The organism is Psychrobacter sp. SHUES1, assembly GCF_001652315.1.
GTDB lineage: Bacteria > Pseudomonadota > Gammaproteobacteria > Pseudomonadales > Moraxellaceae > Psychrobacter > Psychrobacter faecalis.
The window spans coordinates 1-57,671 of sequence record NZ_LXWA01000075.1 but is presented as its reverse complement, the minus strand read 5'-3'; the positions used below and the strand labels follow the sequence as shown (position 1 = coordinate 57,671).

Below are 57,671 nucleotides of genomic sequence, written 5' to 3'. Positions count from 1 at the left end.
TGGAATCAATAATAAGCTGTCTAAATTAAATAAAATAATGCCAGAAGTAATAAAATAAACGGCGACGTACATAAACATGTCTGTGACCGTCATCACGGTATCGCGTACGGCCAATGCCGTTTGCATTACCTTAGCAGAAACGCGACCAGAGAACTCGTCTTGATAAAACTGCATCGATTGCCCAAGCATACGCTGATGAAAACGCCAGCGCATCTGCATCGGGAAGACGCCTTGCAAGGTTTGAAAATGGATAAATGACGATAGGGCAATCCAAAGCGGACTTAAAATCATCACGGCCAGTATCAAAAGCAGCATATCGCCTTTTTCTGCCCACAGATTTTGCGGCGTATAAACGCCAAGCCAATCGACGATATTGCCAATCCACGCAAATAGCATCGCTTCGTAGATACCGATACCAGCAGACAAAATCATAAATAGCAATAACCACCCGCGTAGCCCTTTGGTACATGCCCACATAAATTTGAGCATACCATCGCGCGGCGAGGGCAGCGGCATAGGCGTCTCAGGAAAGGCGGGCAGACGAGTTTCAAAAAAGCGAAATAAAGCGTTCATAGGCAGTCAAAGAGCATTCATAGCAGTACGCCAAGATAAACGCCGTCAAGCGCTATCGTGAATCGTTACTTTTGTTATTAGGATTGCTGGTTATTTTAACAAAATTCGTCCTCATGCCTGCATGCTAATTGTAAGCTGACAGGTAGAGCACACAATAATTAGATTGCTGTGGATGAAATATTTTGTTACATTCCATCATTTCTTCTAGTTTGTTGCTTCCTTTTATTTATACGTTTTAATAATCGAAAAATCGGCTAATGAATGAGTATTCTTTTACTCCTACGAATAATAAACGCGCAAAGTTGCGACTTAACAAGGATAAAGTTGATGATGTATTTAACGATAGCGGTGCTCTGTAGCGTCGCTGTTTCCGTACTTTTAAAAATATTACGCCAAAAAAATATCGATATTCGCCAAACCATCGTGGCGGGATATCCCGTGGCATTTTTATTAACTTGGCTGTTATTAAAACCAGATGTTAGTAGTATCGGCGCACTTGGAAATGCTTGGGGTATCATTATTGCGCTTGGTATCTTGTTGCCAGCAGTGTTTGTTATTCTTGGGCGGGCGATTGAATCGGTCGGGGTGGTAGCAACCGATGCCGCCCAGCGTTTATCACTGATCATTCCTATCGTTGCTGCTTTTTTATTATTTGGTGAAGTATTAACGGGTACGCGCATATTTGGTCTGTTGTTAGGATTTTTAGCACTCGCTGCTTTGGTTTATCGTCCGCAGCACGGGCTTATAAATAGCCAAGCAAAGCAGACGCCACTTTGGTTATTTGGCGTTTGGCTCGGTTACGGCGTGATTGATATTTTGTTCAAACAAGTTGCCAAGCAAGGCGCGGCGTTTCCTTTAACTTTATTTGTGACCTTTGGGCTGGCAGGTTTGCTGCTACTCGTTTACCTGCTTAGCACGCGCGTGCGTTGGCAGGGCAATGCCCTTAGCGCAGGATTATTACTTGGCGCGCTCAATATGGGCAATATCTATGCTTATGTACGCGCCCATCAAGTATTGTCTGAGTCGCCAAGTATCGTCTTTACAGGCATGAACGTCGGCGTGATTGCGGTGGCAACCTTGATAGGGGTTGGGGTATTTAAAGAGCGCCTCAATCGTATCAATATCGTCGGTTTATTACTGGCGATTGGGTGTGTGTCAGTATTGTTTTTGCTTTAATCTCGCCACTGTGAAATGGGCAAAATTTTAACTTATCAACAATAGGCAGGTGGCATGTCCTATGATAAGGTAACTGACAGTCAGGCTCATACTATTGAGGGCTGATTGACTTATTATAATAACGTTTGACCCTTATTAATTAGGATAGGATACCCATTCAATGGAATACGAAAAACAACTACAGCATATAAAAAATGGCTCAGGATTTATCGCCGCGCTTGATCAAAGTGGTGGCAGCACGCCAAAAGCATTAGAGAACTATGGCGTCAGCGGCGATGCTTATGACAATGATGAAGCGATGTTTGATTTGGTGCATGAAATGCGCACCCGTATCATGACTTGTGATGCCTTTGATAATGGGCGTGTACTCGGGGCGATTTTATTTGAAGATACCATGGAGCGCGAGGTTAATGGCAAACCGACCGCCAATTACCTGTGGGAAGATAAAAATATCGTACCTTTTTTAAAGGTAGATAAAGGTTTGGCTGAACACATGAACGGCGTACAGGTGATGCGTCCGATGCCAAATCTAGACTTGTTGTTGGATAAGGCAAAAAATTATCCGGTATTTGGCACCAAGATGCGCTCAGTCATTTATGAGCCAAGTGTCGATGGTATCGAGCTTGTCGTCCAGCAGCAGTTTGATGTCGCAAAACAAATTCTTTCTAAAGGTTTTATGCCGATCGTTGAGCCAGAAGTGGATATCAACAGTAGCAAAAAGCATGACTGCGAAATCATCCTTAAAACCAGTATTTTGCACAATCTTGAGTTTTTAGACGATGATCATCAAGTGATGCTAAAACTGACTTTGCCTGAAGAAGACGGATTTTATCAAGAGCTGATTGATCATCCAAAAGTGCTAAAAGTCGTTGCGCTATCAGGCGGTTACAGTCGTCATGACGCCTGTGAAAAATTGAAGAAAAATCCCGGTATGATTGCGAGCTTCTCGCGTGCTTTTACCGAAGGCTTAAATAAGCAACAAAGCGACGCAGAGTTTGCGGATACGATTAATACTTCTATTAAAGAGATTTACGAAGCATCAAAGATTTAATCTACTATAAAGATAAAACTGTTTGCAATAAAAAGCGCTACTTATGAGTAGCGCTTTTTTGTGAATTAAGGATTAACGTTAATCGCTTAAACCTCTTTATACAACTGGCGACCCTCGGTATGATATTTTTGCGTCATCTCGTCCATGCCTTTTTCAATATCAGCGCGGCTCATCGCACTAGTAGCCTGAACGCCGTTTTCTTTTGCATCTAAACCTTTAGCATACTCGCGCACGTTTTGAGTGATTTTCATCGAGCAAAACTTCGGTCCGCACATCGAGCAAAAGTGCGCCGACTTGTGGGCGTCTTTTGGCAAGGTTTCGTCATGATATTCACGCGCCGTATCAGGATCGAGCGCCAGATTAAACTGATCATCCCAGCGGAACTCAAAACGCGCTTTGGACAAGGCATTATCACGTGCTTGTGCGCCCGGATGGCCTTTAGCAAGGTCGGCAGCATGAGCGGCGATTTTATAAGTGATGATACCGTCCTTGACGTCTTTTTTATTGGGCAAACCGAGATGCTCCTTTGGCGTCACATAACAGAGCATCGCTGTGCCAAACCAGCCAATCATTGCCGCGCCAATGGCACTGGTGATATGGTCATAACCAGGCGCAATATCAGTGGTTAATGGCCCTAAAGTATAAAAAGGCGCGTCGCTACATAGCTCAAGCTGCAAGTCCATATTTTCTTTAATACGGTTCATCGCAACATGCCCGGGGCCTTCAATCATCACCTGAATATCATGCTTCCATGCGATTTGCGTCAGCTCGCCAAGGGTTCGCAGCTCACCAAATTGCGCTTCATCATTGGCATCTTGCAAACACCCCGGACGTAAGCCATCGCCTAAGCTAAATGCCACATCATACTGCTTCATAATCTCGCAGATGTCTTCAAAATGGGTATATAAAAAGCTCTCTTTATGATGGGCAAGGCACCATTGCGCCATGATAGAGCCGCCACGCGAGACGATGCCCGTCAAGCGATTGGCGGTTAGCGGTACATAACGTAATAGTACGCCGGCGTGAATGGTAAAGTAATCAACGCCTTGTTCGGCTTGCTCAATGAGCGTATCGCGGAATATCTCCCACGTTAAATCTTCGGCAACGCCATCGACTTTCTCTAACGCTTGATAAATCGGTACGGTACCAATAGGCACTGGCGAGTTACGAATCAACCATTCACGGGTTTCATGGATATGATTGCCCGTCGATAAATCCATAATAGTATCGGCGCCCCAGCGCGTTGCCCAGGTCATTTTTGATACTTCTTCGTCGATAGATGAGCCGAGCGCTGAATTGCCGATATTGGCATTAATTTTCACCAAGAAGTTACGGCCGATAATCATCGGCTCAGATTCAGGGTGATTGATGTTGTTGGGGATAATGGCGCGACCAGCGGCAACTTCATCACGGACAAATTCAGGGGTGATGATTTTTGGCGTGTTGGCACCAAAGCTTTCGCCGTCATGTTGGCGCATATCGGTCGATTCGTGCTGCTTTTGCGTTTCACGAATGGCGATATATTCCATTTCAGGCGTGATAATACCGCGACGCGCGTAATGCATTTGCGTGACGTTCTTTCCTGCTAAGGCGCGACGTGGTTTATCGATATGCGCAAATCTTAAATTAGCGGTACTGATATCGCGGGCGCGCGCTTGTCCGTATGAGCTAGATAAACCGCTTAATTGCTCAGTATCACCGCGCTCAGCTATCCAGCCTTCACGCAATTTGGGCAAACCACGGGTCAAATCGATCTCGACATTGGGATCGGTATAAACGCCTGAGGTATCATAGACGTAAAACGGTGGATTTTGTTCCCATTCGGACTCGCTTGCCCCTTGTATGGGGGTAGGGTCAAGGGTGATCTCGCGCATCGGTACTTGAATGTCAGGACGTGAGCCCCCGATATAGACTTTTTTAGAAGCGGGTAAGATGCGGTGTAAGTCGCGGGCGTCTTCTTCAAAACGTGCATCATTTGCGGTACGGTGAGCAGGCGTTTTGAGGGCGTCGGCTTTTTTTTCGACAGTTTTAGTAACAGGGGTCGAAGGGGTTTGGGCTGTTTGTAAATCTGAAGTAGTCATATGCTGTCCTAGCGTGTTGGTTTTTGAATAAAAGCAACACCGCCAGTAGCTGCGGGACAAGACGATGCAAGATAGACAAATTCAATCATCAAACACGTGCACTATTATTAAATTCAACTTTCATTGAAAATTAATCTAATGCCATGTTAAATGATTGGTAGGCGCCGCTTTTTATTGTTTGCCTCATGGCCGCGTAAAAACGCTAGCATATAAAGTATGAGCAATAATAAAAAGGCATTTCTGCGCGCCCTTTGTATATAAAACATAGTCTTAAGACTTCCCTGCGTCGGTACTAACCGCATCAGGTTCGGCGGGTGATCTCTCAGCGAATGTATGAAATAGCTTAAACTAAGCTTGTCATACACCGCACCCCGAGTCTGTCAGTGTTGTAAATCAGTCTCATACTAACAAACTATAGGGATGATGCCTAGTCATTTGCCGTTTGTTAGTAGAGAGGCAATCTTGCTGTTATTAATGTAATCACTGTCTTTTAATCAATGACAGCTTTTCAATTAATGACATTCTTTTTAATTAATAAAATCACCGTGCGTATTATTTTTCTGGTGTCCAACCTTGCGCGCGCTCGTAGTCTTCATTGTCCAAAAACTTCTCGCGTTGCTCAGTTAAGAACTTTTTGGCTTCAGGGTCCATCATGCTGAGATGGTTTTCGTTAATCAGCATGGTTTGCTGCTCAAGCCATTCTTTCCAAGCTTTGTCAGAAACGGTTTCTTGTAGCTCTTGACCTTTTTTATTAGGAAATGGCGGATGCGGCATTTTTGGCAATTCCTGCTTATATTTGCGGCAAAATACGGTATTGGCTTGTGGATTAAAAGTCTCAGTCATCAGGCAATCCTCATTAATTAGGGGTATTAAATTATCGTGTCGAATATTGGTAATCTATCATAACGCGCTTGCACGATTTAGCAAAGCGTATCAGGTGTAGAGAAGGTAACATCAAATCTATAGTCGGCGTACTTTTAAACCGCTACGGTGTTGCTCGCCCTAGATGTACTCAGTGTACTATCTGCGGTAGATCGCCTTGTAGCGATTTTAAAATTCCTTGACTATATCCAGTGCTGGCAAAATCAGGCATGACAAAAAAACACCCGCACAATGGCGGGTGTTAGAGAAAAGCGCTGGTTTTAAAGCACAGTTTTATTGCTAGCTTCAGCTTTAAAAAAGGCTTTCAAGCAAACGATTTTAGGCGCGCACGTCCATTAACCACCGCCTGTTTGACTTGATTTGGCGCGGTGCCACCTAAGTGGTCACGAGCGGCCAATGAGCCTTCTAGCGTTAGATAGTCGAAAACATCATCGCCAATCGCGTCGCTAAACTGCTGTAACTGCGCCAATGACAAATCGCTCAAATCAACGCCCTCGCGAATACCTAAAGCGACGGCATGACCGACCACTTCATGGGCATCACGGAAAGCAACGCCGCGGCGAACCAAATAATCTGCCAAATCGGTCGCAGTTGCATAGCCTTTCATGGTGGCAGCGCGCATGTTTTCCTTATTCGGAGTAATATTCGGTAGCATATCGGCAAAGGCGAGTAGCGAACCCGTCAAAGTATCGACGCAATCAAATAGCGGCTCTTTGTCTTCTTGGTTGTCTTTATTATAGGCAAGTGGCTGGCTTTTCATCAGGCTTAATAATGTCATCAATTGACCAAAAACCCGTGCTGCTTTACCGCGAACCAACTCTGGCACGTCAGGATTTTTCTTTTGCGGCATGATAGATGAGCCAGTACAAAAGCGATCAGGGATTTGCACAAAGTTAAATTGCGCTGACATCCATAGGATAATCTCTTCGCTCATACGCGACATATGCATCATCAAAATAGAAGCTGCCGAGGTAAACTCAATGGCAAAATCACGGTCTGAAACCGCGTCTAAAGAGTTTTGGCAAATACCGTCAAAACCTAGCAATTTAGCAGTGATGGTACGATCGATTGGAAAGGTCGTGCCAGCAAGGGCAGCGCTACCAAGCGGCATCTGATTGATACGGCGACGGGCATCGACCAGACGCTCGGTATCGCGGTAGAGCATCTCAAACCATGCCATTACATGATGACCAAAGCTGACTGGCTGCGCGGTTTGCAGATGGGTAAAGCCCGGCATGATGGTATCGGTATGCTGCTCAGCTAAATCTAGTAAACCGCTTTGCAAACGTACCAGTAGCGCGATGATATTGTCGGTTTCTTCACGCAACCATAGACGAATATCGGTCGCAACCTGATCGTTACGGCTACGGCCAGTATGCAGTTTTTTGCCAACCGCACCGACGATATCCGTCAAGCGCGATTCGACGTTCATGTGCACGTCTTCAAGCGCAATCGACCAGTTAAACTCGCCGGCTTCAATCTCGCGCAGCACTTGCTGTAAACCATCGATAATAGTTGCAACCTCATCAGCACTTAAAATGCCGCATTCTTTCAGCATGGTTGCATGGGCAATTGAGCCGTGGATATCGTGACGAGCAAAGCGTTGGTCAAAGCCGACAGAAGCGGTAAAGGCGGCAACGAAGCTATCAGTCGCTTCACTAAAGCGCCCGCCCCACATCTGCTGACCTTGACCACCTGTAGCGCTTTGCGGCGCAGGAGTGTTGGTTATAGAGGCATCTATGCTAGAATCAGGAGTAGATGAATTTTTATTTGAATTAGGATTAATACTATTTGAAGAGTTGGCGTTCATATCAGTTCAAGACAAGTCAAGAGAATAAGAACTCAAGTATAGCAAATGATGAGGTTGCCTTACTAGCGGAGCGCTTAGAGTTTTTTATGCCCAAGCTCATGGAGATGATGAAGCCTTGGCAATGGCTGCTGGCAATCTTTTTTTGGTCGCTATTTGTGGCAATCGTCGACCGTCATAGCGTGGTCAATGAAACGCAGTTTATCATCAAGTTTATGGCAAGATTTATCCAAACCAGCTTGGCCTTGATACCATCTTTTTATCTCATCGATTATTTACGTCCAGTTTTTAAAGGCTTACGCGTAACAACCGTCAGTATGTATGTTTTACTCATTTTGACCACTGCCACGGCGGTGACCGTCGCGTTGGCCTTGCTAATTATGATAAACGCTGGCTGGTTTAACTATAACTTGGCGGACTTTATCTCAATCATTGTATTTAATACGGTGATAGCCGCCGGATTTACCATTGCCGCCTTGCTGTTTTTTTTACGGCGTTATCGTGAGCTAAATGCACTAAAGCACTCATTTGAGCAAAAATTGAGCGCCCAAAATGATGTGTTAAAAGCTCGCCTAGCGCCGCATTTCTTTTTTAATACCATCAATACTTTGATGTCGCTGATTGAGTCTGACCCGCAGCGCGCCGCTGTTTTATTGCAGCACGTCTCAGCGCTCTTTCGTGCCAGTTTTAATGGCGCGCGTGAGATCAGCTTTGAAGAAGAGATTGCCCTGTGTGAGCATTACTTGGCCATTGAATCCATTCGCTTGGCAGATAAATTGGTAGTAAACTGGCAATTGCCAAAAGAAGACGTCATGTATGACATGGTGATTACCGCGTTAACCTTACAAAGCGTGATTGAAAAAATGCTGGTGAACGTCATTAGGATGACCACCGAGACCATTTATATTGATATAAAAGTCACTTGGTTGCAGCATCGGGTCGACATTACCATTAGCGTGCAGCTGCCGAAAAAAACCTTGTTGATTAACCATGACTTACGCCAACAAATGGATTTTATGATTCAGGCGCAACGTCTGCGCGCCTATTTTGGTCAAAGTGCCGACATTCAAAGCAGTATAACGAATAAACAAATTCTTACTAATATTAGCTATCCGTTGCAAGATGTCAGTTTATAATCCTTTCTTTCTTCCTTTTTAAAACGTTTTCCCTAAAGATCTATTCTCTAAATTGTAAGCGTCAGTCATTTATTACAAAGCATTTATCGTGGCATATTTATTGCACCGTCAAGCTGTTATGTACCGCTAAAGCATTTAAACGGCAAAGTTAGATTCGTGGCTTGCACAAGTGCGGCAGTTGGTTTATAACTTAAGTAGGGAGTTGCATTCTTACTAAGGGATGAGTGTTAAAGATTGATAGATTATTAATACTTTAAAAGATTTATAAGTAGGCACTTATAAAGGAGTTTGGATGCGGATTGTTGTTTGTGATGATGAGCCCTTAGCTCGCGAGCGTTTGGTTAGAATAGTTAAAGAGTCAGGTCATGAGGTGGTTGCCCAAGCTAAAACCGGCATTGAGGCAATTATCGCCGTAAAATCTGAGCAACCAGACATTATATTGCTCGACATTCGCATGCCAGAGATGGATGGCGTCGAGTGCGCGCAAGAGCTTGCAACGTTAAACCATCCACCCGCCATTATCTTTGTCACGGCGTATGACCATTATGCCATCGCGGCGCTCAAAGCCAATGCCATCGGTTATCTGTTAAAACCTGCCAATAAAGATGAATTATTAGAAGCGCTAAAAAAAGCCACTAACTTAAATGCCGCGCAATTAAACGAGATTCGCAAACTTGAGAATCCAACCGCGCGCCCAGTGCGCGAACATATCGTCGCGCGTACCCATCGCGGTGTAGAGCTGATTGAACTCAAAGACATCTATTATTTTACCGCCGATCAAAAGTACGTCAAAGTACGCCACAAAGACGGCATTGTACTCATTGATGATACGTTAAAAGAGCTTGAGCAAGAATTTGAAGGCAAATTGTTTCGCGTCCATCGCAACGCCATTATCAATATTAAATATCTAGATTTTTTAGAAACACTCGATGCCGGACAATTTCAGCTGCACTTTAAAGGTATTGATGAAACTTTAGCAGTCAGTCGCCGCCACCTACCAGCATTACGTGAAAAAATTCAGAATATGTAGCGGCAAACTGTCTACAGGTAAACCATCCTAGAAAGCACTAAGCAGCAAGCGCAGTAATCTGTTGAAATAATCCTGCCATATCATCAAACCCTTATTTATGCTTAAATAGGGGTATTTTTTTGTAGCATTCAGTTTAAAGACATTTAACGTTTATATTGAATGCTACATTCGCATTATTGTAAAGATACTGAATCCTTCGTTGTTGAGCGACCGTTGTTGAGCAATTGTCGTTAAGTAACTGTTATTCAGCAACGCGATTTTATATCGAATCTATTGAGGCCTTTTATGAGCACCATGCAGCAACCTGCTTTGACTACCTTAAATATTGCCACCCGCCAAAGTCCATTGGCATTATGGCAAGCGGAGCATATTCGTGACCGCTTACTGGCGCTGTATCCTGAGCTAACCATTAACCTGCTAAAAATTGTCACCAAAGGCGATAAGATTTTGGATACGCCGCTGGCTAAAATTGGTGGTAAGGGTTTGTTCGTTAAAGAGCTCGAGCAGGCGTTATATGATAAACAGGCAGATATCGCGGTACATTCTTTAAAAGACGTGCCGATGGAATTACCAGAAGGCTTGACGCTTGGTGTTTATTGTAAACGCGCTTCGCCAACCGATGCCTTTGTATCGAACACTTATCATAATATCGATGAGTTGCCGCAAGGCGCAGTGGTTGGCACCGCAAGTTTGCGTCGTCAATGTCAAATCAAAGCCTATCGTCCCGATTTACAAATCAAAACCCTGCGCGGCAACGTTGGTACGCGCTTAGGTAAGCTTGATGCCGGCGAGTATGATGCTATTATCTTAGCAACCAGTGGTTTACAGCGTATCGAGCATGACGAGCGTATTCGTAGTGAGTTGGATATTGATATTTGCTTACCAGCCGTTGGGCAAGGGGCACTTGCGATTGAATGCCGCGAAGGTGATGACGAAGTGTTAAAACTGCTGGCACCGTTAAATGATGACAAAGCTCGTATCCGTCTTATCGCTGAGCGTGCGTTAAACCGTCATTTACAGGGCGGCTGCCAAGTACCGATTGCCGCTTATGCTGTGTTACAAATGGCTGATAGCGCCGACGATAGCAGTAGCAAAAACAATGGCCAAAACGGTAATAACGACAATGGTAATGTATTATGGCTACGCGGCCGCGTCGGTCAAGAAGACGGTAGCGAGCTACTCAAAGCTGATAAACGTTTGACCTTAACTGGTAGCCAAGTTGAACAAGAAGCGCAAGCCAATCAGTTAGGTATTGATGTGGCTGAGATGCTATTAGCCATTGGTGCGGGTGATATTTTATCAGCGATTTATCAATCTAAATAAAGCTTAAAATAAATCACCTTTAAGTGGCATAACAATAAAATGTCGCTAGCCAGTTACGCATAAAGTCGCTGCAATGACTGTATGCGTAAGCTCACTTTCCAAAACTTCTGTCACGGTATGTTTATGTCTTGGTCATCCTCTGAGTCTACTGCTTCAAACCAAACCATTAATAAGCCAGCATCGCTGCCGCCAGTGGTCATCAATACGCGTCCAGTGGAGCGTGCGGCGCCGCTGACCAATCATTTGCAAGCGGCAGGATTTTCAGTAGTTGATATACCGATGTTGGCCTTAGAGGCGCGTCCAACGACCGAGCAAGACATGGTTTTGATGCGCCAATGGTTTGCCGGTGACTATCAAGTGCTCGTTATTGTAAGTCCAACAGCGGCAGCTTCTGGCTTAGCTGTTTGGCAGGCGCTTGAGCATGAGCGCCAAGCTCCATTGGCCGAGGTAAATAATAGCGCGCAAAAAGACGTTAGTTTTAAAGGTTTAACAGCGCCAAGCCATCTAATAGCGGTAGGAGAGGCGACTGCAGCAGTATTAAATGACGCCAAACTCGATGCGGCGAATTATCAAGTATTGCAACCTCTGATTGCTAATAATGAAGGTATGTTAGCGATGCCAGAAATTGACAGCTTGCAGGCTGGTGATAAGCTGTTGGTATGGCGCGGGCTTGGCGGGCGGCGTTTATTGGTCAATACTTTACAGGCGCGCGGCGTCCATATCGATAGCATCGCTTGGTATGAGCGCAAAATGCCCAATGATGCTATGGCGCAGTATAAAGAATGGTACGCCCAGTATCTTAGCCAAAAGTCTGAGCAGCCCAGACCCATCGTGATTGTCAGTAGTGGCACAGCGTTTGAGCATTGGCAAGCGATTGTTACAGAAGTGGCAGCGCAAAAAGCCAATGCAGAAAAATCAAACCGTGCGCCGCTGCTGGTCAATGATTTTTCTTATGTCGTACTAGGCGAGCGCTTAGCCAATATGGTTGCTGGTCAGGATTTAAGTTATTGGCGCGTGGAAGATTTGGCGCCCGAAACCATTGTTGCGGCAATCCATACACCGCTAGTCGATTGCAGTTAAAAAACACTTCCTTTTCTCAAGCCTTTTATTTTATATTTGCTGAAAGAATTACTCACCAACGGTGCTGCCTTATGTCCATGAATTCTGAATCGTTAGCTAAGGAGCCTTCTGCTATTCAGCAGCGCCGGCAAGCAAATATGTTTTTGGTACGTTTGCAATGGCTGGTCATATTATTGCTTATTGCTGCTCTGCTGTGGTTGTTTATTAGTCAGCAGCGCTTTGAGCGCAGTATAAATGAGCGCTTGCAAAGTAATGAGCAAGTCGTCAGCCGCCTAAATGAGATGGACGATCGCATCTTTGCGATGAGTCAGCAGACGCTGCCAGAGCCGCGCGTCGCCGCTAGTAGCCAAGCGCAAAACCAGCTCGATTTATTGCGCATTCAGATACAGGCGGCTGATAGATTGTTGGCGGATAATAATGAGAGTGCGGCGATTGACTTGTTGCGCGGTCTGCATTGGCAACTGTCTCAAAGTAGTAATGAGATTGCGCCTGCGCTTACCGTGGTGATCAAGCAAAGTTTGATGAAAGACATTGAACGCTTGCAAGCAAGAAGCTCGCAGCCGAGTCCTTGGCAGTTACAAAACTTAGCCATTCAAAATATCCAAGCGTTTTTACACAGTTATCAGCGTCCTGCTCTTACAACTAACGCGTCTTATACTAGCGCTAACGATGTCGGCATAACCCGTAAAGAGCTTATCATTCATGAAGTGATTATGACTTTAAACCTTGCCAGTCAAGCAAGCAATATGCGTGAAAAAGATCAGCTGATTGGCTATCTGCGGCAAGCACGTAAACAGCTACAAACCTTAGTAGATACGTCTGCGTCAAAATCCGCTACCAATAATAAAAACGCTCAAACAACGAGCAACGCAACTTCTAAAGATAAAGGTCAAACCAAATCTGCCCCTCATAATATCGCAGAAGTTGTCGACTGGTTAGATCGACTGATTGCCACGGCGCCGCAGCCAACGCCATTATTGACCACGCAAATTTTAGATAAGCCTAAGCGTTAATGGTCGTTTTTGAAATTCTATAAAAAAATAAGAGAAATGCAGTGATGAGTGATTTTGAACAACACCCAAACGTAAATAATAATGGCGTAGATGACAACCGTCCTAGCGAGCTAGCGCATTATCCAATCATTCATCAGCAGCCGATCCATTGGGGCGAGATGGATGCCTTTAATCATCTAAATAACGTGGTCTATTATCGTTATGCGGAGTCAGCACGGATTGGTTACCTGCAAGCGCTCGGTATGTTTGATGGCAGTATGGTGACGGTATTGGCGCAATCGAGCTGTCAGTATTTACGCCCGGTGACCTATCCCGATACGTTATTATTAGGCGTGCGTTGCCAGCGTTTGGGTAATACCAGTATTGTCATGGAATATAGCTATTATAGCTGCGCTCAAGAAGCGATTGTCGCGACCGCTGATGCCGTTATCGTCCGTTTAGACAGTGATGGTAAAGATAAATTGCCGTGGAGCAATGAGGAGCGTGAGCGTTTATTGGCACTAGAGGCAAAATTTAATCATACGCCCGAATTTTAAAAAATCGGCTAATTTACTAAGTCTTTAATAACAATAAAATGGTGCTGTTAAAAGAGCATCTATTAATAAATGATCAAAATAAAAAAAGGCACGCTAAATACTATTAGCGTGCCTTTGTTATGTTGTTGTGCTTTTTAATTTCTAGGCTTTATTTTTGCTTAGGCGCATGAATAAAGTCAACTACATTTAAATCAAAACCTGACAGCGCATAAAACTTCATCGGTGAAGACAGTAAGCGCATATCACGCACGCCTAAATGACGTAAAATCTGTGCGCCAACCCCGATACTGCGATAAGGCTGCTGAGCGATGGTAGACATGGACTGATTTTCAGCCGCTTTATCCAGCGCCTCTCCCAAGTCAATCGGCTGATGATTGCCGATCCAAACCAACACGCCGCGCTCTGAATTGTTTATTTCTTCTAGTGCTGAGCGTACGCTCCAGCCGCTACGACCAGTGGTGTCATTTTTCGCCGCAAACAAGTCACGTAAAGGATGGAAGCCATGTACACGAACGGTACTGACGCCTTCGCTGACATCACCTTTTACCAAAGCTAAATGAGTTTCGTCTGCACCAAACTCGCGGAAGCGATGCAAGGTAAAGGTACCGTATTCGGTCTCAAACGGATGGGATTCAACTTCTTCGACCGTTTGCTCATTGGCAATGCGGTAGTTAATCAAATCGGCAATCGTGCCGATTTTAAGACCATGCTCTTTGGCAAATATCTCAAGGTCATCACGGCGCGCCATCGTGCCATCGTCTTTAATGATCTCAACGATAACGGCTGCTGGCTCCAACCCTGCTAGGCGGGCCAAATCACAACCTGCTTCGGTATGACCGGCACGGTGCAGGACGCCGCCATTTTGTGCCATGATTGGGAAAATATGCCCAGGCTGGACGATATCTTCTGGTTTTGCTGAAGAAGACACTGCTGCTTGAATGGTACGCGCACGGTCGGCAGCAGAAATACCGGTTGTGACGCCTTCAGCCGCTTCAATAGAAACGGTAAAGTTGGTGCTAAACTTTGCCTCGTTGCGGTCTGACATCAGTGGCAATGCCAGCTGTTGGCAGCGCGCTTCTGATAAGGTTAAGCAAACCAAACCACGAGCGTGGGTAATCATAAAGTTGATATCATCAGGGCGCACGTGGGTCGCGGCCATAATGATATCGCCTTCGTTTTCGCGATCTTCGTCATCCATTAAGATGACCATTTTACCAGCACGAATGTCTTCGATAATCTCAGGAATCGTATTTAAACTCATAGGAAGTCTCAATATTTTATTATGTATAGATGGGTTTAATAAGAAGGTTAAATTATTATTTGTCTATTGTAGCAGCAGAGGGCGTCAAGCGCTGAGATAAAGCATGGCGTGGCTTAATAATAGAATAGCCCTCTAAATAACAGCAATATAATGCTGTGCTCAATCGACTTGTATATATCATTATGAGGCCATTTTAACGCTTTTCACCCTACCGTGCTGCGTCATCTTGCCAATATGTCCATTAATAGCCTAAAAATAGCGATAAGTATTATCAATGATGCATGCAAATATGCTGTTATTCATTACTAGCCGCTTGACCCTTTAGCCAGTCCATAAAATTCCTGCTGTGCTGCTCGCGCTGATTGTCAGCAAATTCATAAAAACTTGTCCCGATTAAATTGTCCGGCAGATAGCTTTGCGGATAATAATGATTGGGATAATTGTGCGGATATACATAACCTTCACCATAGCCCTGATTGCGCATCAATTTGGTCACGCCATTACGCAAATGCAGCGGCACAGGCGAGGCGTCTTTTTCTGCCAAGGCCATTGCCGCATTGATGGCTTTATAAGTGCTGTTACTTTTGGCGCTGGTCGCCAGATAAACCACCACTTGCCCTAAGATAATGCGCGCTTCTGGCATGCCGATAGACTGTACGCTACGCAGTGCAGCATCGGCAAGGAGTAGGGCGTTTGGGTTGGCATTACCAATATCTTCGCTGGCTAAAATCACCAAGCGCCGTGCGATAAAATCAGCAGGCTCACCGCCAACCAGCATTCGCGCCATCCAATATAGCGCCGCATCTGGGTCGGAGCCGCGTACAGATTTTATCATGGCCGAGATAATATCGTAATGCTGCTCGCCATCTTTATCGTAGCGTACCAGTGCCGTCTGAGCGACCCGAGCGACCAATTCATCATTGATAATTAATGGCGATTCTTTAGCGTCCGCCGTTTGAATGGCAAGCTCTAATAGATTGAGCGCTTTTCTGGCATCACCGTGTGCCAACTGGCTAATCGTCTGTTGCGCCTGCAAATCAACTTTTAGATTTTTAAGAATATTGTCTTCTAATAGCGCGCGCTGCAATACGGCGCTGATTTGCTCAGGTGTCAGCGGCTCTAGACGATAAACTTGGCAGCGCGATAGCAGGGCGTTATTCACACTAAACGACGGGTTTTCAGTCGTCGCCCCAATTAACGTAATATCACCTGACTCTACCGCGCCAAGTAACGCATCTTGCTGCGCTTTATTAAAACGGTGAATCTCGTCGATAAATACCACCGGCGATTCAAAGCTTAGTGAATCCTTGGTATCTAAAACCTCACGTAATTGCTTTACGCCCGTATTTAACGCCGATAACGCATGAAAAGGTCGGCCAACCGCATCAGCCAATAGCATCGCGATGGTGGTCTTCCCAATGCCTGCTTCGCCATGCAAAATAATCGACGGCAGGTGCCCTTGCTCAACCAAGCGCCGTAACGGTGCGCCTGCTGCTAACAGGTGCTCTTGTCCAATAATAGCGTCGAGCGTCTTTGGGCGCATGCGCTGAGCAAGGGGCGTATCGGCATGAAAATTGGGTGGCATAAAAATCTCTATTATCAATTAAACGACTGTTTTTTTGTATTGTTGTGACTATAGCTAGGCTAACGCAGATTTACGTTAATAAAAGTCAGCTAAGTGTACAGCTTATGTCTTAAAGGCTTTGTTTTACGCGATTTCGACCTTATTAATGGTTTATCAGTTATGACCAATCATGTTATGACAAATTATCAAATATAAAACGAGCAACCAATACAAGGTAAGATATTCATGCTGTCGCTATCTGCTTTCAAGCGTTTATTTAAACGCGCTGAGTATCTTCGTGCTAGGCCTCTTAAAGCTACCAAGCAGCGTTCACGTCAGCTGACTACTGGAGAGATGGCACTGGCTCGTTCGGTGTTCGGCGATAGTATCCGGCTTGAGCAAGTTCAGCTAAAAACTGCCTGCTGGGTACTAAAAAATTACGCTGTCAGTCCCAATGGTAATATTTATTTTCACCCGGCCGACTGGGTCATAGATTTTAGTCAGTGTTCCTTGGCTAAGCAAAGCTGGCTTATCCATGAATTGACCCACGTTTGGCAATTGCAGCAAGGTCTTAAAGTCGTGCGCGGCGCTATGATTGATCGTCGCTATGATTATGTACTTGCCGCTGGCAAACCTTTTTTCAACTATGGTATTGAGCAGCAAGCACGCATGGTACAAGATTATTTTATCAGTCGGCAGCATGGTCGCGATTGTCAGGGTTTTGAAAGCTGTATTCCATTTTTAGCGACACAAAAAATCGATAAAAGCCATGACTAGAATAAAACTCGCGACGAACATAAAACTCATGAGACATTTAAAGTTTAATCTTTCTTTTATCCTATAATATTTATATGATGACTGAACCTTTTTATAATAATAACAAGCTGCTAAACATACAGACAAAATAAAATAGCTAGTAGCCTCAGCATATAAGCGCACTGCTTTTAATAAGGATGAGAACTCGGATGTTTAAAAATTTGCTCGTAAAGCCTGATGGTCAGACTCATCATACCTGTATAAATACAAGGTCGCTAAATAAAGCGATGACGCCGCCGCGTACGCGCTCATTGCTAGTAGCCGCCATGACTGGGGTTTTGTTATTAAGTGGCTGTCAGCAGCAAGCAGAAGCGCCAGTAGCCGATAGTAGTCAACCCAAAGAGAAAACCAGCGTAGAGGACAGTCAGCCGATGCGCAAAAGTGACTCCGCTGCTGCGCGCATAGAGCAATTTCAACCCTTGTATCTTGCACAAGCAAAAAGTTTACAGCAGCGTCTACAAGCCGAATATGAATCGCTACAAGCGGCAGATGCCTCAGATAGTGGCAATGATTTGTTGCCAGATAATACCTCTGCTGCGTCAGTAGACAATGCTAAGCCATCTAATACTGCTAATCCAGTTGCAAATACTACCGATTCTGAGCAAATAGCAAAACCAACTATTACGGATTCAGCTGCTGCTACGAACAATAACAATAGTGAGTCAGACGTTAGCAATGACTCTGAGGTTGACGCTGATGCGACTACGGACACTGATATTAATACCAGTACCGAAGTGGGCGAGCGCGATTTAACGGTGCTTAAGCGTATTAGCCTTGAGCCGCGCAAACCTGTGATGTTAACAGATGAGCAGATTATAGACAGTTATCAGCAAGCGATAGAGGCGCTTTATCAACCTGTGACTACGCCGCTTAGTGCAGAAGAGGTTGATACCTTGATTAACATTGCCACCTTGACGCCGCAGTTATTTGAACATGCAGAAATCGCTGGTCGATTGAGTGCAAAAAGTCCGGCGCTGGCGCGTTTGATTATTCAGCATCAGGTTTGGGAGCAGATAGAAGCCCAACAAGTGATGGATATGCAGCAGATGAAACTCAATCAGCAGCAAGAGTTTGAGAGACTGATGGCAAAATTTAATGAAACCATCCAAGGTTATGACGAGCAAATTGCCAAATATGAGCAGACCTTAAAAGAGTTTCAATAAAGTGTGACTTTTTATTTCTTTATTGAATTTAGACCATAAAAAATCCCGCTCAAGTAGCGGGATTTTTTATGCTGCTAATAACAATAGCTGACTATTTACGATCTTCAACTTTAACGAAGTCGCGATGCGTTTCACCAGTATATAACTGACGAGGGCGACCGATTTTGAACGGTGCGCTGTGCATTTCTAACCAATGGCTGATCCAACCAGAAGTACGCGCGAGTGAGAAGATAACGGTAAACATTGACGTTGGGATACCGATGGCTTTTAAGATAATGCCAGAATAAAAATCAACGTTTGGATACAAGTTACGCTCAACGAAGTACGGGTCTTCTAAAGCGATTTTCTCAAGCGCCATCGCAAGCTCAAGCTTAGGATCATTGATACCCAATGCACCTAGTACTTCATCGCAAGTCTCTTTCATTACTTGTGCGCGTGGGTCAAAGTTTTTGTAAACACGGTGACCAAAGCCCATCAGTTTTACTTCACGGCTTTTCACTTTTTCCATAAATTCAGGAACGTTTTCTACCGAACCAATTTCATCTAGCATCTCAAGGACAGCTTCGTTAGCGCCGCCATGTGATGGACCCCAAAGGGCGGCGATACCGGCAGCGATACACGCATAAGGGTTGGCACCAGTAGAGCCTGCTAGACGTACAGTAGACGTTGAAGCGTTTTGCTCGTGGTCAGCATGCAAAGTAAAGATTTTGTCCATCGCGCGAGTAATCACGTCATTGGTTTTGTAGTCAACATCAGCAGGGGTTGCGAACATCATGTATAAGAAGTTTTCTGCGTAATTAAAATCATTACGTGGATACATGAACGGTTCGCCTTGCGAGTATTTATAACTCATCGCTGCAAGCGTTGGCATTTTAGCGATTAGACGGATAGCGGTGATTTCACGGTGTGCTTCGTTGCTGACGTCTAAGTTGTCATGATAAAACGCGGATAAAGCACCAACGACACCAACCATAATCGCCATTGGATGCGCGTCACGGCGGAAACCTTCAAAGAATTTACGTAATTGGTCATGAACACCCGTATGTTTACGAACCTTTTCATAGAAATCTGCTTTTTGCTCAGCATTTGGTAGATCACCATGAATCAGTGCATACGCCACTTCTAAGTATTCAGCATTGTTTGCTAACTGGTCGATAGGGTAGCCACGGTGTAATAACTCACCTTTACCGCCATCAATGTAAGTAATCTTAGATTCAACAGGAGCGGTTACTTTAAAACCTGGGTCATAAGACCAAAAGCCTGAATCTTGTAGAGCAGCAATATCGATAACTGGACGCCCTAAAGTACCTTCAATAATAGGAAATTCGTATTCTTTACCATTTACGCTTAATTTGGCATTGTTGTCAGCCATAAACTGCTCTCCATTGTTTGTAACTTGTTAGAATAAAAATATATCGACGCATACCCTCGCGTCTTCACTAGTTAAACGGTCAAAAAAATTTAACCCATTTAATATGCAGGCTATATTAGCAGTTATTACTGAGGTTTTGAAAAGACTTTTAGCAGCAATGTCTGTAATAGGTGTGCGTTAGTCGTGCTAAACGACTGTAAACTTTGTATCAAAATATGTCTATTCAGTAATTTAGCGGTAATTCAGCAGCAAGTCCGCTGGTTGCTTATAATGTAATGATTCTCATTAACATTATAATAATTAAGACTTTATTACAAGATAAACGTCCGTCATATTTGCAGCAACGCACCATGGCATAGACAGAGTATGCGTAACCGACAGATTAATTTGGATCAAAAATTGATTCTGAAATATCAATACTAATAAATTCGCCTTACCAATAGCTAGCTTTTTGTTAAATAATCACCGATAACCACTATTTAGGGGATAAATTTGTAATTATGGCGCAGTCATTTTATAATTGGAGGGATTTAACTGGCACTAGCTTTGCGCAAATGAATAGGCTGCTCTGATAAAACTATTGGTAAAGCCCAGCTTTATTGAGACTTTTTGATGATTGACTGTTCGGTTGATAGACTAAATCCCGACTTATCGTTTGAATATTCTTGTTAACTGTTCTATTTTTAAATAGTCAACAGTGAAGTTTGCCTTAATAAAAAATGATACTCTACAGATGATATTATGGCGTTATCTTTTTTGTTGATGCAACGTCGTAAAAATAGAATAGTTAATCGATTTATCCCATATTATGAACTCCATGTAACCTCTTTATTTTGTATAAAGGGTGTGAATGATTTGTCATAAAAAGGGATTGTCACTTCAGTGAGCGATAGGGAAGTCTATAACCACTTTATAAATGGAAACTACCCAAATAGCAACTAAATAAACAGTCGCTACGGGCACAGATTTTATTTATAGAGTTTATCTGAACGTCAGATAAATAAGACTTATCGACCTTGCATATTTAGCGCAAATGAAACGACGTCAGCTAGCCCTTCCTTACTTTATTCATCTCATGTGTTGCTTGCCGCTTGTAGAATAGTATTGATAAATAGTATTCGTATAATGCGTTGATAGCTGATACAGGAGTATAACCGCAAAAAGGATGCCCGCTGTGAAAAGCAACCGACCTATTAATCTGCCCTTAAGCCAAGTGATTAGCGTTAACCGCTCACCGATTGCAATTGCTTCTATCTTGCATCGTATCTCTGGCATTGTTTTATTTCTACTTATCCCAGTCATGCTGTGGTTATTACAGAATTCTTTGGCATCGCCTGAGAGTTTTGAAACCGTGTTTGACAATGTCTTTATTCGCTTTTTAGCGTGGATTTTCGTCGCCGCCATTGCTTATCACTTCGTGATGGGCGTGAAGCATTTATTTGCTGATAATGGTCAAAATGAAGAGCTACAATCGGCGCGTATGGCGTCTGTTGTCAGCTTAGTGATTGCAGCGATTTTAATTGTCGCGTCATTTGTATGGGTGATGTTCTAATGATAAAAAATGATTCAGGAATCAAAAGCGCCACCGGTCTAACAAGCTCAGGTACCCGTGATTGGATGGTCCAACGTATCAGTGCGGTTATTCTAGCCGTTTACAGTGTGGTGTTGCTGGGCTTTTTCTTAACCCATGGCAATGTAACCTTCATTGAATGGTCTGATTTTATGACCAGTTTACCGATGCGTCTGTTCAGCTTGTTGGCTATTTTGGCATTGGCTGGTCACGCGTGGGTGGGTATGTGGACGGTATTTACCGACTATATTACCTCTGGCAAGATGGGTGAAAGCGCGCCTAAACTGCGTTTATTTTTACAAACATTGATGATTATCGCTATTTTAGTCTTCCTATTTTGGGGCATTATGATTTTTTGGGGTAACGGCTTCGGTGTTGTTGCTGTTTAACTTTTTATCATACCGGTAAATATTTATTCATAGGCTATTTATAAGCGTAGTATTAGCAGCCATATATCGATGAATAATAACGGATGAATCTAACCGCATTTATAGCCTTACTGATTTAAAAGCGTTTAGAGAATAAAATCCGTTAGTAGCCAAAATAGACAGAGCCAATCATAGCGTTGGGTATTTCTCAATTTAACTTATCACTGATACCAGTGCATTATTAAGCAGTTGCATAACAGTTAGACCGATAGTTAAATAAACAGATAAGCCCAATATAACGATAGATATGCAAGTTAAGTGGTCAAAAGGTATTGATAGCAGATTTTGATGGTTGAAATTATTGTCAGTAGCGTGAGCGCAAATATTAGCCGACATTGCCGCATGATAAGACAGAAACCAGCATAGACATCAGCCTTTTTATTTACTTCTAAGCATTAACAGGCATTAGGAAAACCGTAATGGCAACTAGACAAGATAATACCATTAGCAATATTAAAACCCTGAACTATGACGCGGTCATCGTTGGTGGCGGCGGCTCAGGTATGCGTGCTTCATTGCATTTGGCCGAAGCGGGCATGAAGGTTGCAGTCTTGACCAAAGTATTCCCAACCCGTTCGCACACCGTTGCAGCGCAGGGCGGTATCGGCGCAAGTTTGGGTAACATGAGTAATGACAACTGGCACTTTCACTTTTATGATACCGTGAAAGGGTCAGATTGGTTAGGTGACCAAGACGCCATTGAGTACATGTGCCGCGAAGCGCCGAAAGTAGTATATGAGCTTGAGCACATGGGTATGCCGTTTGACCGTAACGAAGATGGCACCATTTATCAGCGTCCATTTGGCGGTCATACCTCAAACTATGGCGAAAAAGCCGTACAACGTGCTTGCGCTGCTGCTGACCGTACGGGTCACGCGCTATTGCATACGCTTTATCAGAAAAACCTACAGCAAGGTACAGAGTTCTTTATCGAGTGGATCGCGCTTGATTTGATCAAAGATGAGGCCGGTAACATCAATGGCGTTATCGCGCTTGAGCAAGAAACCGGTACGGTTGCGGTATTCCAATCACCAATTACTGTGTTAGCCACAGGTGGTGCTGGTCGTATCTTTGCGGCTTCTACCAACGCTTATATCAATACAGGTGACGGTATTGGCATGGCGGTTCGTGCAGGTATTCCATTGCAAGATATGGAATTCTGGCAGTTCCACCCAACCGGCGTTCATGGTGCCGGCGTACTATTGACCGAAGGTTGCCGCGGTGAAGGCGCTATCTTACGTAATAAAGATGGCGAAGCGTTCATGGAGCGTTATGCGCCCACCGTGAAAGACTTGGCACCACGTGACTTGGTATCACGTTCGATGGACCAAGAAATCAAAGAAGGTCGCGGCTGTGGTCCAAATGCTGACCATATCGTGATGGATATGACCCATTTGGGTGTTGACACCATTATGAAGCGTTTACCATCAGTATTCGAGATTGGTAAAAACTTTGCCAACGTTGACATCACTAAAGAGCCAATTCCAGTTATCCCAACCATTCACTATATGATGGGCGGTATTCCAACCACGATTCATGGTCAGGTGATTGTACCGGATCTAGAAGCGGGTACCGATGAAGACGGTCTATATGCCAAAGGCAACGTCGTTAAAGGTCTTTATGCAATCGGTGAGTGTGCGTGCGTTAGTGTGCATGGTGCCAACCGTTTAGGTACCAACTCGCTACTTGATTTATTGGTCTTTGGTCGCGCTGCTGGTAAGCATATCGTTGATGAATTCCATCATGCTGACCATAACTACAAGCCGCTTGATCCACATGTGCTTGATTTCACTGTGCGCCGTTTAGACAAATTGCAACAATCAACTTCAGGCTACAATGCGCAAGACGTGGCTGACGAGATTCGCGCCATTATGCAAAAGCATGCCAGTGTATTCCGTACGCAGGCGATGATGGATGAAGGTGTTAAGCAGATTCTAGCGCTTGCTGATAAAATCGACCAAATCCATTTGGCTGATAAATCACAGGTCTTTAATACTGCGCGTATCGAAGCGTTTGAAGTAGCCAACTTGTATGAAGTGGCAAAAGCGACGATGATATCGGCCGCTAACCGTCATGAAAGCCGCGGCGCGCACAGTGTTTCTGACTATGATCGCCCAGAAGATGATGATTATGCACCAAACGGCCGTAACGATAATGATTGGATGAAGCATACCCTATGGTATTCTGAAGGCAATCGTATTATCTATAAGCCTGTGCGTAAAGTGCCATTGACGGTCGATTACGTCGAGCCAAAAGTTCGCGTTTATTAATTCTAGCCCCTGTAGTTTTGAGCATACAGCTTTGTGTATACATAGAATTAACGTTTTATCCCTTATTTAATAAAAGGTGAGCGCCAGCGATAAGCTTTTATCAGCGCTATGGTTTAATCATAGCGCTGATAAATAGCAGTCTTTAGACTGTACGCTTGTGAGCCCGCATCACCAATGTGTGGAGTTTAGCATTATGAGCCGAGGTACTCGCACCATCGAAATCTATCGCTACGATCCTGATGTGGACGCAGCGCCGCGCATGCAAACTTATACGATTGAGTTATTGGACTCAGATCGTATGTTGCTTGACGTGTTATTACGCCTAAAGAAAGAAGATGAAACCCTTACTTTCCGTCGCTCGTGCCGTGAAGGCATTTGCGGTTCAGATGGCATGAATATTAATGGTAAAAATGGTCTAGCTTGTCTGATTAACATGAACACCTTGCCTGAAAAAGTAACGGTTCGTCCATTACCAGGTTTGCCAGTGGTTCGTGATTTGGTCGTCGACATGAACCAATTTTATGAGCAATACGAAAAAGTTCATCCGTTCTTAATCAATGACCAGCCAGCGCCAGCAACCGAGCGTTTGCAGTCACCTGAACAGCGTGAAAAATTGAACGGTTTGTATGAGTGTATTTTATGTGCTTGCTGTTCAACCAGCTGCCCATCATTCTGGTGGAACCCTGATAAGTTCTTAGGTCCAGCAGCACTATTGAATGCCAACCGTTTTGTATCTGACAGCCGCGATACTGATATTCGTGCTCGTCTAGGGCGTTTAGAAGATCCGTTCAGCTTATTCCGTTGCCGCGGTATCATGAACTGCGTGTCAGTATGTCCAAAAGGCCTAAATCCAACCAAAGCCATCGGTCATCTGCGCAATTTACTGATCGATCAAGCAGGTTAGTCTACCATTTATTGGTAATTAGCTTTATAATAGCGCTGTTAAAAAAACACCACCTCTCATTAGGTGGTGTTTTTTATTCAAGGTTATCAGCATTAAACTGTCAGTTATAAAGCTAGCATCACAAAACTGATATTTTAGACGGTATTGTTGATGGGCAGTGGTGACTCAGTCAATGAAAGTAAGGCTGTATTAACAATACGTTGCTTGTATGTAAGAGGGCATGCTATATCGTACGCATGTCTATATAATTGATTACAACCGTATATTTTCGCGCAGATTCATTTAAAGGTAGTGATTAACCATAAATGTTTATATCGCTCAAAATCTATAGAAATGCAAAAAGTAGGCTATAAATTTAGCTAAATCTTAGCGATAGCGCCGTTATTTGTTCATATAAAAATTAACTAGTTGCGAGAAATGATAGTTGATATTCATTTCGTAAATACCTAGTATTGAACAAACAAACTATGGCGTGTTAGGCAGTCATGTTACCCTATACAGCACTATATCTTTGGCGTAATATCGCCTATATTTCTACCATAGCAAGACACTTCAGCGGAAATAGCCAATTAAAAGGCTAACTGAAGACAAAATTTTTTGAGTAAAACCATGCTATTAACAATTTGGTTATAGCTGCAAGCATTATATATAAATTAATGTTGTCAAACGAGCCACTAAAGAAAACCGACCGTTCACAAATAATTTTAATAGTAAGCATGGTATTGCAATTATCTTTTTTATAACGAGATAGCTTGGGTAGGATGTTTTTTATTGACCAAGAGCGGTAACTTGTAGATATGGTTAATAAAAAGATAATGTTAAGACAAGTTTTAATGGTAAAAAGCGACGATTGATGTCGCTAACCTATAACGAACAACACAATAATAAGCACGATTCCATTCATTTATCTATCAAATAGACGATTATTATGAATAGTATAACTAAAGAAACTGCGAGCCTAGATCATACCGAACTGGCTGCCGACAATGCTCAATATATCGAAGCGCTCTATGAGCAATATCTAGATGATCCTAGTAGCGTTGATAACGATTGGCAAGCGTATTTTGAACAATACAAAACGCCAAACGATGCCAAGCACAATGCTATTAAAGATCAGTTTTTGTTGCTTGCGCGCAATCAAACGGCGAACAAAGTAAGCACTGAAGCATCAGCTTCAACAGTTGGTAATTCAAACTGTGCTGACCCAAAGCAAATGGGCGTGCAGCAGCTGATTTCAGCCTATCGTCGCCGTGGTCATCGCCGTGCTAAGCTTGATCCGTTAGATTTGCATCCACGTGCAGAAGTGGAAGATTTAACCCTTGCCTATCACAATCTTTCTGAAGCCGACCTTGATACCGTATTCCCAACCAATGATTTAAATATTGGTAAGGATGAAGCGACGCTACGTGAAATCATTGAGATCATGGAGCGCGTCTACTGCCGTTATATCGGTACGGAATATATGCACGTGACCACCAGCACCGAAAAACGCTGGATGGAAAAATACCTAGAAACCAATCTGGGTTATATCGAGTTTGATAAAGAAAAACGTCTCTCAATCCTTGAGCGTTTAACCGCTGCCGAAGGCTTAGAAAAATATTTGGCTCGTAAATATACGGGTGTTAAGCGTTTTGGTCTAGAAGGTGGTGAGAGCTTTATTCCTGCTATCAATGAAATCATCCAACGTGCTGGCGGTTATGGTACTAAAGAGATGGTTATCGGTATGGCTCACCGTGGTCGTTTAAACTTGTTGGTTAATATTTTGGGTAAAAACCCTGCCGATTTGTTTGATGAGTTCGATGGTAAAGTGCAGCCAGAAAAAGGCTCAGGTGACGTTAAATATCATAATGGTTTTTCATCGAACGTGATGACACCGGGCGGTGAGGCGCATTTGGCATTGGCGTTTAACCCATCGCACCTTGAGATTGTCGCACCAGTATTGCAAGGTTCGGTACGCGCGCGTCAAGTTCGCCGTAATGACCAACCACTACAAGATAACAAAACAGGCAACTCTGTACTACCGATCGTTATTCATGGCGATGCGGCATTTGCAGGCCAAGGTGTGGTGCAAGAAACTTTTCAAATGTCACAAACCCGCGCTTATACCACGGGCGGTACAGTACATATTGTTATTAATAACCAAGTTGGTTTTACCACCAGTCGTCAAGAAGATGCACGCTCGACTGAATATTGTACTGATGTTGCCAAAATGGTGCACGCGCCTATCTTGCACGTAAACGGTGATGATCCTGAATCAGTGGTTTTCGCGGCGCAATTGGCATTAGATTACCGTCATGAGTTTGATAAAGACATCATTATTGACTTATTTTGTTATCGCCGTAACGGTCATAACGAAGCCGATGAACCATCAGCGACTCAGCCATTAATGTACGCAGTGATTAAGAAATTACCAACCACTCGCACTATCTACGCACAGCAACTGATCAAAGCCGGCGTGTTGAGCGAGAGTGAAGCTCAGCAGTACGAAGATGAATATCGTGAGTCGTTAGACCGCGGTGAATACGTTGCCAGCTCTCTAGTGAGTCAGCCTAACGAAGAGCTCTTCGTTGATTGGAAACCTTACTTAGGTCATGATTTGGTTGACGATTGGGATACCAGCGTCGATATCGAAGTGCTAAAAGGCTATGGTCGCCGTATGGCAGAAATGCCAGAAGGTTACAAGCTACAACGCCAAGTACAAAAAATGGTCGAACAGCGCCTAGCTATGCAAACTGGCGAAGAGCCACTTAACTGGGGCGCCGCTGAAACACTAGCCTATGCATCATTGGTTGACCATGACAATGTCTTGGTACGTATTACTGGTGAAGATGTGGGCCGTGGTACGTTCTCGCATCGCCACAGTGAAATCTATAACGTCAATGACGGCAGCATGTATGTGCCTCTTTCACATATCAGTGAGACGCAAGCGCGCTTTGCTACTTACAACTCATTGTTATCAGAAGAAGCGGTACTAGCCTTCGAATATGGATATGCGACCACAGTTCCTAATGCGCTAATCGTTTGGGAAGCACAGTTTGGTGACTTTGTGAACGGTGCACAAGTGGTGATTGACCAGTTTATCTCAAGTGGTGAGACTAAGTGGCAGCGCGTTTGTGGTCTAACGATGTTATTACCACATGGCTTTGAAGGTCAAGGTCCTGAGCATTCATCTGCTCGCCTAGAGCGCTTCTTGCAGTTATGTGCTGAAGACAACATGCAAGTGATTACGCCAACGACCCCAGCGCAAATCTATCATGCCCTACGTCGTCAAGCGGTACGTCCGATTCGTAAGCCATTAATCGTCATGTCACCGAAGAGTTTACTACGTCACAAATTGGCAACTTCAACTCTTGAAGAGCTGGCGAACGGCAAGTTTGAGACAGTATTGCCAGAGATCGATCAGCAAAATGCCGACAACGTAACGCGTATGGTGCTGTGCGGCGGTAAAGTTTACTATGACTTATTAGAACAACGCCGTGCGCTAGGTTTAGATCATGTAGCGATTGTGCGTATTGAGCAGCTATACCCATTACCAGAAGAGCGTTTGATTGCTGAGATTGAAAAATATAGTAACTTAGCTGAGATTGTTTGGACGCAAGAAGAGCCACTTAACCAAGGTGCTTGGTACTATCTAGCGCCGCATATGTTCCGCATTGTTGTGCCGCATCCAACCAAGGCAAAAGTCATGGAGCCGGTCGCACGTCCTGCTAGTGCGGCGCCAGCGACAGGATCTCCAAAACTACATGTTCAGCAGCAGCAAGCACTCATTGCTGGTGGTCTTGGCATCAGTGTGGATGAGCTATCTAAATAGTAGTTGGCTTAAGCAACAGATTATATAAGATACACGAATCAGGCGATAACAGTCCGTACCGCTATTACCATTAAAGTAAGACGATTGAGAATGGTATTGACTGCCTATCACGACTTAATAATAAAGAGTAATATCAATATCTAAGGAGTATATCGATGGCTGAAATTAAAGCCCCCGTTTTTCCAGAATCGGTTGCCGATGGCACCCTCGTGGAATGGCATGTCACTGAAGGTCAAGAAGTTAGCCGCGACGACTTATTGGCTGAAATTGAAACTGATAAAGTGGTATTAGAAGTGGTTGCACCTGATAACGGTGTGGTTACCAAAATCGTTAAGCAAGTTGACGATACGATTTTGTCAGACGAGCTAATCGCCGAGTTTGAAGCTGGTGCTAGCGGTAGTTCTGCTGGTGGTAGCAGCGATAGTGCTGATGAGCCTGCAGTTGACCCAGATCAACCAGCAGCGCCAGTACAGCCGAAACAAGCTACCGATGGCGGTGAGCCAGTCCAAGCGACAGATAAAAAAGACGAAGCGGATCATAAAGACCAAAGCCCTGCGGTACGAAAAGCGGCGAAAGAATCTGGCGTTGATCCTAAAAATGTCGAAGGCAGTGGTCGCGGTGGTCGTGTAACCAAAACCGACATGGCAAACCCAACGCTAAAAGCTGATAGCTCTATCAAATCTGATAGCGGTCGTCCAGTTGCTGAATCAACCGGTGAGCGTACTGAAAAACGCGTACCAATGACGCGTCTACGTAAGACAGTTGCTAACCGTCTACTGGCTGCCTCACAAGAAACAGCGATGCTAACCACGTTTAACGAAGTCAACATGAAACCGTTGATGGATATGCGTGCTAAGTATAAAGAGCAATTTGAAAAGCGCCATGGCGTACGTCTAGGCTTTATGTCATTGTTTATTAAAGCGGCGACTGAAGCACTAAAACGCTTCCCAGCGGTTAACGCGTCACTAGACGGCGATGACATCGTTTATCACGGCTACTATGATATCGGTGTTGCCGTATCTTCAGATCGTGGTTTGGTCGTTCCTGTATTGCGTGATACCGACCGCATGAGTATGTCTGATGTTGAGGCTAAGATTCGTGAGTTTGGTGGTAAAGCACAACAAGGTAAACTTGGTCTTGATGACATGACTGGCGGTACGTTCACCATTTCAAACGGCGGCGTCTTTGGTTCACTCATGTCAACGCCTATCTTGAATCCACCACAAACTGCTATCTTAGGTATGCACGCTATCAACGATCGCCCAATGGCAGTCGACGGTAAAGTTGAAATTTTACCAATGATGTACCTAGCACTATCATATGATCACCGTATGATTGACGGCAAAGAAGCGGTACAGTTCTTAGTTACTATCAAAGAGTTGGTCGAAGATCCAACCATGCTACTCCTAGACCTGTAAGCTTTTAAGCTTGTATCGGTAACCACTGATACAAGCTTTTTCACTTTGGACGAGGAGATTGTGGTTTATTGTCAAATAAATGCGACTTTTTTTGTGGTGTATTAACGACGGAAAAATCGTCATTTATCATTCAGTAGGCCAACCAGTCATTTAAATCCTCATAAAATCAGAAAAAAATCTAGAAATAAATTAGAACCAAATTAAAAATAGGAACGTACTATGAAAGACAATTATGATTTAGTCGTCATCGGCGGCGGTCCTGGTGGTTACGAAGCCGCTATTCGCGCAGGTCAATTGGGTATGAGCGTGGCTTGTATCGAAAAACGCGTTTATAAAGGTGAGCCAGCACTGGGTGGTACTTGCTTAAACGTCGGTTGTATCCCATCAAAAGCCTTACTTGATTCATCACATCGTTATGAAGCAACCAAACATGACCTTGCTGAACATGGTATCAGCACCGGTGACGTTGCTATCGATATCGAGCAAATGATTGGCCGTAAAGAAGCCATTGTTAAGCAATTGACGGGCGGCGTGGCGGCATTGCTAAAAGGCAATGGCGTTGACTGGCTACAAGGCTGGGGCACGTTAGAAGATGGTAAAGGTGCGGATAAAAAAGTTAAATTTACTGCCCTAGAAGACGAAAGTGAAACGACTATTACCGCCAAAAACGTCATTCTTGCAGCAGGTTCGGTGCCTATCGATATTCCTGTGGCAAAAACTGATGGCGACCGTATTGTTGATTCTACTGGCGCGCTTGATTTCACCGAAGTACCAAAGCGTTTAGGCGTCATTGGCGCAGGCGTAATTGGTCTTGAGCTAGGTTCAGTATGGCGCCGCTTGGGCGCGGAAGTGGTTGTCTATGAAGCGCTACCAAGCTTCCTAGCAGCGGCTGACAAAGACATCGCTAAAGAAGCGGGTAAAATGCTGAAAAAGCAAGGTCTTGATATCCGTGTTGATACCAAAGTAACCAATGCTGAGGTGAAAGGCGATCAAGTTGTCGTGACCAGCGAAGCAAAAGGTGAAGCCTCGGATGAAAGCTTTGATAAACTGATTGTTTGTGTTGGTCGCCGTGCCTACTCTGAAAAACTATTGGGCGCAGACAGTGGTATCACGTTGACTGAGCGCGGTCTTATCGATGTCGATGACCAGTGTAAAACCAACCTTGACGGCGTTTATGCAATCGGTGACTTGGTTCGTGGCCCTATGCTTGCGCATAAAGCGATGGAAGAAGGCATGATGGCGGTTGAGCGCATTCATGGTGAAAAAGCACAAGTTAACTATGACACCATTATCAACGTCATTTATACCCATCCAGAAATTGCATGGGTTGGTTTGACCGAGCAAGAAGCGACTGAAGCGGGTTATGAAGTCAAAACCGGTTCATTTAACCTAGCAGCTAACGGTCGTGCGCTTGCACAAAGTGAAGCACAAGGCTCTATCAAAGTTGTTGCTGATGCTAAAACAGATCGTTTGTTAGGTATGCATGCCATTTCTGCTGGTGCGGGCGATATTGTCCATCAAGGTATGATTGCGATGGAATTTGTGTCTAGTATCGAAGATTTGCAGTTGATGACATTTGCGCATCCAACCATTTCTGAAGCGGTTCATGAAGCCGCTTTATCAGCAGATGGCCGTGCGATTCATGCCATACAGCGTAAAAAACGTAAATAGTTTTTGAGATTAACTTACTTAAAATGAAAAGCATTTGAGTCAATATCAAGTTTAACCGGATGGTGCGGCCGCTATCACTATTATGATAACGGTCACCGCCATCATAAGTGTGGCAGCGTTATTCTGCCTTGCACTTGTTTTCACTTTTTATTAATTGTAAAAAATAAAGGATACAATCAATGAATTTACATGAGTATCAAGCAAAAGAGCTATTAAAAAGCTACGGTTTGCCCATTCAAGAAGGCATCATCGCCCATAATGGCGACGAAGCTGCTGCTGCTTTTGATAAGACGCCTACTGATATTGCGGTTATTAAAGCGCAGGTTCATGCTGGTGGCCGTGGTAAAGCGGGCGGTGTGAAGCTCGTTAAAACTCGCGAAGAAGCAAAGCAAGTTGCTGAAGAGCTTATCGGTACCAATCTGGTTACATTCCAGACTGACGCAGAAGGCCAACCAGTTAACTTCGTATTGGTTGCAGAAGATATGTACCCAGTACAAACTGAGCTATATCTTGGTGCAGTTGTAGACCGTTCTACGCGCCGCGTAACTTTTATGGCATCAACCGAAGGCGGCGTTGATATCGAAGAAGTCGCAAGCGAAACTCCAGAAAAAATCTTTAAAGTAAGCGTTGATCCATTAGTTGGGCTAATGCCTTACCAAGCACGTGAAGTGGCATTTAAACTGGGTCTTGAAGGCAAGCAAATCAACCAGTTTGTAAAATTGATGAGCGGCGCTTATCAAGCATTCGTTGACAATGATTTTGCATTATTAGAAATCAATCCATTAGCGGTTCGCGAAAATGGCGAAATCGTTTGTGTTGATGGCAAAATCGGTATTGACTCAAACGCTTTATATCGCCTGCCTAAAATTGCAGCACTACAAGATAAAACGCAAGAAAACGAGCGCGAGCTCAAAGCAGCTGAATTTGACCTAAACTATGTTGCCCTAGAAGGTAACATCGGTTGTATGGTAAACGGTGCTGGTCTTGCGATGGCGACCATGGACATTATCAAATTGTACGGCGGCAAACCTGCTAACTTCTTGGACGTTGGCGGCGGTGCAACCAAAGATCGCGTTGTTGAAGCGTTCAAAATCATTCTAGAAGACAGCAGTGTTGAAGGCGTTCTAATCAACATCTTCGGCGGTATCGTACGTTGTGACATGATTGCCGAAGCGATTATCGAAGCAGTTAAAGAAGTGAACGTAAAAGTACCTGTTGTTGTCCGTCTAGAAGGTAATAACGCTGAAAAAGGTGCTGAGCTACTAGAGCAATCTGATGTGAAAATCATTTCAGCTCAAGGCCTAGCAGATGCGGCGCAAAAAATTGTCGATGCGGTTAAAGCATAAGCCTTTAATATAAGTGGTGAGGGTAAGCGCTGTTTTATTCATAACTCGCTTAACCAGACGCTTAAGCATTATAGTCACAGCGTGATGGCAGTTTTTAGTAAAAGCATAAATCGTTAACATTTAACGATACATGAGCGAGAAAACTGCTATTGCAAGACAACCGAATAAGGAAAAAATAATGAGTGTATTAATTGATAAAGATACCAAAGTATTGGTACAAGGTTTTACTGGTAAAAACGGTACATTCCACTCTGAACAAGCAATTGAGTACGGCACTAAAGTAGTTGGCGGCGTAACCCCAGGTAAAGGCGGTCAAACGCACCTAGGTTTGCCAGTCTTTAACACCATGGCAGAAGCCATGGAAGCGACCCAAGCTGACGCTTCAGTTATCTATGTACCAGCTCCATTTGTATTAGATTCTATCGTTGAAGCAGTCGATGCAGGCGTAAAATTGATCGTCGTAATCACTGAAGGCGTACCGACTATCGATATGCTAAAAGCCAAGCGTTATATCGAAGAAGCAGGCGATGTACGTATGGTTGGTCCAAACTGCCCAGGCGTTATCACTCCAGGTCAGTGCAAAATCGGTATCATGCCAGGTCATATCCATTTGCCAGGTAAAGTGGGTATCATTTCACGCTCTGGTACCTTGACTTATGAAGCGGTTGCCCAAACCACTAAGCTTGGCTTTGGTCAGTCTACTTGTATCGGTATCGGCGGTGACCCTATCCCAGGTATGAACCAAATCGATGCGCTAAAACTGTTCCAAGACGATCCACAAACCGAAGCCATCGTATTAATCGGTGAGATTGGTGGTACAGCTGAAGAAGAAGCGGCAGCTTATATCAAAGAGCACGTAACCAAGCCAGTGGTTGGTTATATTGCTGGTGTGACTGCGCCTGCTGGTAAACGTATGGGCCATGCTGGCGCGATTATCTCTGGTGGTCAAGGCACTGCTGAAGAGAAATTCAAAGCCTTTGAAGACGCTGGAATTGCTTATACTCGCGATCCATCAAAAATTGGCGATAAGTTAAAAGAAGTTACCGGTTGGTAATTTAGGTATTAATAGCTAGTCTAATACCAAAACATCGTTGAAAAAAAACAAAGGCACTCCTACAATGGGGTGTCTTTTTTTATTCTAAAAATAACTTTCCTTTGATTAAAATGTAGCAATTATGAAAAATAAGATATTGGTAACCGGTGGTGCTGGATATATCGGCTCACACACTTGTATAGCTTTACAGGAAGCAGGCTATGATATTGTTGTCTACGACAATTTGTCTAATAGTAGCCGTGAAGCTATTGAGCGCGTATCCAAGCTCATTGATCAACCCATCGACTTTGTTAAAGGCGATATTCGTGATATTGATCTACTCAAACAGGTCTTTGCCGAGCATCAGTTCTTTGGTGTGATTCATTTTGCGGGACTAAAAGCCGTTGGAGAATCGGTGGCCAAGCCATTGCTGTATTATAATAATAATGTCAGTGGCACCATTGCTTTATTGGAAGTTATGAGAGAAGCTGATGTTAAGAATTTGGTTTTTTCATCTTCTGCGACCGTCTATGGAGATCCTGAATCCTTGCCCATCAATGAGGAATCAAAGCGTTCTTGCACCAATCCTTATGGTCAGAGCAAACTGATGGTCGAGCATATTTTAGAGGATTTAGCGGCAACCGATGATGGCTGGAATCTTATTCCACTTAGGTACTTCAATCCCGTAGGTGCGCACCCATCTGGGCAAATTGGCGAAGATCCAAATGATATTCCTAATAATTTAATGCCTTATATTTCGCAAGTCGCCGTTGGCAAGCTTGAAAAACTCAGTATTTTTGGTAATGACTATTCTACTGTCGATGGGACGGGGGTACGCGATTTTATCCATGTCACTGATCTTGCCCAAGGTCATGTAGCAGCGCTTAACTTCTTACAGAAACAAGTAGGTCGAGATAAATACAGCTCAATAGGTTTTTTACCCATTAATTTGGGAACAGGTAAAGGAACGTCTGTTTTAGAATTGGTCACGGCTTTTTCTGAAGTATCAGGCCAAAATATTCCTTACCAGTTTTCTGCTCGGCGCGCTGGAGATATTGCCAGCTGCTATGCCAGCGCCGATAAAGCCAAAGATTTGCTAGGTTGGGAGGCGACACTATCTATTGCTGAGATGTGTCAAGATACGTGGCGTTGGCAGAGTAAAAACCCGAATGGCTATCATAGCGCTTAGCATTGATTAGGCATGTTTCTTATTTCACACTCTTAAATACAGTCTAAAAATTATGAAAAAAATTACTCACGCTGTTATTCCTGTCGCAGGCTTTGGCACTCGTATGCTGCCGTTATCGAAATCAGTGCCAAAAGAGCTGCTACCACTTGGCAATCGTCCCGCTATTCATTATGTCGTTGAAGAAGCCATTGCTGCTGGTATCAAACATATTGTTTTGGTCGGTCATGCGCAAAAAAGCGCCATCGAAAACTACTTTGATATCAATGCTGAATTGGATAATCAATTGCGCACTAAAGGTAAAGGCGCGTTAGCTGATAGCTTAAATTGGTTACCCGAGGATGTAACGGTGTCTATGATACGCCAAGGCAAACCGCTAGGGTTGGGGCACGCGGTATTGGCGGCGCGTCCAATCATCGGTGAGCATGACTTTGCTGTACTGCTGCCAGATGTGGTGCTCGATCCATTTACCACCGATATAACGACTGATAATTTGGCGTTTATGATTGAGGCCTTTGCTAAAGACACGCATTCGCAAATATTGGTCAATAACGTAGCAGATGAAGATGTGCATAAATACGGTATTGCCCAATTAGACGAAGCATTTAATCAAGCGCATGAAATCGAGCAAGCTGATAAAAACGCGAGCTTTAAAGTTGCCGGTTTTGTCGAAAAGCCAAATTTAGCGGATGCCCCTTCAAAATTGGCCGTTGTCGGTCGTTATGTATTTAGCAATCATATATTTGATTATCTGGCCAATACTAGAGCGTCGGTTGGCGGCGAGATTCAACTGACTGATGCCATTGATGCCTTGATTAGCAAATATGGCGTTAATGTGACGACCATGCGCGGCGATAGTTATGACGCAGGCGATATGCGCTCGTATATGCAAGCGTTTATCTATTTTGCCGAGCAGCAGTTAAGGGATGATAAATAGCTAATGGATGAGAGAAATAATAAGGGCTATAAAAGTGCCCGCCACTCTAAGTATTGGCAGCATTTAGCCAAGTTAGCGGAGCAGCCGTGGGCGCTTGCCCCATTGTTCGCGCAGGATAATGAGCGGACGTCTCGCTTTAGCACGCAAGCGGGCGCGCTATATATGGATTATAGCAAGCAGTGTATTAATGATGCGGTGCTAGAAAATTTATTAAATTTGGCGAATAGTTGCGAGTTGTCAGGCCGTATCGATGCCTTGTTACAAGGGGCGATGGTTAATACCAGTGAAAAGCGAGCAGCGCTGCATACCGCTCTACGCTTGCCAGCTACAGAACAGCTGCAAGTTGGCACGCAAAATGTCGCCGCTGATGTACATGAGAGCTTGGCGCAGGTAGAAAGATTGTCAGAGCGGGTACGCAACGGCACATGGCGCGGATTTTCTGGCAAAGCAATCACTGATGTGGTTAATATTGGCGTTGGCGGCTCAGATTTAGGCCCGCTGATGGCGACCACCGCGCTTGATGAATGGGCAGATACTGCTATCGAGGTGCATTTTGTCTCTAACATGGATGGCACACAGCTTGATAATTTGCTCAAGCACCTAAATCCTGAAACCACTTTATTTATCATCTCCTCCAAATCTTTTGGCACCGTTGACACGCTATCCAATGCCAAGACAGCACTGTCATGGTTACTCGCTACGGCAAAGCTACGCGCTGGCACGGAAGAAAGCGTCTTGCGCCGTCATTTTATCGGCGTATCGGCCAACTGTGAAAAAATGACTGCATGGGGCATTCACCCTGAGCATCAATTGCAGCTGTGGGAATGGGTTGGCGGCCGTTTTTCATTGTGGTCGGCGATTGGACTTGCTATCGCTATTCGTATTGGCATGAATGGTTTTAAAGAGCTGCTAGCCGGCGCACATAATATGGATAAGCATTTCGCCCAAGCAGACTTTTCTGAGAATTTGCCAGTATTATTAGGTTTGCTCGCCGTTTGGAATAGTACCTTTTTACAAGTCAATGCGCATACCGTGCTGCCTTATGATGGGCGTTTGGAGTATTTGCCAAGCTACTTGACCCAGCTTGAGATGGAAAGTAATGGCAAATCGGTGACTCAGCATGGCGCGCGCCTTGATTATGATACGTGTCCAATTTTGTGGGGCGAGATTGGCTCCAATGCGCAGCATGCTTTTTATCAGCTTCTGCATCAAGGAACGCAGCAGGTCTCTTGTGACTTTATCGCTTGCGTGCGCCGTTATAGTGATGATGCGACAAATGAATCGCTACAGCAGCAGCATGAATTGTCTTTGGCAAACTGTTTAGCGCAAAGTCGGGTTTTAGCTTTTGGTAATGCTGCTATTGCTGATAAGGATATTGAAGCGGCTTCTGATGCCGATAAATACAAATATTACCGTGGTAATCAGCCGTCAACCACGCTCCTTATTGATGAGCTGACCCCGCATAGTTTGGGGGAGCTGATAGCGCTTTATGAGCACAAGGTTTATGTCATGGCCAGCATTTGGGATATCAATCCGTTTGATCAATGGGGCGTTGAGATGGGCAAGAAAATGGCAGAGTCGGTGCATACCGCCATGCAGCAAGGCGGCGATGCGCAATTCGACACCTCTACCAATCAGCTATTGCAGCATATTAAGCTGTTGTCTTAATGGCTTATGGCTAGTAGCTAGTGGCATCATGCGACTGGCTTATCCACTTATCCACGCTGCCAACTTTGCAATATAAAAGGTAATCTTATGAGCGCTGCCGCTATAAATAAACAACAGACAGATAACGACCAATCCGCACCACATTCATTTAACCAAGCCGCTAAAAACACTAGTGTTTGCGTCCTCGTCGGTCACAGTATTGAGGCCATTACCAGTGCGGTGGTACTGGCAAGTCTTGGTCATACGGTGCATCTTTATACTGATAAAGAGGTATTGACGCAGCAATTACAACAATATGGTTTTGAGCATCATTTGCAAGCGCTATGGCAGATGTACGTGCAGCAGCAGCAGATTGTCAGCTACGCTTTGCCCACTACTGCGAGTAAGCTGCTAGAGCACTATGAAAAGACGGATGATAATAGTGAGAGAAAACAAGTTGCGCTATATTGGTTATTTTTAGACAGCATTCGCTCAGTATGGCAAGCAGACAGCTGGATTACCGCCTTTAACCACAGTCATCAGCAAACCTTACCGCTTATTATGAGTGGCATTAAACAGCTGGGCGCGGTTGACGCATTGTCCAAGCAGTTGCAGCGCGCTTGGGTTTATTATGTGCCATTTGTATTCTTAAAAGATGGCGATGCGTACAGCTCAATGCTAAATCCATCATTGTTGTTGCTGGGTGAAAAAACGCCAAATAGCCGCCATCATTTAACGATGCTACAGCCTTTGATGCAACAGGCGCGCGCGTTTCATCAAGCAGATATTGCTACTATAGAGTTTGCCCGTAGTAGTATCATGGCGATGCTTGCCACAAGGGTGAGCTTTATGAATGAGATGTCGCGCTTGGCTGATAGTCAACAGGTCGATATCCAGCAAGTCAGTCACATTATGGGACTTGATGAGCGCGTAGGCAGTAGCTACTTGCAAGCAGGCTGGGGCTTTGGTGGTAATACACTACCGACAGAGTTGGTTAAGTTGCAGCAGTCCAGTACAGAAAAGAGTCTAGCTATGCCGTTACTACAGGCAGTCATTAATATCAATGAAGACCAAAAAGAGCTGATATTTCGTAAGTTTTGGCAATATTTTGATGGATTTATCGACCATAAAACCGTGGTGATTTGGGGCGGTAGTTATAAAGCGGGCTCGGGACGGACAGCAGAGTCGGCTATTCATCCGTTGTTAGCGCTACTCTGGTCTTATAATATCCGCACGCTGGTATATAGTGATAAAGCCCAAACCGAGCTTGCCGAGCTCTATGGACAGCAATCGCTACTGGAACTGATCGCCAGTCCGTACCAAAAGCTTAATGAAGCGCAGGCCATTTTTATTATCAGCTGGTTGGCAGAAAATAAGCTAGATGTTGCTAGGCTTAATGAGCAGGCGCTGCCGATATTCGATGCGCGCAATGCGCTGTCGCGAACGCAGGTTGATGATTTGGTCGGTGACTATATAGGGATTGGTCGCGCCAAATAAAGCTTTTTAACAAGGGTAAAATAAGCGTAGCAGACAAGCAGCTAATGAACTGAATCTAAATAAAAGCGCCGATTAATATAAAAATTAACCGGCGCTTTTTCGTTCTCATAAGTTCAGAATGTCTTTACTTAGCATTATGATTACTTAAGTTAAGCAGGCACCGCCCCTTTACTAGCAAGCCATTGCTGAATCTCTTGGGTTTTGGTTTGTAATAAATTCTCATCACCGCGACTTTCAATATTTAAGCGAATTAATGGTTCAGTATTGGAAGCGCGTAAGTTAAAACGCCATTCGCCAAAGTTTAAACTTAAGCCATCAAGCATCGATTTGGTTGGATTTTCGGCGCTAAACTTCTCTTCGATAGCGCTAATAATGGCTGGCGCATCATGAGTGGTCAGGTGAAAATTTAGCTCGCCTGAGCTTGGATAGGCTGCAATATAACCGCTGACCAATTCTGATAAGGTTTTACCGGTAATCGATAATAACTCAATGGTCAAAAGCCACGGAATCATGCCGCTATCGCAGTAGAAAAAATCGCGAAAATAATGGTGAGCGGACATTTCGCCGCCATAAACCGCGCCAGAATCCCGCATCACTTGCTTGATAAATGAGTGCCCAGACTTGCTAATAACCGCCTTACCGTTATGCTCATCAATGACGGCTTCGGTGTTATAAATCACTCGCGGATCATAGACGATTGACTCGCCCGCATATTTATTTAAAAACGCTTGCGCGAGCATGCCAACGACATAGCTACCATCGATAAATTCGCCGTATTCATCAAATAAAAAACAGCGGTCAAAATCGCCATCAAAGGCAATGCCAAGATCGGCTTTGTTTTCCAGCACCGCTTGCTGAGTGGCGGTTCGATTGGCCTCAATCATTGGATTGGGAATGCCATTTGGAAAGCTACCATCAGGCGTATGGTGCAATTTAAGCACTTCAATTGGCGCGCCAGCTTGTGCTAACTTGTCGATTAATAAATCAACGACGGGACCTGCGCTACCATTGCCGGAGTTGATAACCAGTTTTAGCGGTTTTAATTTATCAACATCAATAAACGTCATGACATGATTGATATAAGCGCTTTTATCCGTTAGTAATTGTAATGCGCCTTGTTGATTATCCGTACTAAATTGCCCCGATTCTGCCAACGCTTGAATCTCTGCCAAGCCATCATCGGCGCTAATCGGTTTTGAGTGTTCTTTGACCAATTTTAGGCCATTATAATTAATCGGATTGTGGCTAGCCGTCACTTCGATACCGCCCAACGCCTGATAATAACTGGTCGCAAAGTAAACCTCTTCTGTGCCTGTCATACCCAAATCAATCACATCGACACCCGCATCGAGCATACCTTTGATGGTTGCTTGTTTTAACTGCTCACTGGAGTGGCGGATATCGCTACCGATGACGATAGCTGGCATTAAGTCTTTTAGTTCAGCGGTAGCATCATTATCGGTACTGTTATAACGCTCGAATAAAATTTGGGCAAAGGCACGGCCGATACGGTAGGCGATAGCTTCATCGAGATTGACACCAAGCTCGCCGCGGATATCGTACGCTTTAAATGACTGAATGCTGATAGGGTGAAATTCTGTTGCTGGCTGGTAGCCAGTAGTCGCAGAAGTGGACATAATAATAAGCTTCCTTGTGCGTGCGCGGTAAAAAATGAGGGTGTGATAACAGGATTATAAGTCAATAAGCGTTCAATGATACACTAACTACCAAATGAGTCATAAAGCCGTAGTGGTACTTTATGTGAGCATTTTTATACTTATCCGTTTCTATGATAAAAAATATAAGAGTATTTTATGAGTGACTTAGACAACCAAACGTTAACTTCTGTTACGCCTCCCAGCTCTGTACAGGGCGTGCCAGTGGCAACTGGCGAGTTAGACGATTTATTAAAGTTAATGGCACGGCTGCGCGCAGATTGTCCGTGGGATAAAAAACAAAGCAATCATAGCCTCATTCCGTACGCGATTGAAGAAGCCTATGAGCTCGGCGAAGCGGTTCAAAGCGATGATGACGAAGATATCAAGGGCGAGCTTGGTGATGTATTGTTGCAAGTAGTTTTTCATTGTCAGATGTACGCAGAACAAGGGCGCTTTGATATTAGCGATGTGATTACCACGTTGCAAGAAAAGCTGATTCGCCGCCATCCGCATGTCTTTGAAGCCGAAACGCTAAAAGACGACGCTGCGGTAAAAGGTCGCTGGGATGAGATTAAAGCAGAGGAAGACCAAGCTCGCGCCGCACGTGGCAAGCCGAAACGTCGTTTGGATAATACCAAGGCAGGTAGTGCGCTGATGCAAGCGCAGGAAGTGCAAAAACAAGCATCAAAATTGGGGTTTGATTGGGAAGGGGTCAGCGGCGCTTTTGATAAGCTTGATGAAGAAATTGCCGAGCTAAAGGCCGAGATTTTAGATAAGCCCCAAGTTGAAATCAAAACCAATATCAGAGAGATTGAAAGGGAGCTTGGCGATTGCATGTTTGCCTTGGTCAATGTCGCGCGTAAACTCGACCTCGACGCTGAAACTGCGACCTTAACCTGTGTGCATAAATTTAAATCACGCTTTGGCTATATTGAAGAGCAGTTAGCGGCAGCTGGCAAGCGTTTAGAAGATAGCGATATCAATGAGATGGATGCGTTATGGGAAGCGGCGAAACAGCATGAACGCGACTAATAAAAGCCTATTTATTAAATGGCAGCATGCTAATTTATTTAAAAATGCCGCCGTTTTTTTAGTAGGCATATTTTCTATCATGGTGATGCTGTCTCATCCTGTCTTTGCCGCGCCATGTTTTGATAATGCTAAAAGCGCTTATCATTATCTATTGACGCAAGAAGCAGCCCAAAGCCAAGCGCGTAATCAAACCAACATAAATATCAATCGCGCCACAGAAGCAGAATTGGTGGCATTAAACGGTATTGGCAGCAGTAAAGCGCAGGCGATTATTTTATATCGCGAGATGTTTGGCGGCTTTAAAACGGTCGATGAATTAACGAAAGTCAAAGGCATCGGCGCAAAAACGGTTGAGAAAAATCGCCAGCGTTTAAGCGTACAAGATTAAGCGCTTTATTTTGTATTATTTAACCCCCACATTGACAAAATAGCATGTAAGTAAATGTCATAACACACCCACCATGGTCAAAATTTGTTAAACTAGTGGGTACATCCGCCTGATAGACGCTGTGTTCGTCGGGGTGGTTAAGAATAAAGGCGAGGAGTAGATGCATGGCCGAGCGTGCCGCCAAGCAGTTAGAACTGAATAAATCTGAATTACCCAATTCCATTACCGAAGTGATAGCCACCCTAACCCGAGCTGGGTTTGATGCTTATATCGTCGGTGGCGGCGTGCGCGATACCTTGCTAGGCTTGCGTCCAAAAGACTTTGACGCGGTCACTGATGCCAAACCTCATGAGATTAAAGATGTCTTTGGCAAGCGTTGCCGTATTATTGGGCGCCGCTTTCAATTGGCGCATGTCTACTCTGGGCGCGAACTTATCGAAGTGGCGACCTTTCGTGGTCCACCGCTCAATAATGCCAATACCAATCAAGATGGGATGATTTTGCGCGACAATGTCTGGGGCGATATTAAGCAAGATTTTGCCCGTCGCGACTTTTCTATCAATGCTTTATATTATCAACCGCTCAAAGGCGTGGTACATGATTTTTGCGGCGCGCTTGAAGATATCGATAATAAAGTTATTCGTCTCTTAGGTCATGCACCGACGCGTATCGAAGAAGATCCGGTCAGGTTGCTGCGTGCCCTGCGTTTTAAAGCCAAGCTTGGTTTTGATTTTGATAGCGAACTCGCCGCCCAGTTCCATGATGACAATTGGGCGCTGCTGGAGCAAATTTCTCCGCATCGTCTTTATGATGAAACGCAAAAAATGTTTACCGGTGGCTATTTAGTGCCGCTACTGCCGTTATTGTTTGAGTCGGGCGCGATTGACAGTTTAGTAATTTATCCGCCTGCTGAGCCAAGTGCCTTGGTCAAACAAGTCGCTATCAATACCGACAAACGTATCGCCGCTGGCAAAAGTATCAATCCTGCTTTCTTTTATGCCGCGTTATTGTGGGAAAATTATCTACATCAATTGGAAAAAGCCAAAAAACGCAATATGCCTTTTGCTGACGCGCAATTGCATGCAGCCGGCAAAGTCATCGACCGTCAGCGTATCAAGACCGCCATTCCAAAATTTGCCGAACAATTTATCCGTGATATTTGGATATTGCAGCCAAAATTGGCGGCGCCGCGCAGCAAACAAATTATCCAGTTGTCTGAGCATCCTCGTTTCCGCGCCGGTTTTGATTTCTTGCTATTGCGTGAGCAGTGCGGTGATGCCGAACATCCGCTTTCAGAGTCGACCAATGGCATGGGCGAGTGGTGGCAAACCTATCAAACCCTGACCGAACAGCAGCAAGATCAAGCGATTGATGATTTTGATGAAAACATTCGTCGCGGTGCCTATAAGCAAGGGCAGCGTGGTCGCGGGCGTAATCGTCAAAAGCCGCAAGCTTTAAACACATTAAACCATGATAAGGTAAATCACATAGAAAACAATCAACAAAATAATGTAGACGGTAACGCCTATAGCAAGCAGGCTAATGATGCCTCAAACGTGCCGTCGCGCCGCCGCCGCGCTGCCAGCCAACCTACTCAGCAGGCTAATAACAATGGCAATCATAGTGTCAGCAATAATAATCATCATAAGGGCTATGATAAGCAGCAAGCAGCACAAGATAATAATGAGCTGGCGCAATTGCAGCAGTTATCCCTGGCGAATACTGGCAAGCAAACGGCAAATAAGCGCCATGATACCAAGCCTGCACCGTTGTTTGTCATCGAGCATGAAAAAGTGGTTCCGCCATTACGTAAGCAGTTGCCAACGGACGAACAGCCAAAATCTAACGCTAAATCAAAGCAAGCGCCTGTGCAGCAAAGCCCAAAAGCTGGAAGCACTTCAACTAAGAAAGCACGAGTTGCAAGACAATCTGACAGCTCTGCTAACGCTGATAAGCAAGCGCAGCAGCATGCAAAAGCTAAACCAGTCGATACCAAGTCTGCTGCTAGTAAAGCCGATTTTGACCAGTCAGCTTTATCTACAACGGCCAATACTAATGCTGCTACTAATGTCCATACTAAGCGTACTGTCGCCCAAACGCCAGCGCTTGTCAGCATAAACAACGAGCCGATACCGTATAAACGTCGCCGCCGTCAACCTACTGCGATAGCGGATAATAGTAATACTGACAGTAAAAATAACGCTGATAACTTGCTTAACGTAGCGTCAAAACCAGTTAGCGATAAAGAGCAAGTAGTAAATACGGCCAAGTATGAGAAAAAAGCGCCTAAAGCTGCGTCAGATTTTGCTGAGGATACGCCGTCTGTTGCTAACAAACCTGTTGCTAAAAAAGCTGCTTCTAACAAACCTGCTAAAACCAAACAGGACACTAAGAAACAGACCACTCAAACTCAGTCAGCTGATAGTCAAACAGCTGCTAGTAAAATGAATGAGCAAAAAGGGCCGGTACCATCAAAACGCCGCCGTCGTCAGCCAAGCACTAACAACGGTTAAGCTTACAAACCGACTTTAAAGTACTAAAGCACAGTGAGAATTATGAACAGGCACTTTGAAGCTAGTAATGCCAATGACAATAAAAGTAGTAACGATATGAGCTGGGTTACTTGTTATGTTGGTTTAGGCAGCAATCTAGAAAACGAGCTAGGTTCGCCGGTAGAGCATTTACAGCAAGCCATCGTAGCTATGCAAGAAAATAAGCAAATACGAGCGGTACGAGTGTCTTCTTTCTACGCTTCGGCGCCGATGGGACCGCAAGATCAGCCTGACTTTGTCAATGCGGTGGTAGGTTTTGAGACTACCTTAACTGCGTTTGAGCTGCTTGCATTTTGTCAATTGCTAGAGCAACAAGCTAAACGCGCTCGTCTGCGCCGCTGGGGTGAGCGCAGCCTTGATGTCGATATTTTATTGTATGGGAATATCAAAATCTCAGAGCCGCAATTAACGATACCGCACGCAGGTTTGCATGAACGTAATTTTGTTTTGTTACCGCTACGAGAGTTGGCGCCAGAGTTAATCATTTTAAACAAACCAATAACGGATTATCCGTCCAGTGACGATTGGACGGGACTAAAGCTATTAATACTGAATTAACGCCTCTTTAGTGCCTCTGTCGAATTATGAATAAGTTGGATGCTACGATAGTGGGTGTGCATTTTATTAAAATATCAAAAGCTATAAATAGTTAACCGCATTGAGGGTGATATGACAACATTATCTACTTTAAATAAATTTAAAAAAGACGGTGTTAAATTCACCTGTCTGACCTGCTATGACGCCATGTTTGCGCGCATGATGGACAACGCGCAAATTGATGCGATTTTGATCGGTGACAGTCTGGGCATGGTGGTACAGGGTCATGATTCAACCTTGCCAGTTAGCGTCGATGATATGGCTTATCATACGGCCAATATCGCCCGTAGTAATAAGCATGCGCTGATTTTAGCGGATTTGCCGTTTATGAGTTATGTGACGCTCCCAGATGCGGTGGCCAATAGCCGCAAGCTGATGCAGGCGGGCGCGCATGTGATTAAAATCGAAGGCGGTAGTGAGCTTTGCGATTTGGTCAAAACCTTGGCGCAAGCAGGTACGCCGACTTGTGTGCATTTAGGACTGACGCCGCAATCTGTCAATGTCTTTGGTGGTTATAAAATACAAGGTCGCGGTGATGCAGCAGCAGAAAAACTGCTTGCTGATGCTAAAGCGGTCGTCGAGGCGGGTGCAGCGCTTTTGGTATTAGAGTGTGTACCCGCTGAGCTTGCTAAAGCAGTTACAGAAGCCGTAGCTGTGCCGGTTATTGGGATTGGCGCTGGTGCTGCTACTGATGGTCAAGTTCTGGTCATGCATGACATGCTTGGTATGGTGCACGGCCGCGTGCCACGCTTTGTCCATGACTTTTTAACTGACGAGCGTAATAGCGCGCGTAGTATTGAAGGGGCTTTTGCGCTGTATCAGCAGTCGGTACGTGACGGCAGTTTTCCCACTGAGCAGCACCAATTTAGCTAGCCGTATTAAAGTAAGTCGTATTTAATTTAATGATTTGACCATTATCAGTAGCACAAGCTGTCAGGATAAAACATAGTAACTATGCCAATTATTCATCATCACATCTCAGCACTGCGTAACGCTCTAAACCCTTATCGTGATCAGCAAGAGGGCAAGCAGCGTATTGCGTTAGTGCCAACGATGGGCAATCTACATGATGGCCATCTTGAGCTGGTCAAGCTTGCCAAACAACATGCCGATATTGTGGTGGTGAGTATCTTTGTCAATCCTACCCAATTTGGCGTCGGTGAAGACTTTGATAGCTATCCTCGGACGTTAGATGCAGACGTTGCCAAACTTACTACTGTTCATGCTGATTACGTGTTTGCGCCCAGTATTGATGAGATGTATCCGGTATTGCCGCCACCAACGTCCGTTCGCGCGGGCGCAATCACCAGCCAGTTATGTGGCCAATCGCGTCCAAGTCATTTCGATGGCGTTGGCATTGTCGTCTCAAAGCTCTTTAATATCGTCCAGCCAGAAGTGGCCGTATTTGGGCAAAAAGACTATCAGCAGTTGGCCATTATTCAGCAGTTGGTGCGTGATTTAAGTTACCCCATTGAAATTATTGGCGCACCTATTGTAAGGGCGGCTGATGGTTTAGCTTTGTCTTCGCGCAATCAGTATTTAACTGAAACTGAGCGCAATATCGCTCCTATACTTCATCAAGAATTACAGCTACTAGCCGACCAGCTAATGAATGGCGCGCATATCGAACAAGGGCCTGCGCATTTATTAGCAGCGGCTAGCGCGCGTATCACTGCAGCGGGTTTTATCATTGATTATTTAGAAGTCAAAACGGCGCAGCTTGATGCTTTAGAGATAAATGAAGAATCTGCAATTTCCGCTGGAAGTCAGCAAGATTTGGTGATTTTAGTTGCTGCTTGGTTGGGCCGTGCACGCTTGTTAGACAATCAGCTAGTGACGGTAACACTGCCGTCATGAGTGCGGGAGTGGCTAGACGCAATGTATAAGGATGACGGATCATGAGTACAACTAAGGACAATGAGCACGCCAAATCAGATAACGAGCAGACACAGACACATAAAGATGGTTTAAGTATCTTGGTGGTGTCAGGGCGCTCAGGCTCGGGCAAAACCTCTGTACTCAATATCCTAGAGGATTTGGGCTATTATTCTATTGATAATATGCCTTTGTCATTGGTCCCCGAGGCGGCGCAAAAGCTGGTTTGTGATAGCGGGATTAAGCGCGTCGCCCTTGGGGTCGATATTCGCACCCCACGCGCTGATTTGTCAAATTTCGCCGAAATACACGATACGTTAAAGCGGACGTATGGCGAAGAGGCGCTCACCGTCATTTATGTGACGGCGCAAGAGGATATCTTGGTGGCGCGCTTTAATGCTACCCGCCGCATTCATCCTTTAATGGTGCAAGACAGCAAAGGCATAGAAAATACCACTGATAATTTACCAGCGGCGATTGAAAAAGAAAACCAGCTTTTACAGCCGATATTTAGGCGTGCGGATCTTAAAATTGATACCAGTATGCTAAATATTCATCAGCTAAAAGAACGCCTGCGCGATTATGTTGGGGCTGACAATCAAATCGCCATTAACCTGTTATCATTTGGTTTTAAATACGGCAGCCCAATCGATGCCGACTTTGTCTTTGATGTGCGCATTTTGCCCAATCCGCATTGGAACCCAAAACTGCGCGCTGCGACAGGTCTGGATGTGGAAGTTGCTGAATTTTTTGCTGATTATCCAGAGGTGGCAGAGATGACTAATGATATCGCTACATTTCTGACGCGCTGGTTGCCAGATTTTTTACACAACAACCGTCATACGGTAACGGTTGCGATTGGCTGCACCGGTGGTAAGCATCGCTCAGTATTTATTACCAAGCACTTGCAAAACATATTAACTACCAGCCTGCCCGAAGGTTTGAGTATTACCGCTAAGCACCGCGAAAAACATCGTTGGTAAAGCTAGGCTAGTAATGCTAATTATTAATGGTTATTAGCTACGATGAATGCTCAAGCAATATAGTTAGCAAGACGCAATAAAATCTATTATTTACTATCTCGAAAAATGGAAAGCTTTTATGATTGACTGGTCAGAACAAGATATGCGCGTCTCGCGCACAGAGCTCAAAAAAGCTCATGAGCGCTTGCAAGCATTGTCGATACCGCTTGCCAGCTTATCGAAAAAACAGCTCAAAAACCTGCCCGCAAGCGATTATTTTATGGCAGAGCTGATGGCGCTTGCTGATATTACCAGTGCCAATGCGCGAAATCGTCAAACCAAACGGGTCGGCAAACTCATCAGTGAAGAAAACCGCCATGAATTGGTCAAAGCCTTGTTCGACGCTTTTTTTCCAAAAGAGCAGATTTCTAAAATCGAAAGCTGGATTGAGCGTTTAAATATCAATGATGAAGGCACGCTAAAGCAGTTTGTGAAACAGTACAAAGCCTCTGAGCGTAATAGTTTGTATCAGTTACTGCTATGGATTGAATATGCCAAACATACACAAGACGATGAATTGATGGCGGAGTCTAAAGAAGATTTGGCCAGTTATATTCGTGAAGTGGCGATATTGTCGCAGCTGAAAAGCTAACTATTTATGTTAGTGCTAATAACAGTTCATAGTCCATAAAAAAGCCAATCTGTAACGATTGGCTTTTTGCATTTTTATAAACGTTCATTTTCTTAATAATTCACACATCTTAAATTATTTTTTCTCGGCGCGTACTTTATCAACGAGATAATCAACCACTTTAGGAACAGTGGCGCTTTCACCAGTCACCACATACTTACCATGGACGACTACTGCTGGTACGCCTGAAAGCTGATAACGCTTAGCACCAGCTTGTGAGCGACCAATTTTTGTGCCAACGGCAAATGAGTTATAAAGACTATTGAATTTCTTTTCATTCACCCCTTTAGATGCGTACCATTTGCTCAGTGACGCTTGGTCAAATAACTGTTTACCATCTTTATGCACCGCATCAAATAGGGCATCATGGGTTTTGTCTTCATAGCCTAGTAATTGCGCGGCGTAGAAACCACGGGCGCTGGCTTCCCAAACAGGGTTTAGCGCGGCTGGGGTTTTGAAAAATGCCACGTCTTTGTCTTTGGTTTTTGCCCATTTTTCCATATGTGGATTGAGGACGTTACAATGCGGGCAGCCATACCAAAAGAATTCACGCACAATGATAGCATCACCGCTGATTTTTTCTGGATTGTCTAGCACGCGGTAGTCTTTTCCTGCGACATAATTGGCGGCTTGTGCGCCCATATTGGCAAACCCAATAGCACAAGCCAAACCAGTCAATGCGATGATACGTTTCATACTTTTTCCTTGAGGTGTCGAGATTCAGAATAATTGTTTCAGAAGGTTCGATTCAGCAGTCATTTAACGCATTTGTATAGAGGTCTCACAAGCTTAAGCGGCAATGCGTCGCCTAAATCACCCTTTTATAGACTACTGCCTATAATAGCGTAAAATGCCCATAGTTGTGAACCCGATTCTTAACTAACGGTTGTAAAGCTGTGAGCTATTATTTAAGGTATCTTACTTATGGTTTTGCGCTTATTTTATATCATAAATTTCAGCCCGATCGTCAATCCAAAATCGTTAAGCCAAATTTTTTCAATTTAAAAATAACTGACTCATAAGGCTATAATTTGCGCGTTTCACAAAAGGTGACCATGTACTCACGACAAAGTTGCTGCTCTCATGCTAATATTGAGCGTAGCATCATACTTCCCGATAATAACTATAATGCCAATAAAGGAAAAATCCTATGAGCCAAGTTTTACCTTCTGCGCAGCCTGTGAGTCATCAACAAAATAATCCTACTGACAATATGAGCGATATTGATAATGTTACTAGCGAATTCAATCAAAATACGGCGATCAACGTTGATGCCAGCGAAGTAGAAAAATTCAATAATTTGGCGAGCGAGTGGTGGAATAAAACCGGCGCCTTTGCCACCTTACACGAAATCAATCCGCTACGCCTTAATTGGATAGAAGACAACGTCAAGCGCGGCTTTATGAGTGCCGATAGCAGTAAAACCGCAGAGATGGGCTTGGCGGGTAAAAAAGTTCTTGATGTCGGCTGCGGCGGCGGTATTTTGTCAGAATCAATGGCGCGACGCGGCGCTGATGTTACTGGTATTGACCTTGGTACCGAAAACCTCAAAGCGGCGGCCTTACATGCAGAGCAAAGCAATTTAGATGATACCTTGCGTTATCAGCACATTCCGATTGAGCAATTGGCTGAAAGCCATGCCGGTCAGTTCGATGTGGTCACTTGTATGGAGATGCTCGAGCATGTACCAGACCCAACTGCCATCGTTGAGGCGTGCTTTAAGCTACTAGCGCCAGGCGGCGTTTGCGTGCTCTCGACCATTAACCGCAACCCTAAATCCTACTTATTTGCCATCGTTGGCGCTGAGTATGTATTGCGCCTACTTGATCGCGGCACCCATGATTACGCCAAATTTATAACCCCAGCCGAATTGGATAAAATGGCAATTAATACGGGTTTCAGCCGTCAAGATATCATTGGGCTGCATTATAATCCGTTGACCAAACGCTACTGGTTGGCGCAAAACGTCGATGTCAATTATATGATGGCGGTACAAAAACCGCTGTCGTAAATCGTTTTTATAAGTATTCCTTTTTAACCACTTTTTAAATCCATGTTTTAAATCAATATTAAGAGCGCCTGTTATGAGTCAATTTGTAAAAGCTGTCTTGTTCGACCTTGATGGGACGTTAATCGACACTGCCGCCGATTTCGTCCGGATTATTGGTAAAATGAGCGGCGAGAATGATTGGCAAGCGCCACCTGAAGCTGAGATTCGTGAGCAAGTTTCCGCAGGCGCTTCGTCGATGGTACGCTTGATGCTGCGTCATAACGGCCAACTTGAGGTTAGTGAAGAAGATTTATTTGAGTTTCGTCAGCAGTTTTTAGACGATTATGAAGCCGATATTTGCGTCGATAGCTGTGTTTTTAGCGAGCTTGAAGAAGTACTGCGCACCTTAGAGGATAAAGGCGTGCCGTGGGGAATTGTCACCAATAAGCCGCGCTATTTAGCAGAACTTTTGCTAGAAACAATGCAGTTAGATGAGCGCTGCTCGGTACTGGTTTGTCCTGATGATGTATCACGCTCTAAGCCAGATCCAGAGCCGATGTATATGGCGTTGGAAAAACTCGCTATCCCGCGCGGCGCTGCTGAAAGCGTACTTTATATTGGCGACCATATACGCGATATTGAAGCGGGCAACGCCGCTGGTATGACAACCATTTTAGCTGCCTATGGTTATATCCCGCCTGAAGATCAAAAAAACTTAAAGAAATGGGGCGCCGACTACATTACCGACACTCCTAAAGAATTGAGTAAGCTTTTACTCTCTTCTGGTAAGTTTGACTACTTATAAAATAACTACTTATAAAGCAAATAAGCCATTCATCGAGATAGCTAATAAGCAACCTACTATTAAATCATCAAATAATAAGCAGTGAGTAATGCCATGAGTGACAATACTAATCCGCCCACGCCGCAGCAAGCCAATCAAGCAGCTGCGCAAAACGCTGTACCCTCTATATCGCACGACGCTATTCGTAATTTTATACCGCCTGATAACTGCTTAGATGGTAAAACAATCTTAGTCACGGGTGCTGGTGATGGTATCGGCCGTGTTGCCGCCTTGAGCTATGCGCGCTATGGCGCAACGGTATTATTGTTAGGGCGTACCAGTAGCAAACTTGAATACGTTTATGATGAAATCGAAAGCTTTGGCGGCAAGCAGCCTGCCATGCTACCGATGAATCTTGAAGGCGCGACTTATGCTGAGATGCAAACGCTAGAGAATTTGATAGCAAAAGAAGTCGGACAGCTCGATGGGGTATTGCACAACGCTGGCATGCTAGGTGCTTTGACACCGCTTGAGATGTACGATGTTGATATGTTTGCTCAAGTGATAAAGGTCAACTTTACTTCCACCTTTATGCTTACCCAAGCGCTACTGCCGTTACTTAAAGACGCCGCTCATGGTTCTATCGTCTTTACCTCTAGTAGCGTTGGCACCCATCCGCGCGCGTTTTGGGGTGCCTATGCACTGTCTAAGCAAGCGGTAGAAGGCATGAGTGATATCTTTACCCAAGAGACGCAAAATACCACCAATTTACGCTTCAATTGCATCAATCCTGGCGGCACCCGTACCAATATGCGCGCTCATGCTTTTCCCGGTGAAAATCCGATGAGCCTGAAAACGCCAGAAGATATTATGGGCGGTTATGTGTTTTTGATGAGTGATGAAAGCATCGGCGTGCGCGGTCAAGTGGTTGAGCTGCAACCAAAAGATTAATCATCATTTGCTATCTTATTGCCCATTATTTTTATCACTATTAGGGCGTGTCTTCATTTTAAAAATGGTGATAAAAATGAGATAAATTGCAGTCAAACAAGGAAAATAGCGCCGTTAATATCGGGATATTACCTAGCTATTTGATGAAGTTTGGCAAAATTTAGCCATTTTTAGCCCATTTAGATGTCCATCGATTGAATTGAAGACACGCCCTAATGGTGTTTATAAAAGCGTTTATTGATTGAAATAAGTGCCATATAACCCCATCTATTTGTTATTAAAGACTTTTATCAATTAAAGCCTAAATAGCATTAATAAAAAATAGGATACGATTATGGCAGGTGGCTGGTCAAGAGATGGAGCAGAACATGAGCAAATGGATGCAACGGTTAACGATGCGTTAGAGCGCGCACGGCGAGCACTGCCAACCGGTGAAAGCGCTGAGTTTTGCGATGAGTGTGGCAATCTCATTCCAGAAGCCCGGCGCATAGCGGTACCGGGTGTGCAGCACTGCGTTAGCTGTCAGTCTGAGCTTGAAAAAGAAGCAAAGGCAACTGAGCTATTTAATCGCCGCGGTAGTAAGGACAGTCAATTACGTTAGTTTTATGCATAAGGCATTAAATATTAAAGCAATAGTTAGAACCATAAAAAGCCCTGCACATTAATTGCAGGGCTTTTTTATGGCATTAAATAGTATCAACATTGAATGCTAAAGCTATTCACTTTTAGCCGCTTCAACTTCTGCTTCATCGGGTACGAATACATAGCCGACGCCCCAAACGGTTTGGATATAACGCGCCTGTGACGGATTATCCTCAATCAGGCGGCGCAAACGTGATACTTGCACATCGATAGAACGCTCCATCGCACCCCATTCACGACCGCGAGCAAGGTTCATCAATTTATCACGCGTCAACGGCTCACGCGGATGCTGCACCAAGGCCTTTAATACTGAAAATTCACCAGTCGTCAAAGTGACCACATTGCCATCACGTTTTAGGGTACGGGTCGATAAATCAAGCGTCCATGGTCCAAACTCAACCACTTCAAGTTGATGGCTTGGCGCACCCGGCAGCTCACGATTTTGGCGACGTAGTACCGCCTTGATACGTGCTAGTAGCTCTTTTGGGTTAAATGGCTTTGGCAAATAGTCATCAGCACCGGCTTCAAGGCCAGCGATACGATCGGCGTCTCCGCCTTTGGCCGTCAGCATGATAATTGGAATATCGCCATTATCTTCACGCAAACGCTTACAGATACTAATACCGTCTTCGCCTGGCAGCATCAAATCCAATACCACCAATGAGAACAGCTCACGTTGCATCAATTTGTCCATCTGATTGCCATCATGAGCGGTACGGACGACAAAACCATCGTCTTCTAGAAAACGTTGTAATAAAGAGCGCAAGCGAGCATCGTCATCAACGACCAAAATGCGCTGGTTTAAGGTGTCAGGGCTGTTGTTATCTGTCATACAGTCATCCTCTTATAAAAATTATTATTGGTAGAAATTGTGATTAAAAATACAAGGGTAAATATTTTTGTTAATAAAAATAGAATCCAGAAAAGCATCCATAAAGGTATCAATATTAGTGCTGCTAGCTAGAAATCATTCCATCGATTGCTAAAAATCAATAAATATAACAAACTAGTGTTCAGTACAGTAGTAAACTGCAATATTTGTGCGATTGAGACTTTAGTGTATAAGATTGCTGTAATAATTGCATCAATGATAATGCTAAATGCTGTATGCGTTTGTTTAACAAGGCGCAAGAACGGGCGATATCAGACGATTTTTGCCAGAAAACAGGCGATAAATAACGAAAAGATAAAAAGGATTTTTATTCATGCAGCTTTTGCTATAATGCAAAACTACATTTCTCAACGATTGATACGTCTATGAGTAGCACTGATACCTTAACGCCATCTCAAACCTCGACAAATGCACAGGTTTTGGATGCAACCACACACGCGAATATTCACGACAAGCTTGCTCGCGCGCTTGGCATTAAGACTGCTCAAGTCAATGCGTTTGTCGAACTTTACGATGAAGGCGCGACCGTGCCTTTTATCGCCCGTTACCGTAAAGAAAAGACGCAGAATCTTGATGATGCGCAGCTGCGAGCTTTAGAGAAGTCGCTTAATTATGAGCGCGATATGGCAACCCGTCGCCTCAAAATCACCGAGCTGCTAAGCACACAGGGCAATTTGACTGACGAGCTGCAGACGCGTATTGATAATGCGACGTCGAAACTCGAGCTTGAAGACATCTACTTGCCATACCGTCCGCGGCGCCGCTCACCAGCGGCCAAAGCACGCGCCGCTGGTCTTGATGTGGCCGCACAAGCGCTGTTAACACAAGAGATTACACCGACAGAGGCGCTTGCCGATTATCAAGCACAATCTAGCATTACCGATGACAGTGGTAATGAGATTGAAGTTGACTTCAGCGATATCGACAAGCAATTGGCAGGCGTACAAGCCATCATCGTTGATGAATGGACGCAAGCGTTAGACTTACTCGATAATCTACGCAGTGGCTTTGCGAAAACGGCGAGTATCGTATCGAGCGTTGCTAGTGAAGAAAAACGCGAAGTTGGCGAGAAGTTCAAAGATTACTTTGAACATAGTGAAAGCTTGGCGCGTCTGCCGAATCATCGTTTATTAGCGATGCTGCGTGGTCGCCAAGAAAACGTTTTAGGTCTTAAAATCGAAGGCGAAGACGCGCCATTTATTGAAAAAATCGTCAAGCACTTTGAGATTGATGCCAAAGCGCCAGCAGAACGTCAAGAGTTTTTAGTTGAGGCCGCGACCAGCTTATGGAAAGAAAAATGGCGTCCGCATATCGAACATCGTTTATTGACGGAAAAACGTCTGACCGCTGAAGCCGATGCGATTGATGTCTTTGCCAATAATTTACAGCATTTACTTATGGCAGCGCCTGCTGGCCGTAAAGTGATTTTGGGTGTTGATCCGGGTATCCGTCATGGCGTCAAAATGGCGATTGTTGATGCCCAGGGCCATGTCATGCTAGATGGCGAAGAAAAGCCTGTCGTCGCAACCGTTTATCCATTCGCCCCTGATAATAAGATGGATGAAGCCAAAAAAGTCATCGATGAATTATTAAGTACTTATAATGTAGATTTGGTCGCTATCGGCAACGGTACCGCGAGCCGCGAAACAGACGCGATGATTAAAGAGATTTTGGCTGCCAACGCTGAGTTAAAAGCCAAAGCCGTAATCGTTAATGAGTCAGGCGCTTCTGTTTATTCGGCGAGTGAGCTTGCCAGTGACGAGCTTGCCAATTTAGATGTCTCGGTACGCGGTGCGGTTTCTATCGCCCGCCGCTTGCAAGATCCGCTATCAGAGCTAGTTAAGGTTGACCCAAAAGCGATTGGCGTGGGTCAATATCAGCATGATGTCAACCAAACCCAGTTGGCAGACAGCCTAGATAAAGTCACGCAAGACAGCGTGAACGCCGTTGGTGTTGATGTAAATACCGCAAGTCCTGCTATCTTGGCGCATATTGCTGGTTTAAATAAAAATGTCGCCCAGCAAATCGTCACCTATCGTAAAGAGCACGGCGCCTTTGATAGCCGTGAAGCATTAAAGAACGTCCCACGCTTAGGGGTAAAAACCTTTGAGCAAGCAGCAGGTTTCTTACGTGTGCACGGCGGTAGCAATCCCCTTGATGCGACAGGCGTGCATCCAGAAAGCTATGCGTTGGTTGACAGCTTACTTGAGCAAACAGGTAAAACGTTGCCAGAAGTCATCGGTAACGATGGCGTGCTAAACAGCATCGATACCACTGCGCTCGCTGCTAATGATGACAATATCAGTGTCAAAGCCATCATCGAAGAGCTTGCCAAGCCTGCACGTGATCCGCGCCCTGAGTTTAAAACGGCTAACTTCCGTGAAGACGTTAATAGTATTAAAGACTTAAGCGAGGGCATGCAGCTTGAAGGTGTTGTTACCAACGTGACAGCCTTTGGTTGCTTCGTTGATGTCGGCGTCCACCAAGATGGTCTTGTGCATATCTCACAGATGGCCAATGACTTCGTTGCTGACCCGATGAACCGCGTCAAACCAGGCGATATCGTCTCGGTACGTGTGATTTCTATCGACGAAAAACGCGGCCGTATCGGTTTTAGTATGAAGCCTGAATCTGAAAAACCCGTACGCCCAGCTGCGAAGTCAACTGCAGAAGGTACGGGTAATGAGAATAAAACCAATCGTCCACGTAGCAACCGTCCAAGTGATAGTCGTCCAGCGGCTGATAAGCGTTCGTCAAAACCACGTGGCAATCGTCAAGATAAAGATAATGCCAACAACCGTCGTAAAGCACCTAGAGCGGAGAAAGCAGCAGCATCTAATAAAGAAGCACCTAATAAAATAGGCACGCTTGGCGCCCTGTTGCAGGAAGCTGGCGTTACTAAAACTAAAAAATAATATTTATCATAATGATTAACCAAAAAAGGCAGCCATCTGGCTAATGCCAGTCAGTTAACGCTGACTGGTATTTTTTTTGGGATATTTTTGTGGTTTACCCTTAACTACCCTCGGGCAAGATCGCTTTCTACGTTCAGGAATGACAAACAATTTTCCTTCC

General features: G+C 44.5%; 46 protein-coding genes and 1 riboswitch (1 of these 47 running past the window's edge). Of the genes, 36 read left to right on the top strand and 10 right to left on the bottom strand.

What is annotated here, in order from left to right; translation table 11 throughout:
• Positions 1-573: the start of an ABC transporter ATP-binding protein gene (locus tag A7325_RS10275; RefSeq protein WP_068407874.1), read on the bottom strand. Its footprint begins 1,377 nt before the window's first position; 573 of the gene's 1,950 nt are visible here — the first part of the coding sequence; the start codon lies at positions 571-573; its stop codon lies off the left edge, out of view.
• A gap of 327 nt (positions 574-900) precedes the next feature.
• Here A7325_RS10275 and A7325_RS10270 point away from each other — a divergent pair, with 327 nt between their 5' ends.
• Both A7325_RS10270 and A7325_RS10265 read left to right on the top strand, forming a co-directional pair.
• Positions 901-1,749 (top strand): hypothetical protein, encoded by an 849-nt coding sequence (locus A7325_RS10270; protein ID WP_068407873.1) that lies wholly within the window; start codon positions 901-903, stop codon positions 1,747-1,749.
• Between the two features lie 160 nt (positions 1,750-1,909).
• Complete coding sequence (locus tag A7325_RS10265) at positions 1,910-2,800, top strand: fructose bisphosphate aldolase (protein ID WP_068407866.1); 891 nt, start codon at positions 1,910-1,912, stop codon at positions 2,798-2,800.
• An 86-nt stretch (positions 2,801-2,886) separates the two neighbouring features.
• Here the strand turns inward: A7325_RS10265 and thiC are convergent, their stop codons facing one another.
• From thiC to argH, 3 genes are all read right to left on the bottom strand, one after another.
• Positions 2,887-4,881, bottom strand: a complete 1,995-nt coding sequence (gene thiC / locus A7325_RS10260) for a phosphomethylpyrimidine synthase ThiC (RefSeq protein WP_068407863.1) — start codon at positions 4,879-4,881, stop codon at positions 2,887-2,889.
• 261 nt (positions 4,882-5,142) lie between these two features.
• A riboswitch (TPP riboswitch) is annotated at positions 5,143-5,265 on the bottom strand.
• A gap of 168 nt (positions 5,266-5,433) precedes the next feature.
• On the bottom strand, positions 5,434-5,724 hold the full coding sequence (locus A7325_RS10255; RefSeq protein ID WP_068407860.1) for an oxidative damage protection protein: 291 nt from the start codon (positions 5,722-5,724) through the stop codon (positions 5,434-5,436).
• Positions 5,725-6,067: 343 nt separating this feature from the next.
• Positions 6,068-7,441: an argininosuccinate lyase gene (argH, locus tag A7325_RS10250; RefSeq protein WP_068407950.1), complete on the bottom strand. Its 1,374-nt coding sequence runs from the start codon at positions 7,439-7,441 to the stop codon at positions 6,068-6,070.
• A 218-nt stretch (positions 7,442-7,659) separates the two neighbouring features.
• On the opposite strand from argH, the gene A7325_RS10245 reads away from it, so the two are divergent.
• The 6 genes from A7325_RS10245 to A7325_RS10220 all read left to right on the top strand — a co-directional run bounded on the left by A7325_RS10245 (position 7,660) and on the right by A7325_RS10220 (position 13,688).
• Positions 7,660-8,706, top strand: coding sequence for a sensor histidine kinase (locus A7325_RS10245; protein ID WP_227514996.1), 1,047 nt, complete (start codon positions 7,660-7,662; stop codon positions 8,704-8,706).
• Between the two features lie 292 nt (positions 8,707-8,998).
• Positions 8,999-9,736 carry a LytR/AlgR family response regulator transcription factor gene (locus A7325_RS10240; RefSeq protein ID WP_068407854.1) on the top strand — a complete coding sequence of 246 codons (738 nt, stop codon included), beginning with the start codon at positions 8,999-9,001 and terminating at the stop codon, positions 9,734-9,736.
• Between the two features lie 285 nt (positions 9,737-10,021).
• Complete coding sequence (hemC, locus tag A7325_RS10235; protein WP_068407852.1) at positions 10,022-11,059, top strand: hydroxymethylbilane synthase; 1,038 nt, start codon at positions 10,022-10,024, stop codon at positions 11,057-11,059.
• A 123-nt stretch (positions 11,060-11,182) separates the two neighbouring features.
• Positions 11,183-12,139 (top strand): uroporphyrinogen-III synthase, encoded by a 957-nt coding sequence (locus A7325_RS10230; protein WP_068407948.1) that lies wholly within the window; start codon positions 11,183-11,185, stop codon positions 12,137-12,139.
• Positions 12,140-12,210: 71 nt separating this feature from the next.
• Positions 12,211-13,152: a hypothetical protein gene (locus tag A7325_RS10225; RefSeq protein WP_068407849.1), complete on the top strand. Its 942-nt coding sequence runs from the start codon at positions 12,211-12,213 to the stop codon at positions 13,150-13,152.
• A gap of 44 nt (positions 13,153-13,196) precedes the next feature.
• Complete coding sequence (locus A7325_RS10220) at positions 13,197-13,688, top strand: acyl-CoA thioesterase (protein WP_068407846.1); 492 nt, start codon at positions 13,197-13,199, stop codon at positions 13,686-13,688.
• Positions 13,689-13,836: 148 nt separating this feature from the next.
• Here the strand turns inward: A7325_RS10220 and ribBA are convergent, their stop codons facing one another.
• Both ribBA and A7325_RS10210 read right to left on the bottom strand, forming a co-directional pair.
• Positions 13,837-14,949 carry a bifunctional 3,4-dihydroxy-2-butanone-4-phosphate synthase/GTP cyclohydrolase II gene (gene ribBA / locus A7325_RS10215; protein WP_068407844.1) on the bottom strand — a complete coding sequence of 371 codons (1,113 nt, stop codon included), beginning with the start codon at positions 14,947-14,949 and terminating at the stop codon, positions 13,837-13,839.
• A gap of 295 nt (positions 14,950-15,244) precedes the next feature.
• Complete coding sequence (locus A7325_RS10210) at positions 15,245-16,534, bottom strand: replication-associated recombination protein A (protein ID WP_068407843.1); 1,290 nt, start codon at positions 16,532-16,534, stop codon at positions 15,245-15,247.
• Positions 16,535-16,762: 228 nt separating this feature from the next.
• Between A7325_RS10210 and A7325_RS10205 the strand changes: the two genes are divergently transcribed.
• Both A7325_RS10205 and A7325_RS10200 read left to right on the top strand, forming a co-directional pair.
• Complete coding sequence (locus A7325_RS10205) at positions 16,763-17,290, top strand: type IV secretion protein Rhs (protein ID WP_376779293.1); 528 nt, start codon at positions 16,763-16,765, stop codon at positions 17,288-17,290.
• A gap of 188 nt (positions 17,291-17,478) precedes the next feature.
• On the top strand, positions 17,479-18,492 hold the full coding sequence (locus tag A7325_RS10200) for a hypothetical protein (RefSeq protein ID WP_068407842.1): 1,014 nt from the start codon (positions 17,479-17,481) through the stop codon (positions 18,490-18,492).
• 91 nt (positions 18,493-18,583) lie between these two features.
• Here the strand turns inward: A7325_RS10200 and gltA are convergent, their stop codons facing one another.
• A complete protein-coding gene (gene gltA, locus A7325_RS10195) occupies positions 18,584-19,864 on the bottom strand; it encodes a citrate synthase (RefSeq protein ID WP_068407841.1) in 1,281 nt (426 codons plus the stop codon).
• A 1,165-nt stretch (positions 19,865-21,029) separates the two neighbouring features.
• Between gltA and sdhC the strand changes: the two genes are divergently transcribed.
• The 13 genes from sdhC to A7325_RS10130 all read left to right on the top strand — a co-directional run bounded on the left by sdhC (position 21,030) and on the right by A7325_RS10130 (position 39,582).
• A complete protein-coding gene (gene sdhC / locus A7325_RS10190) occupies positions 21,030-21,416 on the top strand; it encodes a succinate dehydrogenase, cytochrome b556 subunit (RefSeq protein WP_082894375.1) in 387 nt (128 codons plus the stop codon).
• A 2-nt stretch (positions 21,417-21,418) separates the two neighbouring features.
• Positions 21,419-21,823, top strand: coding sequence for a succinate dehydrogenase, hydrophobic membrane anchor protein (sdhD, locus tag A7325_RS10185; RefSeq protein WP_102077800.1), 405 nt, complete (start codon positions 21,419-21,421; stop codon positions 21,821-21,823).
• A 458-nt stretch (positions 21,824-22,281) separates the two neighbouring features.
• Entirely contained in the window at positions 22,282-24,132 is a 1,851-nt protein-coding gene (sdhA, locus tag A7325_RS10180) for a succinate dehydrogenase flavoprotein subunit (protein ID WP_068407838.1), read from the top strand.
• A 193-nt stretch (positions 24,133-24,325) separates the two neighbouring features.
• Positions 24,326-25,036 (top strand): succinate dehydrogenase iron-sulfur subunit, encoded by a 711-nt coding sequence (locus A7325_RS10175; protein ID WP_068407835.1) that lies wholly within the window; start codon positions 24,326-24,328, stop codon positions 25,034-25,036.
• Positions 25,037-25,964: 928 nt separating this feature from the next.
• Complete coding sequence (locus A7325_RS10170; RefSeq protein WP_068407832.1) at positions 25,965-28,847, top strand: 2-oxoglutarate dehydrogenase E1 component; 2,883 nt, start codon at positions 25,965-25,967, stop codon at positions 28,845-28,847.
• Positions 28,848-29,002: 155 nt separating this feature from the next.
• A complete protein-coding gene (gene odhB, locus A7325_RS10165; protein WP_068407829.1) occupies positions 29,003-30,265 on the top strand; it encodes a 2-oxoglutarate dehydrogenase complex dihydrolipoyllysine-residue succinyltransferase in 1,263 nt (420 codons plus the stop codon).
• A gap of 219 nt (positions 30,266-30,484) precedes the next feature.
• The gene (lpdA, locus tag A7325_RS10160; protein ID WP_068407828.1) at positions 30,485-31,936 is read left to right on the top strand and encodes a dihydrolipoyl dehydrogenase; all 1,452 of its coding nucleotides are present in this window, start codon (positions 30,485-30,487) and stop codon (positions 31,934-31,936) included.
• Between the two features lie 179 nt (positions 31,937-32,115).
• Positions 32,116-33,282 carry an ADP-forming succinate--CoA ligase subunit beta gene (sucC, locus tag A7325_RS10155; RefSeq protein ID WP_068407827.1) on the top strand — a complete coding sequence of 389 codons (1,167 nt, stop codon included), beginning with the start codon at positions 32,116-32,118 and terminating at the stop codon, positions 33,280-33,282.
• Positions 33,283-33,460: 178 nt separating this feature from the next.
• On the top strand, positions 33,461-34,336 hold the full coding sequence (gene sucD, locus A7325_RS10150; RefSeq protein ID WP_068407825.1) for a succinate--CoA ligase subunit alpha: 876 nt from the start codon (positions 33,461-33,463) through the stop codon (positions 34,334-34,336).
• Between the two features lie 121 nt (positions 34,337-34,457).
• On the top strand, positions 34,458-35,504 hold the full coding sequence (gene galE / locus A7325_RS10145) for a UDP-glucose 4-epimerase GalE (protein ID WP_068407823.1): 1,047 nt from the start codon (positions 34,458-34,460) through the stop codon (positions 35,502-35,504).
• Between the two features lie 52 nt (positions 35,505-35,556).
• Positions 35,557-36,438: a UTP--glucose-1-phosphate uridylyltransferase gene (locus tag A7325_RS10140; protein ID WP_068407821.1), complete on the top strand. Its 882-nt coding sequence runs from the start codon at positions 35,557-35,559 to the stop codon at positions 36,436-36,438.
• A 3-nt stretch (positions 36,439-36,441) separates the two neighbouring features.
• Complete coding sequence (gene pgi, locus A7325_RS10135; protein ID WP_068407819.1) at positions 36,442-38,106, top strand: glucose-6-phosphate isomerase; 1,665 nt, start codon at positions 36,442-36,444, stop codon at positions 38,104-38,106.
• An 87-nt stretch (positions 38,107-38,193) separates the two neighbouring features.
• Positions 38,194-39,582 (top strand): UDP-glucose/GDP-mannose dehydrogenase family protein, encoded by a 1,389-nt coding sequence (locus tag A7325_RS10130; RefSeq protein WP_068407818.1) that lies wholly within the window; start codon positions 38,194-38,196, stop codon positions 39,580-39,582.
• A gap of 149 nt (positions 39,583-39,731) precedes the next feature.
• On the opposite strand, the gene A7325_RS10125 is transcribed toward A7325_RS10130, so the two are convergent.
• Positions 39,732-41,219 (bottom strand): phosphomannomutase/phosphoglucomutase, encoded by a 1,488-nt coding sequence (locus A7325_RS10125; RefSeq protein ID WP_068407815.1) that lies wholly within the window; start codon positions 41,217-41,219, stop codon positions 39,732-39,734.
• Between the two features lie 177 nt (positions 41,220-41,396).
• Here A7325_RS10125 and mazG point away from each other — a divergent pair, with 177 nt between their 5' ends.
• The 8 genes from mazG (at position 41,397) to yjgA (ending at position 49,298) form a co-directional block, all read left to right on the top strand.
• Positions 41,397-42,272, top strand: a complete 876-nt coding sequence (mazG, locus tag A7325_RS10120; RefSeq protein WP_068407814.1) for a nucleoside triphosphate pyrophosphohydrolase — start codon at positions 41,397-41,399, stop codon at positions 42,270-42,272.
• Positions 42,259-42,660 carry a ComEA family DNA-binding protein gene (locus A7325_RS10115; protein ID WP_068407812.1) on the top strand — a complete coding sequence of 134 codons (402 nt, stop codon included), beginning with the start codon at positions 42,259-42,261 and terminating at the stop codon, positions 42,658-42,660. Before mazG ends, A7325_RS10115 begins: the two co-directional genes overlap by 14 nt.
• Positions 42,661-42,824: 164 nt before the next feature.
• On the top strand, positions 42,825-45,173 hold the full coding sequence (gene pcnB / locus A7325_RS10110; protein WP_068407804.1) for a polynucleotide adenylyltransferase PcnB: 2,349 nt from the start codon (positions 42,825-42,827) through the stop codon (positions 45,171-45,173).
• A 42-nt stretch (positions 45,174-45,215) separates the two neighbouring features.
• The gene (gene folK / locus A7325_RS10105; RefSeq protein ID WP_068407803.1) at positions 45,216-45,770 is read left to right on the top strand and encodes a 2-amino-4-hydroxy-6-hydroxymethyldihydropteridine diphosphokinase; all 555 of its coding nucleotides are present in this window, start codon (positions 45,216-45,218) and stop codon (positions 45,768-45,770) included.
• Between the two features lie 111 nt (positions 45,771-45,881).
• Positions 45,882-46,682, top strand: coding sequence for a 3-methyl-2-oxobutanoate hydroxymethyltransferase (panB, locus tag A7325_RS10100; protein ID WP_068407802.1), 801 nt, complete (start codon positions 45,882-45,884; stop codon positions 46,680-46,682).
• An 81-nt stretch (positions 46,683-46,763) separates the two neighbouring features.
• Positions 46,764-47,666 (top strand): pantoate--beta-alanine ligase, encoded by a 903-nt coding sequence (panC, locus tag A7325_RS10095; RefSeq protein WP_068407801.1) that lies wholly within the window; start codon positions 46,764-46,766, stop codon positions 47,664-47,666.
• A gap of 41 nt (positions 47,667-47,707) precedes the next feature.
• Entirely contained in the window at positions 47,708-48,667 is a 960-nt protein-coding gene (rapZ, locus tag A7325_RS10090) for an RNase adapter RapZ (RefSeq protein ID WP_082894374.1), read from the top strand.
• Positions 48,668-48,785: 118 nt separating this feature from the next.
• On the top strand, positions 48,786-49,298 hold the full coding sequence (gene yjgA, locus A7325_RS10085) for a ribosome biogenesis factor YjgA (RefSeq protein ID WP_068407800.1): 513 nt from the start codon (positions 48,786-48,788) through the stop codon (positions 49,296-49,298).
• 114 nt (positions 49,299-49,412) lie between these two features.
• Here the strand turns inward: yjgA and A7325_RS10080 are convergent, their stop codons facing one another.
• The gene (locus tag A7325_RS10080) at positions 49,413-50,033 is read right to left on the bottom strand and encodes a thiol:disulfide interchange protein DsbA/DsbL (protein ID WP_068407799.1); all 621 of its coding nucleotides are present in this window, start codon (positions 50,031-50,033) and stop codon (positions 49,413-49,415) included.
• A 454-nt stretch (positions 50,034-50,487) separates the two neighbouring features.
• On the opposite strand from A7325_RS10080, the gene ubiG reads away from it, so the two are divergent.
• The 4 genes from ubiG to A7325_RS10060 all read left to right on the top strand — a co-directional run bounded on the left by ubiG (position 50,488) and on the right by A7325_RS10060 (position 53,663).
• Positions 50,488-51,348 (top strand): bifunctional 2-polyprenyl-6-hydroxyphenol methylase/3-demethylubiquinol 3-O-methyltransferase UbiG, encoded by an 861-nt coding sequence (gene ubiG / locus A7325_RS10075; protein ID WP_068407798.1) that lies wholly within the window; start codon positions 50,488-50,490, stop codon positions 51,346-51,348.
• 73 nt (positions 51,349-51,421) lie between these two features.
• Entirely contained in the window at positions 51,422-52,132 is a 711-nt protein-coding gene (locus A7325_RS10070) for an HAD family hydrolase (protein ID WP_068407797.1), read from the top strand.
• Between the two features lie 93 nt (positions 52,133-52,225).
• On the top strand, positions 52,226-53,062 hold the full coding sequence (locus tag A7325_RS10065; protein ID WP_082894373.1) for a YciK family oxidoreductase: 837 nt from the start codon (positions 52,226-52,228) through the stop codon (positions 53,060-53,062).
• A 334-nt stretch (positions 53,063-53,396) separates the two neighbouring features.
• Entirely contained in the window at positions 53,397-53,663 is a 267-nt protein-coding gene (locus A7325_RS10060; protein ID WP_068407796.1) for a DksA/TraR family C4-type zinc finger protein, read from the top strand.
• Positions 53,664-53,777: 114 nt separating this feature from the next.
• On the opposite strand, the gene ompR is transcribed toward A7325_RS10060, so the two are convergent.
• Positions 53,778-54,536: a two-component system response regulator OmpR gene (gene ompR / locus A7325_RS10055; RefSeq protein ID WP_068407795.1), complete on the bottom strand. Its 759-nt coding sequence runs from the start codon at positions 54,534-54,536 to the stop codon at positions 53,778-53,780.
• Positions 54,537-54,961: 425 nt separating this feature from the next.
• Between ompR and A7325_RS10050 the strand changes: the two genes are divergently transcribed.
• Positions 54,962-57,511, top strand: coding sequence for a Tex family protein (locus tag A7325_RS10050; protein ID WP_068407791.1), 2,550 nt, complete (start codon positions 54,962-54,964; stop codon positions 57,509-57,511).
• Positions 57,512-57,671 lie beyond the last annotated feature (160 nt).

What these genes read in the sequence shown, in the direction of transcription:
- A7325_RS10270 (WP_068407873.1), top strand. Translation starts at nt 901, where the DNA reads ATGATGTATTTAACGATAGCGGTGCTCTGTAGCGTCGCTGTTTCCGTA.
- A7325_RS10265 (WP_068407866.1), top strand. Translation starts at nt 1,910, where the DNA reads ATGGAATACGAAAAACAACTACAGCATATAAAAAATGGCTCAGGATTT.
- thiC (WP_068407863.1), bottom strand. Translation starts at nt 4,881, where the DNA reads ATGACTACTTCAGATTTACAAACAGCCCAAACCCCTTCGACCCCTGTT.
- A7325_RS10255 (WP_068407860.1), bottom strand. Translation starts at nt 5,724, where the DNA reads ATGACTGAGACTTTTAATCCACAAGCCAATACCGTATTTTGCCGCAAA.
- argH (WP_068407950.1), bottom strand. Translation starts at nt 7,441, where the DNA reads ATGTGGGGCGGGCGCTTTAGTGAAGCGACTGATAGCTTCGTTGCCGCC.
- A7325_RS10245 (WP_227514996.1), top strand. Translation starts at nt 7,660, where the DNA reads ATGCCCAAGCTCATGGAGATGATGAAGCCTTGGCAATGGCTGCTGGCA.
- A7325_RS10240 (WP_068407854.1), top strand. Translation starts at nt 8,999, where the DNA reads ATGCGGATTGTTGTTTGTGATGATGAGCCCTTAGCTCGCGAGCGTTTG.
- hemC (WP_068407852.1), top strand. Translation starts at nt 10,022, where the DNA reads ATGAGCACCATGCAGCAACCTGCTTTGACTACCTTAAATATTGCCACC.
- A7325_RS10230 (WP_068407948.1), top strand. Translation starts at nt 11,183, where the DNA reads ATGTCTTGGTCATCCTCTGAGTCTACTGCTTCAAACCAAACCATTAAT.
- A7325_RS10225 (WP_068407849.1), top strand. Translation starts at nt 12,211, where the DNA reads ATGTCCATGAATTCTGAATCGTTAGCTAAGGAGCCTTCTGCTATTCAG.
- A7325_RS10220 (WP_068407846.1), top strand. Translation starts at nt 13,197, where the DNA reads ATGAGTGATTTTGAACAACACCCAAACGTAAATAATAATGGCGTAGAT.
- ribBA (WP_068407844.1), bottom strand. Translation starts at nt 14,949, where the DNA reads ATGAGTTTAAATACGATTCCTGAGATTATCGAAGACATTCGTGCTGGT.
- A7325_RS10210 (WP_068407843.1), bottom strand. Translation starts at nt 16,534, where the DNA reads ATGCCACCCAATTTTCATGCCGATACGCCCCTTGCTCAGCGCATGCGC.
- A7325_RS10200 (WP_068407842.1), top strand. Translation starts at nt 17,479, where the DNA reads ATGTTTAAAAATTTGCTCGTAAAGCCTGATGGTCAGACTCATCATACC.
- gltA (WP_068407841.1), bottom strand. Translation starts at nt 19,864, where the DNA reads ATGGCTGACAACAATGCCAAATTAAGCGTAAATGGTAAAGAATACGAA.
- sdhC (WP_082894375.1), top strand. Translation starts at nt 21,030, where the DNA reads ATGCCCGCTGTGAAAAGCAACCGACCTATTAATCTGCCCTTAAGCCAA.
- sdhA (WP_068407838.1), top strand. Translation starts at nt 22,282, where the DNA reads ATGGCAACTAGACAAGATAATACCATTAGCAATATTAAAACCCTGAAC.
- A7325_RS10175 (WP_068407835.1), top strand. Translation starts at nt 24,326, where the DNA reads ATGAGCCGAGGTACTCGCACCATCGAAATCTATCGCTACGATCCTGAT.
- A7325_RS10170 (WP_068407832.1), top strand. Translation starts at nt 25,965, where the DNA reads ATGAATAGTATAACTAAAGAAACTGCGAGCCTAGATCATACCGAACTG.
- odhB (WP_068407829.1), top strand. Translation starts at nt 29,003, where the DNA reads ATGGCTGAAATTAAAGCCCCCGTTTTTCCAGAATCGGTTGCCGATGGC.
- lpdA (WP_068407828.1), top strand. Translation starts at nt 30,485, where the DNA reads ATGAAAGACAATTATGATTTAGTCGTCATCGGCGGCGGTCCTGGTGGT.
- sucC (WP_068407827.1), top strand. Translation starts at nt 32,116, where the DNA reads ATGAATTTACATGAGTATCAAGCAAAAGAGCTATTAAAAAGCTACGGT.
- sucD (WP_068407825.1), top strand. Translation starts at nt 33,461, where the DNA reads ATGAGTGTATTAATTGATAAAGATACCAAAGTATTGGTACAAGGTTTT.
- galE (WP_068407823.1), top strand. Translation starts at nt 34,458, where the DNA reads ATGAAAAATAAGATATTGGTAACCGGTGGTGCTGGATATATCGGCTCA.
- A7325_RS10140 (WP_068407821.1), top strand. Translation starts at nt 35,557, where the DNA reads ATGAAAAAAATTACTCACGCTGTTATTCCTGTCGCAGGCTTTGGCACT.
- pgi (WP_068407819.1), top strand. Translation starts at nt 36,442, where the DNA reads ATGGATGAGAGAAATAATAAGGGCTATAAAAGTGCCCGCCACTCTAAG.
- A7325_RS10130 (WP_068407818.1), top strand. Translation starts at nt 38,194, where the DNA reads ATGAGCGCTGCCGCTATAAATAAACAACAGACAGATAACGACCAATCC.
- A7325_RS10125 (WP_068407815.1), bottom strand. Translation starts at nt 41,219, where the DNA reads ATGTCCACTTCTGCGACTACTGGCTACCAGCCAGCAACAGAATTTCAC.
- mazG (WP_068407814.1), top strand. Translation starts at nt 41,397, where the DNA reads ATGAGTGACTTAGACAACCAAACGTTAACTTCTGTTACGCCTCCCAGC.
- A7325_RS10115 (WP_068407812.1), top strand. Translation starts at nt 42,259, where the DNA reads ATGAACGCGACTAATAAAAGCCTATTTATTAAATGGCAGCATGCTAAT.
- pcnB (WP_068407804.1), top strand. Translation starts at nt 42,825, where the DNA reads ATGGCCGAGCGTGCCGCCAAGCAGTTAGAACTGAATAAATCTGAATTA.
- folK (WP_068407803.1), top strand. Translation starts at nt 45,216, where the DNA reads ATGAACAGGCACTTTGAAGCTAGTAATGCCAATGACAATAAAAGTAGT.
- panB (WP_068407802.1), top strand. Translation starts at nt 45,882, where the DNA reads ATGACAACATTATCTACTTTAAATAAATTTAAAAAAGACGGTGTTAAA.
- panC (WP_068407801.1), top strand. Translation starts at nt 46,764, where the DNA reads ATGCCAATTATTCATCATCACATCTCAGCACTGCGTAACGCTCTAAAC.
- rapZ (WP_082894374.1), top strand. Translation starts at nt 47,708, where the DNA reads ATGAGTACAACTAAGGACAATGAGCACGCCAAATCAGATAACGAGCAG.
- yjgA (WP_068407800.1), top strand. Translation starts at nt 48,786, where the DNA reads ATGATTGACTGGTCAGAACAAGATATGCGCGTCTCGCGCACAGAGCTC.
- A7325_RS10080 (WP_068407799.1), bottom strand. Translation starts at nt 50,033, where the DNA reads ATGAAACGTATCATCGCATTGACTGGTTTGGCTTGTGCTATTGGGTTT.
- ubiG (WP_068407798.1), top strand. Translation starts at nt 50,488, where the DNA reads ATGAGCCAAGTTTTACCTTCTGCGCAGCCTGTGAGTCATCAACAAAAT.
- A7325_RS10070 (WP_068407797.1), top strand. Translation starts at nt 51,422, where the DNA reads ATGAGTCAATTTGTAAAAGCTGTCTTGTTCGACCTTGATGGGACGTTA.
- A7325_RS10065 (WP_082894373.1), top strand. Translation starts at nt 52,226, where the DNA reads ATGAGTGACAATACTAATCCGCCCACGCCGCAGCAAGCCAATCAAGCA.
- A7325_RS10060 (WP_068407796.1), top strand. Translation starts at nt 53,397, where the DNA reads ATGGCAGGTGGCTGGTCAAGAGATGGAGCAGAACATGAGCAAATGGAT.
- ompR (WP_068407795.1), bottom strand. Translation starts at nt 54,536, where the DNA reads ATGACAGATAACAACAGCCCTGACACCTTAAACCAGCGCATTTTGGTC.
- A7325_RS10050 (WP_068407791.1), top strand. Translation starts at nt 54,962, where the DNA reads ATGAGTAGCACTGATACCTTAACGCCATCTCAAACCTCGACAAATGCA.